Source organism: Pandoraea capi (genome assembly GCF_902459735.1).
Lineage (GTDB): Bacteria > Pseudomonadota > Gammaproteobacteria > Burkholderiales > Burkholderiaceae > Pandoraea > Pandoraea capi.
Genome location: NZ_CABPRV010000016.1, coordinates 1 through 57,671 on the forward strand (window position 1 = coordinate 1; position 57,671 = coordinate 57,671).

General features: G+C 65.6%; 42 protein-coding genes (1 of these 42 running past the window's edge). 13 read left to right on the forward strand and 29 right to left on the reverse strand.

What is annotated here, in order from left to right:
- Positions 1–360 precede the first annotated feature (360 nt).
- From PCA20602_RS24095 to PCA20602_RS24145, 11 genes are all read right to left on the reverse strand, one after another.
- The gene (locus PCA20602_RS24095; RefSeq protein WP_150723337.1) at positions 361–13,776 is read right to left on the reverse strand and encodes a filamentous haemagglutinin family protein; all 13,416 of its coding nucleotides are present in this window, start codon (positions 13,774–13,776) and stop codon (positions 361–363) included.
- 266 nt (positions 13,777–14,042) lie between these two features.
- Positions 14,043–15,113 carry a FecR family protein gene (locus PCA20602_RS24100; RefSeq protein WP_150723338.1) on the reverse strand — a complete coding sequence of 357 codons (1,071 nt, stop codon included), beginning with the start codon at positions 15,111–15,113 and terminating at the stop codon, positions 14,043–14,045.
- Between the two features lie 88 nt (positions 15,114–15,201).
- Entirely contained in the window at positions 15,202–15,717 is a 516-nt protein-coding gene (locus PCA20602_RS24105; protein ID WP_150723339.1) for an RNA polymerase sigma factor, read from the reverse strand.
- Positions 15,718–16,437, reverse strand: a complete 720-nt coding sequence (locus PCA20602_RS24110; protein WP_150723340.1) for an STN domain-containing protein — start codon at positions 16,435–16,437, stop codon at positions 15,718–15,720.
- A 319-nt stretch (positions 16,438–16,756) separates the two neighbouring features.
- The gene (locus PCA20602_RS24115; protein ID WP_150723341.1) at positions 16,757–17,380 is read right to left on the reverse strand and encodes a YbjN domain-containing protein; all 624 of its coding nucleotides are present in this window, start codon (positions 17,378–17,380) and stop codon (positions 16,757–16,759) included.
- A gap of 98 nt (positions 17,381–17,478) precedes the next feature.
- The gene (locus PCA20602_RS24120; RefSeq protein WP_150723342.1) at positions 17,479–18,261 is read right to left on the reverse strand and encodes a coiled-coil domain-containing protein; all 783 of its coding nucleotides are present in this window, start codon (positions 18,259–18,261) and stop codon (positions 17,479–17,481) included.
- Positions 18,262–18,270: 9 nt separating this feature from the next.
- Positions 18,271–20,094, reverse strand: coding sequence for a putative porin (locus tag PCA20602_RS24125; protein ID WP_246182322.1), 1,824 nt, complete (start codon positions 20,092–20,094; stop codon positions 18,271–18,273).
- A gap of 80 nt (positions 20,095–20,174) precedes the next feature.
- Complete coding sequence (locus PCA20602_RS24130; protein WP_246182323.1) at positions 20,175–20,906, reverse strand: energy transducer TonB family protein; 732 nt, start codon at positions 20,904–20,906, stop codon at positions 20,175–20,177.
- 10 nt (positions 20,907–20,916) lie between these two features.
- The gene (locus PCA20602_RS24135; protein WP_150723343.1) at positions 20,917–21,327 is read right to left on the reverse strand and encodes an ExbD/TolR family protein; all 411 of its coding nucleotides are present in this window, start codon (positions 21,325–21,327) and stop codon (positions 20,917–20,919) included.
- A gap of 12 nt (positions 21,328–21,339) precedes the next feature.
- Positions 21,340–23,112 carry a DUF2341 domain-containing protein gene (locus PCA20602_RS24140; protein WP_150723344.1) on the reverse strand — a complete coding sequence of 591 codons (1,773 nt, stop codon included), beginning with the start codon at positions 23,110–23,112 and terminating at the stop codon, positions 21,340–21,342.
- A gap of 144 nt (positions 23,113–23,256) precedes the next feature.
- The gene (locus PCA20602_RS24145) at positions 23,257–24,966 is read right to left on the reverse strand and encodes a ShlB/FhaC/HecB family hemolysin secretion/activation protein (RefSeq protein WP_246182324.1); all 1,710 of its coding nucleotides are present in this window, start codon (positions 24,964–24,966) and stop codon (positions 23,257–23,259) included.
- Between the two features lie 329 nt (positions 24,967–25,295).
- On the opposite strand from PCA20602_RS24145, the gene PCA20602_RS24150 reads away from it, so the two are divergent.
- Positions 25,296–25,727 carry a hypothetical protein gene (locus PCA20602_RS24150; RefSeq protein WP_150723345.1) on the forward strand — a complete coding sequence of 144 codons (432 nt, stop codon included), beginning with the start codon at positions 25,296–25,298 and terminating at the stop codon, positions 25,725–25,727.
- Positions 25,728–25,782: 55 nt separating this feature from the next.
- Here PCA20602_RS24150 and PCA20602_RS24155 read toward each other — a convergent pair whose 3' ends face one another.
- Positions 25,783–26,463 carry a response regulator transcription factor gene (locus tag PCA20602_RS24155; RefSeq protein WP_150723346.1) on the reverse strand — a complete coding sequence of 227 codons (681 nt, stop codon included), beginning with the start codon at positions 26,461–26,463 and terminating at the stop codon, positions 25,783–25,785.
- Positions 26,464–26,767: 304 nt separating this feature from the next.
- On the opposite strand from PCA20602_RS24155, the gene PCA20602_RS24160 reads away from it, so the two are divergent.
- Positions 26,768–28,621 (forward strand): amidohydrolase, encoded by a 1,854-nt coding sequence (locus PCA20602_RS24160; protein ID WP_150723347.1) that lies wholly within the window; start codon positions 26,768–26,770, stop codon positions 28,619–28,621.
- 26 nt (positions 28,622–28,647) lie between these two features.
- On the forward strand, positions 28,648–28,935 hold the full coding sequence (locus tag PCA20602_RS24165) for a XapX domain-containing protein (protein WP_150723348.1): 288 nt from the start codon (positions 28,648–28,650) through the stop codon (positions 28,933–28,935).
- A gap of 61 nt (positions 28,936–28,996) precedes the next feature.
- Here PCA20602_RS24165 and PCA20602_RS24170 read toward each other — a convergent pair whose 3' ends face one another.
- The 11 genes from PCA20602_RS24170 to PCA20602_RS24220 form a co-directional block, all read right to left on the reverse strand.
- Entirely contained in the window at positions 28,997–29,797 is an 801-nt protein-coding gene (locus PCA20602_RS24170) for a hypothetical protein (protein ID WP_150723349.1), read from the reverse strand.
- Between the two features lie 207 nt (positions 29,798–30,004).
- A complete protein-coding gene (locus tag PCA20602_RS24175; protein ID WP_150723350.1) occupies positions 30,005–30,379 on the reverse strand; it encodes a carboxymuconolactone decarboxylase family protein in 375 nt (124 codons plus the stop codon).
- Between the two features lie 17 nt (positions 30,380–30,396).
- A complete protein-coding gene (gene proX / locus PCA20602_RS24180) occupies positions 30,397–31,419 on the reverse strand; it encodes a glycine betaine/L-proline ABC transporter substrate-binding protein ProX (RefSeq protein WP_150723351.1) in 1,023 nt (340 codons plus the stop codon).
- Between the two features lie 203 nt (positions 31,420–31,622).
- Complete coding sequence (locus PCA20602_RS24185) at positions 31,623–32,579, reverse strand: ABC transporter permease (protein ID WP_069341366.1); 957 nt, start codon at positions 32,577–32,579, stop codon at positions 31,623–31,625.
- The gene (locus PCA20602_RS24190) at positions 32,572–33,639 is read right to left on the reverse strand and encodes a quaternary amine ABC transporter ATP-binding protein (protein ID WP_150723352.1); all 1,068 of its coding nucleotides are present in this window, start codon (positions 33,637–33,639) and stop codon (positions 32,572–32,574) included. The genes PCA20602_RS24185 and PCA20602_RS24190 overlap by 8 nt, the downstream gene beginning before the upstream one ends.
- On the reverse strand, positions 33,632–34,018 hold the full coding sequence (locus tag PCA20602_RS24195; RefSeq protein ID WP_150723353.1) for an NIPSNAP family protein: 387 nt from the start codon (positions 34,016–34,018) through the stop codon (positions 33,632–33,634). Before PCA20602_RS24195 ends, PCA20602_RS24190 begins: the two co-directional genes overlap by 8 nt.
- A complete protein-coding gene (locus PCA20602_RS24200) occupies positions 34,015–34,875 on the reverse strand; it encodes an alpha/beta fold hydrolase (protein ID WP_150723354.1) in 861 nt (286 codons plus the stop codon). Before PCA20602_RS24200 ends, PCA20602_RS24195 begins: the two co-directional genes overlap by 4 nt.
- Before the next feature lie 18 nt (positions 34,876–34,893).
- Complete coding sequence (locus PCA20602_RS24205) at positions 34,894–36,021, reverse strand: LLM class flavin-dependent oxidoreductase (protein WP_069341370.1); 1,128 nt, start codon at positions 36,019–36,021, stop codon at positions 34,894–34,896.
- Between the two features lie 59 nt (positions 36,022–36,080).
- On the reverse strand, positions 36,081–37,592 hold the full coding sequence (locus PCA20602_RS24210) for an aldehyde dehydrogenase (RefSeq protein ID WP_069341371.1): 1,512 nt from the start codon (positions 37,590–37,592) through the stop codon (positions 36,081–36,083).
- Between the two features lie 15 nt (positions 37,593–37,607).
- Entirely contained in the window at positions 37,608–38,642 is a 1,035-nt protein-coding gene (locus tag PCA20602_RS24215; RefSeq protein WP_150723355.1) for a flavin reductase, read from the reverse strand.
- A gap of 119 nt (positions 38,643–38,761) precedes the next feature.
- Positions 38,762–40,606, reverse strand: coding sequence for a helix-turn-helix domain-containing protein (locus PCA20602_RS24220; RefSeq protein WP_150723356.1), 1,845 nt, complete (start codon positions 40,604–40,606; stop codon positions 38,762–38,764).
- 274 nt (positions 40,607–40,880) lie between these two features.
- On the opposite strand from PCA20602_RS24220, the gene PCA20602_RS24225 reads away from it, so the two are divergent.
- From PCA20602_RS24225 to PCA20602_RS24260, 8 genes are all read left to right on the forward strand, one after another.
- Positions 40,881–41,486 (forward strand): amino acid synthesis family protein, encoded by a 606-nt coding sequence (locus PCA20602_RS24225; RefSeq protein WP_174981545.1) that lies wholly within the window; start codon positions 40,881–40,883, stop codon positions 41,484–41,486.
- Positions 41,487–41,498: 12 nt separating this feature from the next.
- On the forward strand, positions 41,499–42,443 hold the full coding sequence (locus tag PCA20602_RS24230; RefSeq protein WP_150723358.1) for a 2-hydroxyacid dehydrogenase: 945 nt from the start codon (positions 41,499–41,501) through the stop codon (positions 42,441–42,443).
- Positions 42,444–42,445: 2 nt separating this feature from the next.
- The gene (doeB, locus tag PCA20602_RS24235) at positions 42,446–43,534 is read left to right on the forward strand and encodes a N(2)-acetyl-L-2,4-diaminobutanoate deacetylase DoeB (protein WP_150723359.1); all 1,089 of its coding nucleotides are present in this window, start codon (positions 42,446–42,448) and stop codon (positions 43,532–43,534) included.
- A 101-nt stretch (positions 43,535–43,635) separates the two neighbouring features.
- Entirely contained in the window at positions 43,636–44,115 is a 480-nt protein-coding gene (locus PCA20602_RS24240) for an Lrp/AsnC family transcriptional regulator (RefSeq protein ID WP_150723360.1), read from the forward strand.
- Between the two features lie 143 nt (positions 44,116–44,258).
- The gene (locus PCA20602_RS24245) at positions 44,259–45,734 is read left to right on the forward strand and encodes an NAD-dependent succinate-semialdehyde dehydrogenase (protein ID WP_150723361.1); all 1,476 of its coding nucleotides are present in this window, start codon (positions 44,259–44,261) and stop codon (positions 45,732–45,734) included.
- Between the two features lie 72 nt (positions 45,735–45,806).
- Positions 45,807–47,192 carry an aspartate aminotransferase family protein gene (locus tag PCA20602_RS24250; protein WP_150723362.1) on the forward strand — a complete coding sequence of 462 codons (1,386 nt, stop codon included), beginning with the start codon at positions 45,807–45,809 and terminating at the stop codon, positions 47,190–47,192.
- A 184-nt stretch (positions 47,193–47,376) separates the two neighbouring features.
- Complete coding sequence (locus PCA20602_RS24255) at positions 47,377–48,756, forward strand: aspartate aminotransferase family protein (RefSeq protein WP_150723363.1); 1,380 nt, start codon at positions 47,377–47,379, stop codon at positions 48,754–48,756.
- Between the two features lie 57 nt (positions 48,757–48,813).
- Complete coding sequence (locus PCA20602_RS24260) at positions 48,814–50,286, forward strand: NAD-dependent succinate-semialdehyde dehydrogenase (RefSeq protein WP_150723364.1); 1,473 nt, start codon at positions 48,814–48,816, stop codon at positions 50,284–50,286.
- Between the two features lie 30 nt (positions 50,287–50,316).
- Here the strand turns inward: PCA20602_RS24260 and PCA20602_RS24265 are convergent, their stop codons facing one another.
- Positions 50,317–51,300 carry a LysR family transcriptional regulator gene (locus PCA20602_RS24265; protein WP_150723365.1) on the reverse strand — a complete coding sequence of 328 codons (984 nt, stop codon included), beginning with the start codon at positions 51,298–51,300 and terminating at the stop codon, positions 50,317–50,319.
- A 127-nt stretch (positions 51,301–51,427) separates the two neighbouring features.
- Between PCA20602_RS24265 and PCA20602_RS24270 the strand changes: the two genes are divergently transcribed.
- Positions 51,428–52,849: an aldehyde dehydrogenase family protein gene (locus PCA20602_RS24270; RefSeq protein WP_150723366.1), complete on the forward strand. Its 1,422-nt coding sequence runs from the start codon at positions 51,428–51,430 to the stop codon at positions 52,847–52,849.
- A gap of 147 nt (positions 52,850–52,996) precedes the next feature.
- Here the strand turns inward: PCA20602_RS24270 and PCA20602_RS24275 are convergent, their stop codons facing one another.
- The 3 genes from PCA20602_RS24275 to PCA20602_RS24285 all read right to left on the reverse strand — a co-directional run bounded on the left by PCA20602_RS24275 (position 52,997) and on the right by PCA20602_RS24285 (position 55,526).
- Entirely contained in the window at positions 52,997–53,443 is a 447-nt protein-coding gene (locus tag PCA20602_RS24275) for a hypothetical protein (RefSeq protein ID WP_150723367.1), read from the reverse strand.
- A 267-nt stretch (positions 53,444–53,710) separates the two neighbouring features.
- Complete coding sequence (locus PCA20602_RS24280; RefSeq protein WP_150723368.1) at positions 53,711–54,880, reverse strand: AAA family ATPase; 1,170 nt, start codon at positions 54,878–54,880, stop codon at positions 53,711–53,713.
- Positions 54,881–54,983: 103 nt separating this feature from the next.
- Positions 54,984–55,526, reverse strand: a complete 543-nt coding sequence (locus tag PCA20602_RS24285) for a hypothetical protein (RefSeq protein WP_150723369.1) — start codon at positions 55,524–55,526, stop codon at positions 54,984–54,986.
- A 211-nt stretch (positions 55,527–55,737) separates the two neighbouring features.
- Here PCA20602_RS24285 and PCA20602_RS24290 point away from each other — a divergent pair, with 211 nt between their 5' ends.
- Positions 55,738–56,505 (forward strand): IclR family transcriptional regulator, encoded by a 768-nt coding sequence (locus PCA20602_RS24290; RefSeq protein ID WP_150723370.1) that lies wholly within the window; start codon positions 55,738–55,740, stop codon positions 56,503–56,505.
- Positions 56,506–56,532: 27 nt separating this feature from the next.
- On the opposite strand, the gene PCA20602_RS24295 is transcribed toward PCA20602_RS24290, so the two are convergent.
- A complete protein-coding gene (locus PCA20602_RS24295) occupies positions 56,533–57,369 on the reverse strand; it encodes a citryl-CoA lyase (protein ID WP_150723371.1) in 837 nt (278 codons plus the stop codon).
- A gap of 89 nt (positions 57,370–57,458) precedes the next feature.
- A protein-coding gene (locus PCA20602_RS24300; protein ID WP_150723372.1) for a CaiB/BaiF CoA transferase family protein crosses the window boundary here: on the reverse strand, positions 57,459–57,671 show its end. Its footprint extends 987 nt past the window's final position; the window shows 213 of its 1,200 coding nt (coding positions 988–1,200); its start codon lies off the right edge, out of view; the stop codon is at positions 57,459–57,461.

Genomic DNA, 57,671 nt, shown 5'->3' on the forward strand with positions numbered 1-57,671 from the left:
TGCATCAGCAGCAGAGAAGTGAGATTATGTCGCAGCTTCTCGTCGTCGTCAACAGTTTTTTTCGCTCTTTTCGTTCGCCGCCGTAGCGACTCACAAGCTCCAAAACCACTAACCACCGGGCTTTGCAGCCCGTAGCTTCAACCTCGTCGCTGCTTTCGCTGCGTCGCTGTCGTTGCGAGAGACGAGATATTAATGACCTTCTCGAAGACACGCAAGCAATTTGTGAAACTATTTTGAAGACCGCGCATTTTCCTTCGATTCGATGGCGTAGCGCCGCAGGTCTTCTCTATATATAGAGCGCACAAAGACAGGCCGTCTTGCGACGGCCTGTCCGACTTCCACTACATGATTGCGCTCACGTCACCGCATCAGGTTCTTCCGCTCCGTCGGCGTCAGCGCCTGCAACTGTGACTCGGAGAGATTCATCTGGCCCACGACCTGCACGGGGGACGTCGGGTCGTAGCGGAACATCGGGCCATTGTCGGCGCGCGGTTTGCCAGTGCTATCCGTCTGTGCACCTGCATCCAGCATCCGAACACTGAAGATCGACGACTGGTTCTGACGCGCCGACGCCCGATCGCGCGCCACCGCCTCTTGCGCCGCAGACGCCGCCTGCGCTGCCGTCGCACTCGCATTCGTCAGCGCGCCCACGTTGACGGCAGCCACCGTTGGCACGCCCACCGACTTGCCCTGCACCTGGATGTTCTCGGCATTCACCACGCGCAGCGCCGCCACGTTGACGTTACCCGAGACGCGAATCCCCGCTTCCCCTGCATCCACCGTACCAAGCGGTGCAATCAGATCGATGTCGCCCGGCGGAATCTCCGGAATCGGGTTGAGCGTCGCGATACCGGCCCCGGTGTTCGGCGTGGTCGGCGAGAGCGAGACGATGCCCATCCCGTCATACACGCGACGCTGCGGTGTATAGACCACCGTCGACTTTGATCCGCGACCCGCGTTGATGTCACCCTGCGCCGACCAGGCCAGAACGTTGCCGCCGAACGTCGTGAAGATACGGCTCTGTCCGAGCAGGATGCTATCGAACGAGTACAGATCGACGTTCCCCCTGCCCTGCGTCAGAATCCCCGAGCCCTCATCCGGGACGAAACCGCCGTCGACCCCGACGAGGGTCCGTCCCCCCGGCGCAACGATACTGACGCCGCCGCCGAAGTCGGTGTGGATGCCAGCATCCTGCACTTCGTAATGCGGCACCCCGACCGATGGACTGCCTCGCGCGATCCACTGCGCCTGCGTCAGATACTTCACGCCTGCCTGCGGCCTCGTCGTCGATACGCGATATGCGTTATCCAGGAAGTACTGCGCGCTGCTGTACATCGTCAGGCTGCCGTCGTACTTACGCGCGGCACCATTTTCGTCGACGGACGGGAACAACGTCGCGATGGCCTCACGTCCACGCAGATAGCTGCCGGCACGCGGGCCCGTCGCATCATTGTATTCACGCCCGGAAGCCCGCAGTTCCGCAAAGTAGACGTCACGCAAATAAGCGCGCTGCTGCTCGGCCGGCAGTGCATCGAAGAACTGACGCGCGTCCATCGCTCCTGCATCGAAGTGCACCCCGGTAGCGTTGCGCTTCGTCGCATCGCCGAAGCGCGTGGTCAGCCAGTTCACCAGATAGCGCTGACTCTGCTGCGCATACTCGTTGCGAAGGTCCCGTTTCGCGGCGCCGCCAGCGTTCCCTGCTGCGGCACTCGCACGATCCAGATCGGCCTGCTTGCTCGCAAGGAATGCCTCGGCACCGCTCACGTCCCCGGAGTATCCGAACTCCTGCGCGAGCCATCCGGACAGCGTCAGCGCACCGCCATAAACGACCACCGCCTTGCCCGGCTGATCCGCGAGCGGACGTCCCGCATCCGCCAGATTGCCCTTGTCGAGATACCGCGCCGCGAACGCCTTGAAGTCCACCCCATCGAGTCCCTTCGGGCCGACGCCCACCGCCACCGCAATCCCCGCACCATTGCTCCGGTCGCCCGCCGTCACATTGGCGAGCGCGCCGAGGCTGCGCAGCTCCGCCTTGTCGCCCATGAAAACGTCGCGCCCGGCCGTCACCTCCAGCAACCCCGGCCCGGCGATGTAGAACGTGCTGTAACGGATATCGCGTCCGGCCGAGACGACCGAGACGTCGTCTGCCGAGTTGTGCACGATCAGATTGCCGCGTGTCGTGGCACTGCCCAGAACCCGATCCGGCCGCCCCGGATTGCTCGGATCGCGGAAGTCGGGCGTCGTCTTCCATCCTGACAGATCAGCATTCGTGCTAAGGAAAGTGCCCAGCGGCGTGCCTGAGTTGACGATATCGCGTCCCGCACGAATGGCGACTGCGCCGTTGCCCTCATACCAGGTGGCCTCCGTACCCGGCTGCGGCAATACCGTGCCCCGATAGTCGATGCTCCCGGTGTGCAACCCGACGATATCGCCCGTCACGGCATAGAAACGCGCGGGCGCCATGCCGGAGAAGTCGTAGCCGGAAACCGTGGCCGGCGTCAGACTGAACAGGGGGAAGCGCGTCGCGCTGTCAATGCCGTAGCTGAACAGGATGGAAGGTGCCAGCGCGTCCTGTCGCACATTGGTCAGATAGGCGCGGTTGACGAACGCCGTCGACGCGATGCCCCCGGCGAACGCCGGATTCTGCGCTGTCGGCAAGGCCGTCGGGGTCGCCGCCGACCGGCTGATCGGATAGCCGCCGCCGTACAACGAACCGCCTGCGATCAGTTCGAGCGCCCCGCCGTCGCCCGCGACCTTGAACAACGAACTGACGGGTTCCGGCGCGAGCAATGCCGGGGTCGTGCCGATGGTCGGCTGCTGAGATTCATCCAGGAGGTAAGTCGCCGCATAGCCGTTGTAGATGCTGCCATTCGCCGCGACTGCCCGCAGTGTTGCGGGCAACACGAAGCGACCGTCCGTCGCCCCATAGTTGGCGGTGAGACGATTGGCGTCTGCAATCGCCGTGATCGGCACCAGATGACCGCCGGCACTGAACAGATCGATGGCCGTCGACGGCGTCCACAGCGTGAACCAGCTGAACCCTTCGCCGCCGTAGTTCACCCCGTTCGCCGAGAACGGCGTGCCGTTCGTACGTTGCTGCATGCGCGTGGCGTCGCCATACCCGCCGATGACCAGATCGCCCCGCGTGTCGATGCGCGCGGTCGAGTCGCCGAGCACCAGCGTCGGGCCGCCCGTGCCGATGCCGCGCCCTGCCGTGAACGCATCGCGTGCCCGGGATTCGCGGATGTCCGTGCCGCCGTAGACGGCATCGAATCCCCCCAATGCGCCGGCTTCGACACGCGTCGCCCCTCGCAGATTGGTGAACGAGCCGTACAGCCCGAGGTTGTCGTTGCGCCAGATCGACAGATCGGTGACCTCGGAGTTGGCCTGCGTCACAGCACGCACCTCGCGCACCGGATTCAATCCGCCGCCAATGCGAACGTCCAGATCGCCACCGCCGGTGAGTACGATCTGCGCGCCGTCGGCAGACACGCGTCCGGTGCTCGCGACGGCGACGTTGAGCCCTTCGCTGCGCGCGACGTAGTAGTGCGGATCGAGATAGCCCGCCCCCATGCGTGACTCCAGCAACCCGGCGTTGCCGCCCGCCTCGACGACCAGATTGCCGCCACCGAGCGTGCCCAGTCCCGTGAAGCCCAGCAAGTACGGCGCGTTATCGAGATATGAGCCACCGCTGTCGCGCCCCGGCGTGTAGGTGCCGAAGTTGATCCACCATGACGTCGGCACGCCGCCTTGCGCGATCGCGGAGCCAGAGCCCTGACGCCACAGCCAGTTACCCACGTTGGACGATTCGATGAGCTGACGCGGCGTCCCAAAGCTGCTGTCACGGACAAAATTCCCGCGCGATCCCGTCGCGTCACCGCGAATATCGCCTTGCGCACGCACGAGCAGATTGCCCCCATGCTCGGGGTACCACGCCGAATACAGGCTCTGTGCCTGCCCGTCGACGTACTTCTCGAAGTCACCGCCGCCCGTCCCCAGCACGGCGGCGCCCTTCACTTTGGAACGTGCGAGGTTGTAAGCCCCGGTCACATCCTTCGCCTGCGTGCCCGCCGTGTAGACGCCATACAGCGAATTCATCGTGAAGTTACCGCCGGCGAGCATGTCCAGATCGCCTGTGCCGGTGCGCACAACGCTGAAGAGCGGCTCGCGCGCCGGAATCGCCCCCGTCGCAATGACCGGCGGCGTGCCCGCCACAACCGTCTGCACGACATCGCCGATGGAATTCCAGAAATCGATCATCTCCGGCGTGAGGTCGTAAGCCCTGAGTTCCTCCTCGGTGATGATCGCTCCCGGCGTCGCACCGAAGTAGTCGGCGCCCGCCGGGCCCCAACGGTACACGCTGGGCGTGCCGGTGCCGGGCACCTGATACTGCCCGATGGACATGCCGTAGTGCGTATCGGCGAGCACCAGATGGCCGTCCTTCGCGAACGGACGCAGCGCACGCGGGTCGGCCGCCGACGTGTCGGCCCCGGCGACCAGGCGCATCGACCACGACGCCGAGCCGGGCTGAAGCATCGGTGCGATGGCGAAGTTCTGGCCCTGATTGCCGTCGGCATCGGCCGGTCGCACGTTGATGAACTTCGCGCCGCTTGGGAGCCTGACGTCCGTCTCTGCCGGGATGATCGCGCCCTTCTTCAGGGCCACGTCGCCCGCCAGCACGAGACTGACCGGCATCACGGCGCCCGCAGGCCATGTCATCGGTCCGACAAACGCCTGCGTGGGCAGGATCACGCCCGGGTCGAGCTGCATGGCCCCGATCACCGTGAGCGGCGACGACAACACCGTTCCCGCCGCATGGACGACATTGCCCGACGCATCGCGCACCGCGCCGCCGAGCACCGTCCCTGCCGGGAACGTGACGTTGTCCGTGAGCGTGACGCGCGTCGGCAGCCGCACCCCGGCCGGCAACGATGCGCCGTTCACCTGCACGTCGTAGTTCAGCTTGCGCTCTGCCGGGAACGACGTACCGGCCACCAGCGTGACCAGCCCGCCGGTCGGCACCACGGCGTCACCGCCCCACGCCGCCTTACCGCTGGTGAGTACCCAGCCCTTCGTATCGGGGCTCGACGTCAGCTTGCTGGTATCGAAGCCATCCGTCACGCTGCCGTACACATGGAGGTTGCCGCCCGCGCGAATCGTGAGCGCACCCGCTTCGCCGCTGCCGTACACGCCAGTCATCTGCGTGTGCGGGTTCAGGCTGACGTAGCGATAACGCGACATGTCGATATCGCCATCGATATGCAGATCGCCGTCGGGCGTGGCGCTGACGATCTCGACACCCGGGCGTAGATGGAACGCATCCGTGTATCGACGCAGACCGGCCAGACGCGTGAGCAAAGCGCCGTTGGCGAGCGCGTTCGTCATGAACGTCGTGCTCTGATCGTGGAGCCTGTCGAGATAGCCCTGATTGATGACCTGATACCCGCGCCCGTCGACCGACGTATCCGTTCCCGGCGCCGCGTTCGGGTCGCGATACATGCCATTGACGGTGATCGAACGCGCGCCGTCGATCACGACACGCCCCCCTGCGTCGATGGCGATATCGTTGCCCGTCGCCCCGCCCAAACGCGCGGCGCTGATCTCCACCGTCCCCACGTTTAACGGGGTGCCATCCGTACCGGCACGCACGTCGAAACGCGCGCCGTCGGCGAGCACCACGCGCCCCTGATTCCCGTTGATCTCAATGACCGCGCGGTTCGACGCCTCGATCGGCTGGCCATAGCTGTCGAGCCGCAGCGTCGTGCTGTGCGCGTCGAGTTGCGCATTGCCGCCGATGGTCACACCGTCGCGGGCCGACAGGCGAATCGTACCCGCCTGCTTGCCGCTCGCGTCGACCTTGCCGACCACCTCCAGACGCCCGCCGTCCACCGACAGCGATATCTCCCGTGCCCGGATCTCGTCGCCCACGACAAGATCGCCCTGCTTCGTCTGGAAGTTGCGGCTGCCGAACACGCCGCCATCGTTCAAACGCGTATTGAGCCCGCCGAAATCGTCGATACGCTGCGCCCGCACGTCGAGTCCGCCTGCCGCGAAGGGGACGTTCGTGCCGCCCGCGTCATACTCGCCGCTCGCGCTCCCGAGCACCTTGCCCGCGAGCGACACGACACCGCCCGTCGGCCCGACAGCCGCGACCGTGAGCTTGCCCGCGCGGTTGAACTGCGCCGACAGGTCGATGCGCGAGCCCGCCGCCTGATGCACGTTGCCGTTCGCGCTGGAGACGATGACGTCGCCGCCCCAGCCGTACTTGCTGGCATCGAAGAAATCGAGCTTGCGTCCGGCCAGATCCAGTTGCGCCCCGTCGCCCAGCGAAACGTCGCCCAGTGCGGACACGCTCAGGCGTCCGCTCGGCAGCACGACATTCGTATTCACCTGAGCCGTGCCGCCCGCCGTGAGCGCGACTTCCGCGCCCAGCGCCGAGACGAGCAGACCGTTGTCGAGCACTGGCTTCGCGCGCCCGCTCGCATTGGCAACCGTAATGTTTCCGCCCGCATTGAAGCGGCTCACCGAACCGGCTTCGCCCGTGAGCATCGGCGTATCGACCACGACATCGCCGCCGCTGTAGTCGTAATCCTGCTTCGTGTCGTTCCACACGCCCCGCGAGCGATAGACGGACAGGCTGCCCCGCTGATTGGCCGTCACGCGTTCGCTCGCGTTGAGTTCGACCGTCGAAAAGCCGACCGCCAGACGGTTCATTGCGTTGTTGACGTCGCGCTGCGTGCCCGGCCCGTAGCCCAGCTCGATTGCTTTCGCGTCGACGATCAGACGGCCATTGCCGGTGCCCGCGCCGCCCGCCACGATCGCGCCCGCGGGTGACTTCGCGCCACTCCATACCAGCCGGTTCGTGCGGATGCGCGCGACGGCATCGCTCGCTCCGAAGCCATAGATCGCCGGTGTCCCGAGCACGAGCGTGTCGATGCCCGACTTGCCGGTTGCCGCGTCGATAGTCGAGAGCGATACCGAATCGTAGAAGTTGATCGAGTCACGGGCAATGAGCGACAGACTCTCGAGCGCAGGCGCGCCGGACACCGTATCGCCACGCAGCAGACGCGAGAGCACCGACTGGTTGAGCGTCAGCCCTTCGGGAAGACGCCCGCTGGCTGCGAGGGACGAGAGCGAGGCCTGCTCGCCGACGTTCACACGACCAACCGACAGCGACAACTGACGCGTGCCGTAGCGCACGGCATCGGTGATCGTGAACCGCTTGTCCGTCGCCACCGCAATCGAGCCTTCCGACAGCAGCAGCGCGTCGCCTGCGCACGTCGCGCCTGCCGCACAGACGCCCAGATCGATGAAGCCCGCCCCGTTCCACGAATCGCCCGGTGTCGGTGCGAGCAGCGCGATCCGTCCGTTCGATACCGCGAGCACCCCCGCCTTGCCCGGCGAATACGTGTAGCCCGTGGTGGCATCCCACATCTGCATGCCGTAACCGAGCGTGTTGATCCCGCTGCCCTGCTCGATGGTGATGCCGGACGTGCTCTGCTTCGTGACGATGAAGACCTCGCCCGCGCGCAAGATCGCGCCGTCGCGCAGCGTCACCGAATAGACGGCGCCGCGACCGGTGCGGTCGAGATACGCGGTCGTCGCCGCGAGCGCGCCTTGTCCGTCGGCACTAACTTCCGGCAACCCTCCGATCCCCATGCGGGCCACGCCAATCTTGTTGATTTCATCGGCATACAGCGATACGAGCAGTGGGTCACCCTTCGTCGGGGTGCCGCCTGCGCCGAGAATCTCGAACTTCCCGCTGAATGGCGAACTCACCATCAGGCTCGCACCATAACCGTCCTTGCCCGGCGCGACGTTCGCACGCCCGTCGAAACGCAACGACGGCAGGCCGTCGACCTTACCGATGTAGTTGTCACCGAGGAAGTAGAGATCGAGACGTTTGGCATCGGCCTCGATCAGCGAGCGCGGCACACCGTCGCGGGCCGCCCCGGCTCGGGCAAAGTCCGCGTAGCTCATCTCGTTGTATTGCGAGTACGAACGCAACACGTCGCCCGACGTAAGGACGGCTTGCGTCGGCGAGACGTTACGAATGCCCGTATGGTTCACGCTCAGTTGCGCAGGCAACGTCAGCGAGCCATTACGCATGGCGAGCGGCGCCATACCGGCTTGCGACGTGGCGTCAGTCTGCAATTCGACGCGATACGCGCCGGGCAGCAACGCAAACGACGACGGCAACAGCGTGTAAGTGCCCGCAGGCAGTCCCGGTACGCCATCTCCGATGGTGATCTGCTGTCCGATCATCGGTGCGAGCGCGCCAGTGTCCTTGACGACCGGCGCATAAGCTTGCTGCGTCCCCGGCAGGATCGCGTAGACGGGGTTGGTCGACAGCGACGGCAGACGGAAGCTCGCCTTGTTGCCCGACTGCACGACCTGCATGAGCGGCGACAACCGCGCGTCGACCGAGCCGCCTCGACCGGTCAGGAAAGCCGCGCCGCGAATCTCACCGCCGCCCGACAGGTCGACGACGGCACCTTCGTCCACGCCCAGCGAGTGCGTGTAGACGGAGATGGACGGCCCCGCGCCGGCGAGCGCGAACTTCGCATCGACGCCGTCGTAGAGATAGCTCAGGCCGTCGAGCGAACCGCCGTACGGTATCGTCAGGCCCGCCGCGCTCACGGACGTCACGCTGCCTGGGAGCAGGTGCAGATAACTGTTGACCAGAAGGTTGCCCATCTCGCCGAACGTGATGAAGCCCATCGGGGCGCGCACCACCCCGCCTTGCCGGATGGTGGGCGCGTTGAGCGTGAGATTGCCGAACACCGAATACGGCTGCGACGGCAACGTGTCGCCCACGCGTTCGATAGTCAGGGTACGCGCCGGGTCCAGCCGCGTTTCGTTCGCGTTCCACTGATTGACGTAGGTCCGCTGCCCCACGACGATCTTCGCCGTGGCATCCGACACCGGATAGAGCTGCGCCGATGCCAGCTTGAGATTGCCCGGCACATACACTTCGGTCTTGTCGAGCAGACGCAGGTCGCCGGTGCTGCGCAACGTCACGTCGCCAAATGCTGCACGACGGTATTCGGTCTGCCCGCCGTCGCCCATCACAATGCTCCCGGCGGTCCCGAACTGCATAGGCCCGGCGAGATCGATGAGCGAAGCATTGACGTCGAACGTCGCGTCGTCGTCAGGCAACGGCGCTCCCAACACACCACTGCCCACGGCGTTCTTCGACCCCTTCACCGGGTTCGGCATGAGGAAGCCCTCGCCCTGCGCGCGTGATGCACCGGCGAGTAGCACATACGGGGCCGAGAGCTTGACAACGCTGCCACGCGCGTTCGCCGCCTGACCGAACGAACTCGCCGTCAGGCGCAGGCTCTGCCCCATCGACAGATCGACGTTACCGTCGAAGTCGATCATGCCATTGGCGAGCAGCGACAGATTGTCGAAGCCGCCCGCCGCAACGCGATCGACGCCGATTCTCGCGTTGCCCATCGTCAGTCCGCCGCCCGTCGCTCCGGCACGCAGCGAGTCCGCCAGAACGCTGGCGCCCTGCTGCTGCGCGATGATCATCTCGCGCGCGACCCGCACGGCATCTTCCACGTTGGTGCCGGCGAGCGTCGCCCGGTCGACCGGGCCGTAGTTGAGCGCTTCGAGCACCACGTTCAGCGTGCCACCGGCGGCCCCCGCGCCGCCCGCAGCGGCTTTCATGTCGCCGTCGAGGTAGAGACCGCGTGCCGACGCCAGCGAGATGACGCCGCCGTTGCTCGTCACCCGCGTGCGGGCCTGCCCCGGTACATCGATATCTGCCGCCGTACCCGAGGCATCGAGCCTTGCACCGGGGCGCACGATCACGAACGCGTCCGCCGCATCGACCTTCGTCGCGCCGGCCACGTACTTCGCACCGATCTGAATCGTGCCACCCGCCGCGACCTTGCCCGTGAGCGCGCCCGACGCACTCTGGGCCGTGAACGGTTGTGCCGACACATCGATGAACGCAGTGCCACCCAGCCAGATCGAGCGCGCATTGAACACGCCGTCCGGCAGATCCGCGTTACTGCCTGTGCCGAACGTGCCGGGTAACAGGCTCACGACGCCTGACGGCGCACGGAGGCCGCCGAGCACCGTGATCTGATCGTTCCCGGTGATGGTGATGCTGCGCCCCGGGTCGACGGCAACCACCGCCCCCTCGCCCACGCGCACCTGAGCGCGCTTGTACGCCGTTCCCGCATTGATGACGAGGTCCGCACCGCCGCGCTGACTGATCGTGCCCTTGACGGCATCGCTCTGCCACACCGGCGGCAGATACCGGCTGAGAACGCGCGACGGATTGCTGCCGCTTTGCGTGTCTCGCGCGGCCAGGGCGTCCGCGTTCAGCACCGGCATGACGACGGAAAGCCGGGCGTTGTCGGCAACGGTAACCCCGAGTTGTCCGTTGACGTCATAGCGAGAGAAGCCGGTCGTGAACAGCTGTGCATCGAGCGTCGTGGGCGATGCGACCCGCACCGCTTCGGTCGTCGTCAGTCCCGCAGGCACCAGCGCCCCGCTGGCGAGCTTGACGTCGAAGGGCAATGCACGTGTGAGCGTCTGCTTGTAGTCGACCGGCGCCATCGTGCCGGCCTTGATCGTGTAGTCCTGCAACAGCACGACGTCGAACGGCAGGGTCTCGCCAGCCGCCAGCCAGCCGTCGGTCTTCAACCCGGGGCCACCGATGACGATGCCGTTGCCCGTGTCGAGCTTGAGCGTGCCGCCGCCGCTCACGCCGTAGGCGCGCAATTCGCCGTCGACATGCAATTCTCCGGAACGCTTGCCGTCGAGATCGTATTGGCTCGCGAGCAGCGATACATTGCCGCCCTTGCCGCCGCGCACCGAGCCGTTCGACATCAACGCCGCGCCCGACGACACGTCGACGACGCTGCCCGGCAGCAGACGGACGTCGCCGGAACTCGACAACACGACGTTGCCACCGTCGATGTACGGCACACCGCGCGTGCCCGATTCGCCTTCGTCGACACGACTCCACACGCCACGCGTATCGAGCGTGACGCCGTCGGCGACCTTCACGTAAGACTCACCGACCGTCGCCCCGTCGGCGATGGTCTTGTCCACCCACACGCCGCCCGCCACGCCCGTGAGCATCTGCGTCACGATGTTGCCCGCGACGATGTTGCCGCTGCGCGCCGTGACGTTGGCATCGAGATTCACCCGCGTGGCGTGCAGAGCGACGTCGCCGCCATCGGCCACGCGAAGGTCGCGGCTGACGGTCAACCGTTCGCTCGCCAGCAGCTTTACGCCACCGAAGTGCTGACGGTTGAGCCATCCCGCATCGAGTGAGATCTTGCCCGTACGGGCGGCGTCAATCGGCGCATCGAGAGCAATGCTCGCCGCGAGTGCCTGAATGTCGCCCACATCGATGCTGCGCACCACGGCCGAGGGGCTGTCGCGCAACGTCAGCGTCGTTTCGTCGTAGAACGGCGTCATGTTGCCGACGATCAACTGCGCACCGCGTGCGGCCGCCAGTTGCGACTGGAGATAGCCGTCGTAACGGGTCTTGTCGGGTGCCTGCGCCTGACGCGGTCCCTGATACACCGACGTATCGATATCGCCTTCGAGGACGGCCGATGGGCTGGCGATGATCAGGCGTCCTGCGTCGCGGCCCACGGTATAGCCGTTCTCCAGTCGTGCGCCCGGTGCGACGAACGGCGTGGCGTATGCCTCGGTCGTGTTCTTGCCCCAGCGCGCGTGCGTCACTTCAAAACCGCGATACACACCGAGATAACGCAGATCGCCCGGCGCATTGTCCGCGCGATAGAGTTGCCCGTCCGCCCCGCGCAGCCAGCTCTGACGAATCATGCCGGTCTGCACGTCGAGCGTGCCGCCAGCCAGATTGATGAGCGACCCCGCACGCGTCACCACTTCTGCGCCGCCCAGTTGCACCGTGCCGCCTTGCGCGGCCCATTCGCCCACGCCGTGCTGCGCGGTGTTGAGATAGCCGCTCACTTCGAGCAGCCCCCCGGGGGTGTACCAGCGATCCGTGGAATAGCCTTGCGTACCGGCAGGCACCCGCACCAGATAGCGACGGTCGATGAAGAGCGTCTGGTTGTTGAGCAACGCGGAATCGCGGTTGGTCGGTGCGTCGCGCTGCTCGTTGCCCTGCACGCTGATCTCGAGGTTGTTCGCCGACATCGCGACCTGCACGCCGACGGCCCCCGATACGTCGAGCTTCGCGCGTTCCATCGCGACCATGCGACGCGTTGCCGCGACGTTGATCTGCCCGCCGGTGGCGAGCGTGAGCGAGTCGCTGTCGAACAGCACGTCTGCGGAGGACACGACCTGCACGAGCGACTGGTCGCGACGGTTGTACAACCCCGCCTCCGCGACCTTCGCCGTTTCGGCAAGCAGCGCCGCGCGTTGCACGTCGAGTGCCGTATCGCCGGGTGCATCCTGCAAGATCGCGGTCACCGCGCCCTGCGCGAGCTTCACCTGTGCGTTCGCATCGCCGCTGGCCGTCAGATGAATCGTGCCGCGCGTATTGACCGACGTGCTCGACACCAGGACACCGCGCTGCTCGACGTTACGCCCGGCGAGCGTGATGTCGCCCAGTTGCGATGCGATCAGGCCGCTGTTGCTCACGCGCCCAGCGGCAGAACCGGCGACGAAACGCGGCTCGATCTCGTTGCCGCGCGTGCTGGAATTCGGATTGCCGTCGGTACCCATGCCGCGACGAATGACGAACGCATCGCCCCCGGCGATCACGGTCTGTCCCGACGGCGTGGCGATCGTCCCACGGTTGTGTGCCTCGCGACCGAGCAGCAACACGTAACCGCCGCCTTCGGTCACCGATTGCGGTTTTCGCGTGTTGATGCGCGCCCCGGCATCGACCACGACATCGGCCGTCGCCGCGCCATGGGTGATCGTCGAACCACTCACGCTGAGATCGTTTGCAAACGTGGGTACCGTCGCGCCGGATACCGCCGTGCCGTAAAGCCCGCGATTGAACTGGTCGTTCGTCATGCCGACGGCGGCCGCCACGAGGTTGCGCGTATCGACCTGCGCCGTGCCCGAAAACTGAATGCCGTTGCGGTTGACGATGACGACCGTGCCATCGGCCTTGATCTGCCCCTGAATCTGGCTCGGACGCGCGCCCGGATCGTTCACGCGATTGAGCACCGCCCAACCCGGCTGCTGCACAAACTCGACCGTCGTGCGACGCCCGACGTTGAACGTCTCCCAGTTCAGAATGGCCTTCTCGCCCGTCTGTTCGATTCTGACGTTGGTGTTGCCCGCCGCGTCGCGCGACTGCGCAATGTCCTTCTTCGCGTTGATCCAGCCAGAGGTGAGACTGTGGGTGTCGACCTTGAGGCCGCCTTCGGTCAACCCGTCGGGAATCGTCTCGGTTGACGCCGCTGCCACCTGACGCGCCGCCGTCTGTGCCGCCTGCATCGCGGCAATGCCCTGCGCCGCCGTCGCGAGATTGGCGATGGAGTTCTGCAACGCCTGATTGGCGCGCTGCTGCTGTTCGCCCGGGTTTTGCAGCGACGACACGGGCATGCCGTTCGGCAGACGCCCCGTTTGCGCCGCCGTCGTCTGTGCTGCGCCGCGCGCGGCGAACCACGCGTTGCTGAATGCCTGCTGTGCGTGAGCCCCCCCGATCATGGCGCTGCTGGCGGCGAACACCGCGACCGCTTGTGCGAGCGGTCGAACCCGTAGCACAGGCAGCGCCGGCAGTACGCGCAGGCGACGCAGCGCTCGGGCACGCGTGGCGGGCATAGCGCAGGTGATGGGCGAAGAAGGAGCTACGCGCTTTCGCATGATGATTTCAATCCCGTCTGTCGTCTCGTACGGCTGCGGGACGTTGCCTCGCGACAACGCCAGCGAACAGCCTCTGGCAGTTTTCGTCCAAGCGTCTATGCATAGGACTGCATAGGGAACACTTGACGCTCTCGGGACTAAGACCCTTCCACGCGACGCAATCGGCAAGGATTTATTTGAATCTTTCGTGACACGACCGAACCGTCACGACGTGCGTTGGCCGACAACGCACTGATGGCGTCATCTGCTGGTCGACGGAAAGCAGATCAGGCCAGCAGGACGATGCCGCCCGGCAAGGTGCGAGCGGTCAGGCCGAGCGAATGCTCGATCTGGCCGAGTGCGACATCGAGTGAACGGATGGCGAAACGCCCCGTCACCGGACGTGTGGCAAGCGATTCCTTCAGAAGCACGACCTTGCCCGGACGATAGCGATTGATCTCGTCGATCACGTCGCCAAGCGGCACATCGGAGAACCGCAGATAGCCCTCGCGCCATGCGGGCATATCTCCCGCCGCGACATTCACGAGCGATTGCAGCCCATGAGCGTCGTAGACGAGTTGCTGATGCGGGCGCATCTGCACACGCCCTGCCGTGTGCACGACCTCCGCCGCGCCATCGATACAGGTAACGCAGACCTTGTCGGCCACATTGCGCACCTCCACGCGCGCCCGATGCGCGACCGTGCGGCCGGCTCCGGCGACGATCTCGAAGGGCGTCGCGGCCAGCGTCGTGTCGACGGCAGCCTCTCCCGCGAGCAGATCGATGCCCGGCATGCCGGACGCCATCCCGCTGCGCAGCGCCACACTCGTGCGCGTGTTCATTTCGACGTAGACATCGCTCGCCACCGCAACGGTGCGCTGCTCGCCGGTGCCCGTATGGAAGTCCGCACGCATGGCAACGGCGCCGGGCAACCAGCCCAACGGTGCGCCGATGACGGCAACCCCCGCCGCCGTCGCAAAGGCGCTCGCGGTACCCGCCAGCAGCCAGCGCCGGCGCGGATCGAAGCCGCGCCCGGCCTTACGTCCGGCCCTGGTCTCCGTGGCGGTGGAGGATTTGCGCTGTGGGGCAGGACACGCCGCAGTGGTCGCTGCAGTCGCCCTCGTGGCCTCTGCCGCCGCCGCCTGCTGCGCGGCCTGCGCCAGTTGTTGCCATTGACGATGGGCATTCGCCAGCGCTTGCGCATGCGCCGGATCACGACGCGCCCACTCGCGCATGGCGTCCCCCTCGGCATGCGTCATCTTTCCCGCGGCCATGCGTCGCACCCACGTCATCGCCTGACGCTCGGTCGCATCGAGACGCCGCTTCGGCGGCAACGAAGAACGGAATCGCGACATCATGGCGTCACCTCTCGCACGAGACGGAAGGTCTCACTCCATGAGACGGTTTTCGCGCATGCCATCGGCAATTCCCTGGGCCATGCCGCACTCATTCGGACCTCGGCATATGCGCCACACAGTATTCGTGCGCTCGCTTGAGTTCCAGTCCGACCAGACGCGGCGACACCCCGAAGCGGCGCGCCACGTCTTCGTTGGACATCTCGTGCACGCGCACGGCAATGAAGATCGCGCGGCGGCGTGGCGGCAGATCCGCCAGCAGTCGTTCGAGCAGCGCGATCTCGTCGCGTGCTTCGATGGTCTGCGCCGGCCCCGGCGCCGGATCGACGAACTCTGTCATGAGAGCATCGATCTCGTCGTCGCTCATATACCGGCGCTCGCGCTGCACACGATCGAACGCCATGTTCATCGCGATGCGCATCAGATACGCGCCAGGACTCTTCACGTCGCTCTGCCGGTCGGCCCGGTCGTCGAGATGGACCCAGGTGTCGTGCAACGCATCGCTGGCCAGTTCGGCCGAGCCCAGACGCCAGGTCAGCTTGCGTTTGAGATCCTCGTAACGCTGCGCGAGCAGATCGCGCAGGAAGGCGCGGGGCGTGTCGGCCATCTAGCGCTCCGTCGTCGCCTGACACGGCGACGGTGCACATGCGGATTGCGCGCAATCGTTGGCACGGGAAGGCAGGAGAAGCAGCACGAACGGTCGCGCGGTATCGGCAGGTGCCCGTCCGACGTCGAGCTCTTGCAGACGTCGCACGATGGCTGCATCGCGATGCGTGTCGCCCGTGGTATCGAGCAAACGCACACGCGCCACCCTCGCGTTCGCGCCGACCTGCACGGTCATCGCCAGACGATACGCGCCGGGCGAAAGCGAGGGGGCGGCGCAGAGCGCGCGCCACACCGCGTTTTGCAGTTGGCCATGATAGTCCGGCGCACGCGGCGCCGCGCCGGCATATGCGTCGTCGTTCGCGGCCGCGGTGCCCGACGGCGCCAGCACGAACGCGTTCTCGGCCGTCGCCTCAGCCGTCACGCCCGTGCCTTCGAGCAACGTGTCGAGCGCCTCATGCGGTAGGTGAACGCCCGACACCGCGTGCGAGCGGCGGCCTTCGACCAGCGATGACGGGTAGAAGACGGACATGCGCGTGAGCGCGTCGAAGCGGGCGAGCGCGTCCTTCAATGGCAACTCCGGGATCTCAAACGACAGCGCCGGTGGCAGGGCCGTCCGGGCAAAGGCGATCGGGCCGCACGACATGCCCGCCAACAGCCACCCCGCCAGCACGCTCGCCGTCGCACGCCATGCGATCGGGCGTGAACAGGCAGTAACGGTCATTACGAGCAATAGCGGTCATGTCGGGCGATGGGCCTTTTGCATGGCCGACGGTCGCATGGCAGCCGCCGTTCCCCCGTTAGCCCACTAATCATTTGTAAGATTTCCTGATAATTCTCGTGCCCGATTGTGACGATGCTTTGACAATGCACAGGACTGCAAAGAAAAAAGCGCCCGTAGTGCGCTCACGGGGTAGCAAGCGCACTACGGGCCAACCAGTCTTCTACTGGAGGTGATGCTGCCGCGCGGGGAGGTTCCCAGGCTCGAGAGGAATCGCGCTGTGGGGTATGGGTAACCCCGTGATGCGCCGCGCGGAGACGCTTCAGTTGAGCGTCATCGGTCCCTGCGTGTCTGCCGGCTCGGTACGGGCGAGCACGTCGTTCGGTGCGCCCGGGGTAAGCGCGTCGTCGTTCAGCGTTGCAGCGCCGGCCGGTTGCCCGGCGGCCTGCTGCGTGAAGTTGCGCAGATGCAGGAAGAACTGTCCCATCATCTCTACCCAGAGACGCATCGAGAAGCGAAGGAATTCGGGCGTAACGCCCCCCGCCACGAAAACGTCCATTTCGAGCACGAGAAACTCCCCGTGCGCAGCGACGCGTGCGAAGCGACGCGAGCGGTGCCACTCGTTGATCAGACCGTCGGGCAGATCGCCGCCCTGAATGCGCAGCGGGCAGCTCAGCGTGAGATCCAGATACTGATCGACACCGGCCTGATTGCCCCAATGCACCTGATAACCGATGCCGTGACTGGCGCTGTGCAGTCGCGTGACGAGATCGTCCTGCTGCACGGAAACGGCACAACCGGCGGCGCGAATGGCGTCGGCCACCTGCGCGGACGTCATGAAAGTGATGACCTCGGCGGCCGACGACCCGTTCGGCTGGCCCGACGTGAGCGGTGCACCAGGTTCGGCGTCGTGGTTGCCTTGTTGCATCGTGTTTTCTTCGTTCATTGCCAGTGGTCCTCAACGTCCTGACTTGCGTTTTGCGAAATCTGCGGCGATGCGTGACTACGTCGCGCCTCGCCGCATGTCCTTACTTCGTTACTTCATTACTTCGTTGCAGTCGATGCCGATGCGTCCGCCGGGGCTGCCGACGCGGCCGGCGCATCCCCCGGTTTTGCCGATGCCGCTGCGATGGCCCGCTGCTCGTCGAACTTGCCCTCGTAGAGCTTGTCGCCGTACTGCTGCGCGATCTGCTCGTACTTCACACGGGCTTGCGTGGCGAACGGCTGACGCGCCGCGACGACCGTCGCCACGTCCATCGTCTCGTACGCCGTCAGGATTTCCTGACCGACGGCGTACAGACGATCATTCTTTTCGCTGGCGAGTTTGAGCGCCGCACGTTGCACGTCCGTCTCCTGAGCGAGTTGCTTGCGCTGCGCGTCGGCCTGCCGCGCGAGCTTGAGCAGTTCGTCGTAGGCGTTGCGATACTGCGCGATCTGGGCGTTGGCCTTGTCGGCCACCGTCTTCACTTCGGAGGCGCAGGCGCGGGCATCCAGCGAGAGACGCTCACGCGCCTGACGCTCTGCCGCCAGTTGCTGCTGCGCGTCGTCCAGCGCCTTGCGCAGCGCTTCCGGCGAATCCTTCGATGCCTTGCCAGCCGCACCGGCGGGCGTCGCACCACCGGCCTTGAGTGCGGCAAGCTCGTTTTGCGCCTGCTGAAGCTGTTCGGTCGTGGCACGCAATTGCGTGCGCAGACGCTCTTCCATCGACGGCGTACCCTGGGGCGTCTGCGCCACGGCGGCCGAGCACGCGGCAAGCAGCACGGCGGCCGCCGAGACCTTGACACCGGTGACCAGACGCGACGCCGCGCGTGAGGGCTGTTGGCTCATGACACCTCCTTAGAATCGCGCGTTGACTTCGATTTGCAGCGTGTCGATCGACAGCGGCGCGCCGTAGACTTCCTTCGTCGACAGCCAGCGGCCCGTGATCCATGCGTTCTTGTCGAACGCATACGAGCCGCCGAGGTAGTAGCCCTTCGCGTTCGTGCCGCCACCGTGGAACGTCGAATCGTTGTAAGCATCGGGCACGGCATCCGGCTCGATACGCTTGTAGCCGAACAGCACATTCCAGTCGCCTCGGGCGGCCATGACCGGCTTGCCGAACGTTGCCTGGAACATGTAAGCGTTCGGGCCGCTCTTGAAGTTCGCGCGCGTGGCGTCGCCCGCGCCGAAATTGTTCACGATGCCGCCGTTCGAGCGCGCCCACATCTCGCCTTCGTTGTAGGCCAGGTTGCGGATGTAGTTGACGTCGAAACGCAGCGGGAAGCGACCGGCCAGCACCGTATCCCAGCGCGCCGACAGGTCGAGCAACTGGAACTTCGAGGCATAGCCCACGTATTGCGGCTGCGCCGTGTTCGCCGGATCGAGCGGGTTGAGCGCGATGTTACGCAGCAGCATGAGCGTGTTGCCCTTCTGCATGAACGCGGGGCGCGACCAGTCCGTGTCACAGCTCGTCTGCCCGGAATACAGCGAGCACGGCGACGAGAGCTGACCGGTGATGTTGCGGAAGTCGAAGTAGCCGACCGTGCCGCGGAAGCTGTTCTTCGAATCGAGCTTCCAGTTCGCGCCGAACTGCGTGCCGAGCAGCCACTTGGTCTGGCTCGACATCTTGCTCTGGCTGTTGGACGGCGCGTTGTCGTTCGAGTATTCCAGCGGGATGAAGCCGAGCGAGCCGAACAGCTCGACGTTTGGGTTCTGCGGCAGGGCCTTGCTGAACTGCGCGGCAATGCCGTCGAGGTTCAGATCGCTGGAGAACAGCATGTCGCTCGTGGCGAACGGCGGGGCGAAGCGACCGCCCGTGAACTTCACCCAGTCCACCGGCTGATACGACAGCCACATCTGATCGAGCCAGACGCTCTTCTTGTTCAGACCGCCGCCCAGCGTGGTGTTCGTCGACACCGGGCTGTCGTCGTTGCTGCTCGCCAGACGCACACCGGCCTTCACCTGCTCGGACACGTCGGCGAACAGGCCGAAGCGTGCCCGCGCACGGAACTGGTTGGTGCGGTTCTGCGTGGTGTTGAGCAACGGCGGCAGCGACAGATTGGTATTCGAGTTGACGTCGAAGCCATTGCCCTTGTTGATCGTCGCCCAGTCGATCTGCGTGTTCGTGTTGCTGCTGGAGTAAAAGCGCGACTCGTTACGCAGACGGAAGTCGCCTTCAAAGTGGATGCGCTTGGTCCACTCCGGCGTCTCGTTCGGCGCAGCCCAGCCTTCGGACTTAGCCTGCGCCATCACTTCGTTCTTCACCTCATCGCGAATCTGATCGCGCGTGGTTTGCGAGATGTACGGAATGCGCACGTCGCCCGGCTCGGTACCCGCCGCAGCGCCCGCCCCGACGGCAGCACCAGCAGCACCGGCGGCCGGGGCCGACCATGCCTGCTTCTGCGCCGCCATCTGCGCGGCCTGCGTAGCGGCGTAGGCTTCGGTCTGCGCCTGCGCGAGCAGCGCTTCGCCCGTGGCCTTGTCGATGGCACCGCTCTTGATCAGGCCGCGAATGAGCTTGACCATCGCGGTGTCCTGCGACGCCGCCTGTGCCTGCGCGTGCGCCAGGCCGGTGGCGCTCAGCAGCGCGAGCGCCAGGGCGACGGCGCCCGCCGTGCCGGCCGCCCGGCGAGGGACCGCCCGGCGTGCGCCGCCGTCAGTCATACGTTCCAGTGCTTTCATTTTGTGTGTGACTTGTGCGTAAAAAGGAAGGTCTGCTTGCGCCGATCCGGGCATGCCGGCAGCGTGCGAGGTGTGGCGTGTCATGGACGGCGCCCCCGAATGCTCATCGACATCGGATAGCGCAGCGACGCAGGCGGCTTCTCCTCCGCACGGAAGTCGTGCAGCATGGCGAGCACCGCCTGATCGATGGTTGCGTTACCCGTGCCGCGTACGAGTTGCACGCGCGTGGCACGGCCGTCGGCGTCGAGCCAGAGATCGATACGAACGTCGTCGAATGCCAGCGTGCGAGTGCGCTGGTCGCGACCGAACGCCTGCTGCAACGCCCCCGCCAGCCACGCGCTGTACGAGCGGCTACCCAGCCCGCCGCCGCCACCGGTCATGCCGCCGCCGCTGCCCGCACCGATGCCGAAGGCGTCGGTACCGGCCTGCGCGTCGCCGTTGATCGTCACGGCGTCGCCCAGATCCTTGGTCGGACTGGGAGGCGTGTCGTCCTTGGGCGGCTCAACCGGGTCGGCGGGCTTCGGCTCGACGACCTCGGGTTTGATCTTCTCCGGCGTCGGCTCAGGCGGTTTTTCCTGTGGCGGCGGCGGAGGGGGGGGCGGCGGCGGCATCAGCATCGGCGGGCTGTTGACCTCGCGGCGCGTGCTGGCGCGGTCCGTGAGCAGATGCCAGAAGAGCGCGATCAGGCCGAGCACGACGAGGCCGCCGACGATCAGTCCGCCACGACGCCGCAGCGCCGCCAGTACGGCAAACGCCGGACTGGACGACGTCGACCGAGCCGGAGGGCGAGACGCGAAATCGCGAGGTTTCACGCTGCGCTCCTTACTGCGGTTTGCCGGTCACGAGGCCGACCTGATTGAGATCGATGCGCCGCAACAGATCGAGTACTTCCACGACCTTGGCGTACTGCACCTGCGCGTCGCCGCGCACGATCACCGGAAAGTCGGGCGTGACCGCCTTTTCCGTGCGCAAGCGATCCTCGAGCTCGTTGAGCGTCACGGGATACGCATCGAGGAACACCTGCCCCGCGTTGTCGACGGTGATGGCCTTGGTCTTCGGCTTCTCCAGCGCCACCGAGGAACTCGCCTTCGGCAGATCGACCTTGATGCCGGGGATGCTGGCGTTGCTCGTGAGAATGAAGATCACCAGCACCACCAGCAGCACATCGACGAAAGGCGTGATGTTGACGCCGCTCGCGCGCTTCTTCGCGGCGAATCGCGTTGCGTTTGCCATGGTTCGTCCCCGTCAGGCGCGTTGCAGCACAGGCTGACGACGGCCTTCGCCCTGCTCTTCCGCAAGGCGCGTCGTGAATTCGTCGACGAATACGGCCATGTCGGCAGCGAGCGCATCCGAGCGCGAGACGAGCCAGTTGTAGCCGAACAGCGCGGGAATCGCGACGCCCAGACCGGCCGCCGTACACAGCAGCGCTGCGGCCATCCCCGGCGCCACCGAGTTGATGTCCACCGCACCGGCCATGGCCGCCACGACGAACACCAGCATGATCCCGATCACGGTGCCGAACAGACCGACATACGGTGCGCCTTCGATCGAGGTGGAGAGCCAGTTCATGCGCTTGCTCATCGACTCGATCTCGCGAATCACCGTGCCGTCCATCGACGCGCGAATGGCGCTGATGGTCGCGTCGGAGACAGCGCTCGTGTCATAGCCAAGCTCGTGGCGGCGATGCAGTTCGTCGAGCGCGACTTCGTACAGACGCCACAGCGGCGATTGCTGGCGCACATCGTCAGGCACACGGTTGGTGCGCGCGATCTGATCGAGCGGCGCGCCCGACGCTTCGCGAAAATGCTCCATGAAGACCGCATTGGCGCGCGTCTTCGCGCTGTAGCTGCGGCTCTTCGTGATCATGATGACCCACGACACCAGCGCCATCAGGCCGAGCACGATCACGACCACCCAGGCGTCGACCGGCATGGCCGAGAGGATGAAGGCGAAGTGGCTCTTGCCGGCTTGTTGCTCGTCAGGACCGAAGGCGATCAGACGCGATTCGGCGCCTTGCGCGACGGCGTCCGCCTGAATCAGCGCAGCGGGGCGTGCGACCTTCGACAGACGCACTTCGTCCACGGCGCCCGAGAAGCGCGCCAGACCGCCGGCCACGCCCTCGGCATCGCCGCCGATGATCGTCGGCGAGTTCAGCGCGGGCAGTGCCGCGACAACCGTGCCCGTCGCGTGACCCGCGACATACAGCGTGAGCGTCTTGCCATCGCTCGTGACAGCGAGATGCGACCACTGGCCGGCCTGAATCGGCTGGCCCGGCTGGCTGCGTTGCGCACCGACCTGCACGAACGGCACGCCCTGATCGACACCGATCAACAGATCGTTACCGCCTTCGCGGCGCGTGTAGATCGCCTCGTTCGCACCGAGCTTCTCCGGACGCACCCATGCCGAGAACGTGAAGTTGCCACCGGCCGCGATCGTCAGCGACGGCGACGCGGGCAGCACCAGCGGCGATGCCCCCGCCTGAATGCCCTTGCCGATGATGGCGCCGTCGAGCGTGACGACCGGATTCTGGCTGTTGTTGCCGTAAGCCGTGGTGTCACGTGCGGGCACGTTCGACTCACCGAAGTGGTACACGGCCGTGTAGTCCGGATCGAACACGCGCTGACCGTTACCGGCAGCGGGCGCCTTGCGGTTGCCGTAGTACATCCAGATCTGCTGCTTGTTGGCAGCCGTCACGGCGGGCACATCGACCCACACGAGCGCAATGCCCAGCACCGGATCGAATTGCTCGATCTGGTGGTTGAGCACCGTCTTGTCGTCGGCCGCGACGAAGCGCAGATCGGCACCGGTTTCGTTCACGCCTTCGAAGCTGAAGTTACCGGTGTGCAGACGCAGCAGCATCGGCACGCGGCCGGCGTCGCCCGTGATGTTGCCGCCTTGCGGGCCGGCGTCGATGGTGATCGGCTTGCGGTACGCCCAATCCGGTTGCCACCAGGCGTGCGCGAGCACCGGCATCAGCGTGCCGATCAGCGCAAGCAGGAATGGAAGAATGCGTCGCATGGCTGTAGTTCTCCGTTTATGCGGCCTGACGCGTCGGATAAGCGCACAGGCATCAGGTCGTGAATGTTGTTTGGTGAAGTGTTGGGGCGTATGTGTCGCGTCTGTCGTGTGTCTGTCGCGTCCTGGCGCTCGGTCGGCGTGGCCTCAGTACGTTGCCGTCACGCTGAAATTCAGGCGCGGCTTGTAGCGTTCCGTGCGCGGGCCGTTCGTCAGCGGATAGGCGGCGTCGAAGCGGCCCGTCATGTGCGACGTCAGACGCAGCGACGTGCCGACACCGAGCGACGCGAGCGAGAATGTCGACGTCTGCTCGGGCAACGCGTCGCGCAGGCCCAGACGCGCGCCGTCGAAGAACGCATACGCGCGCCAGTTCGACACGATCGGCGCGAGCAGCGGAATCGGCGGCGTGCGCCACTCGATCGAGCCGACCACGCCGTAATCGCCCGTGGCTTCCGCCGAGAGATAGCCGCGTACCGAATTCATGCCGCCACCCGCGATCTGCTCGTTCGAGACGAGCGGCGAGTCGGTCATCTGCGTGGCCACGCGGGCGGCCAGCTGCCAACCGCCGTCAATCGTGTAAGTGCCGTTCGCATCGGCACGCAGCACCGTGAAGCTCGGCGACGCCTTGTAACGCTTCGCGTCGAACTGCGCGGGGCCGCTGCCGTAGCCGAGGAAGCTCGACATACCGGTGGTGATCGACGTGTTCAGACCGGCTTGCAGGGTCTCGTTCTGATAGAAGCCGCTGTAGCCGAGGGTGATCGGCGCGTACTTGAGCGGCACCACGTCGCCGGCGGCGCCGAATCGCGTGGTTTCGGTGTTGTCCTTGAAGTCCACACCCAGGCTGAAGGCGTGATACCAGGCGCCCGTGTCAGGGACGGTGAACGTTGTCTTGAGGCCAATGGCATGGCCCTTGCCGAGCACCGTCGTGCCGCCGGTCGTGGCAACGTTGCTGTCCGACTGATAGCCATTGAGTTCGAGCGACCATGGCGAGGCGCCGATGGGCGCGACATACGACCCCGACCAGACCTTGCTCTGCTTGAAGTCCTGCGGTGCGCCAAAGAAGCTCATCGACACGCGATGGCCGAGTTGCCAGAGGTTGTCGTAACCGACCGACGCGAGCATGCGCAGCGGCTTCGTGTCGGCGCTGCGATCGTTGTTCAGGCTGAAGCTGGCGCGCCAGGGGTTGGTGTCTTCGACCTTGAGATCGACGTCCATCGTGCCGGGGACTGCGCCCTGCTTGACGAGCGGCACGACCTGCTGGTCGCCGGTGCGGTTCAGGGCCGTGAGTTCGGCCTGCGCCGCGTTGAAGTCCGGCACCTTGCCTTCGGCGAGCGACGGCACGCGTTCGCGCACTTCGCGCGGCGAGTGGTACTCCGAGCCGACCACGCGCAGACGTCCGAGCCTGGTCTCGCTGACCTTCAGATAGACGATGCCGCCCGTGACCTGCTGTTCGGGCAGATCGACGTACACCGACTGGTAGCCCTTGGCCTGATAGGCGGCGAGCAGTGCGTCGCGTGCGGCTTCGATGTCGGCCAGCGTGCGGTTCGGCCCCAGATAGGGCGTGACGGCCTTCTCGATGGAGCGGACATCGAGCACGGTGTTGCCGCGCACGACGTACTCGTTGATATTGACGTGCTTCTGCGCCTCGGCAGACGTCTCTTTCCCGGTAGCGGTCGCCTTCGGATCGGCCTTCGCATCGGCCTGATGCTTCACTCCGGCCGCATTGCCGTGCGCCGGCTCCGACGGATTCGCTTCGGTTTGCTGAGCAATCGCAACGCCATGAACGGTTCCCCCCAACGTGAGCGCGCACACCGCCGCCCAGCGCCGCCACGGCCGGTTCGTTTTCATCAAACGCATATAGAAGACTCTGACTTGTTAGGTCGACGCGGCCCTGCCCGATGCAGTGCCCCCGGTGGCCTGGCTTACCGACGACTCGCCGTGCTCGCAGCGAAAGCGCTGCGCGTCTGGTATCGCCCGGCCGCACGCAATCCGTGTCGACATTTCTCTCGAATACGGATACCTAGACGGTCGGGATCGCGAGCGACTGACGTTTGTCACGAGAAATTCATCTTTCTCGAAAACCGCACGGACTGACGTATGCTTGGCCGGCGCCCGACGGTCGTCTTGACGGCTTTTTTGGTCGGAGTCCTGATGGATAACTATGGTTTTTGACGGGGAGACGTGCGATGACGAACCACCGTATCGGGCAAGTGCCGGGGAATGAGATGCGTCGCCAGACGCTCGCGACGACGTTCGCCGCTGCGTTACTGGCGATGGCATCGTCGCTCGCCGTGGCGGCCGACAATGCGCCGCGCGTGGACAGTGCGACGTCGGCGTCGTCGCGTGCGGGCTGCGTGGATGTCGAGGTGAACGGCCAGCGCTCGCCGTCCTACGACTGTCTGACGAACCAGTTGCAGCCAGCCTCGGCGCCGGGCGCGGGCCGCAAACCGGGCCTAGAATCGGAAGACATCGCAAACAAGCCGGGCAATCAGATCGGCGGCCAGTTCAACTGGAGCGGGACGTCTCAGCGCATGGGAAACACCTTCGGCAGCTCGGCGACGCCGCAGCGTCCCGACGCAGCGCCGCCCGCCGCGCCGGTCGTTCGCCCAGGACGTTGAATGAAAAACGCCATCGAAAAATCGATGGCGTTTTGATCGAGGTATCGACGAAGGGCTACAGGCTGTCGCGCCGATGCCGGCCGATTGCGCCGTGATAGAGCGCCGGCGACGTCATGCCGAGTTTGTGGGCCATGATGACGAGGTCCGCGAACGATCGCGCTTCCATCTTGCGCATCGCGTTACCGCGATGAATCTTCACGGTGACTTCGCTGATGCCGAGTTCGTCGGCGATGTGCTTGTTCATGCGTCCCGCCGCAACCAGCGCCATGACCTCCCGCTCACGCTGGGACAGCCGCTGCGCCCGCTCGATCATATCGGTGCTGACGCGCTCACGCCCCAGCCGCTGACGGTCTCTCGCAAGCGCGTTACCGACGGCGTCGAGCAACGCCACGTTGGGGAATGGCTTGGTGAGGAAGTCGATTGCGCCGGCCTTCATCCCCCGCACGCCGGCGCTCACGTCGGCGCGACCGGTAATGAGCACGACGGGAATCGGGTCGCGCACGGCCGCGAGCGTGTCTTGCAGCGCCAGGCCGCCACCGGGAGTGCCCAGGTCGGCGTCCACCACGAGGCAACCCGGCCCCGCGCTGCGCTCACCCGCAAGGAACGACGCCGCACATGGGAAACCTCGGGCGCGCAATCCGGCGTCGAGCAGCGACGTACAGAGCGTCTGGTTCTCTGTCGGGTCGTGGTCGACGACATAGACGGTAGCAATGTCGCTGTCCGCAAGCGCGTTCATGCCTGTGCGATATAGGGAGTCGGTGAGCCAGAGTATACGTCAGTCATGTGACATTCGATCCTCGAAAAAGCACGACCGTGCCTGCAAATTCAGCACAGGCCCCGGGTCATGCGTCGCCCGAGCCATGCCCGGCAAGGGTTTCCGGGGCTAATACGAAAAGACGATAGTGAGCGTGCGGCGAACGACATACGCTCTTCGTTTGTCGTCGGCCACGCCGAAACCGCCTCATCGATGCCCCCGAAGCGACCGAAGCGACCGCTGTGCCCACCATGCCTACCGTGCCCGCCACCCTCCGGAGCCACCCATGACACACCCTGACCTGATTCTGATCAACGGCAAGTTCACTACGCTCGACCGCGCCAACCCGCAGGCCGACGCCGTCGCGCTCACTGGCGGCACGTTCACCGCCGTCGGCACCCGCGAGGACGTGATGCGTCTGGCCGGCAAGGACACGCAGGTCATCGACCTGAAAGGCCGTCGCGCCATTCCGGGGCTGATCGACAGCCACATGCACATCATTCGCGGCGGCCTGAACTACAACATGGAGCTGCGCTGGGACGGCGTGCGCTCGCTGGCGGACGCGATGCGCATGCTGGGGGCACAGGTCGATCGCACACCGGCCCCGCAGTGGGTCCGCGTCGTCGGGGGCTTCACCGAGCATCAGTTCGCCGAGAAGCGTCTGCCGACCATCGACGAACTGAACGCCATTGCGCCCGATACGCCGGTGTTCATCCTGCACCTCTACGACCGCGCGATCCTCAACGGCGCCGCGTTGCGCACCGTCGGCTACACCAAAGACACGCCGAACCCGCCGGGCGGCGAGATCGTGCGCGATGCCGCAGGCAATCCGACCGGCCTGCTGCTCGCCAGGCCGAACGCGACCATTCTCTATGCCACGCTTGCCAAGGGGCCGAAGCTGCCGCCGGAGTACCAGAAGAACTCGACGCGTCATTTCATGCGCGAAGTGAACCGGCTCGGCGTGACCGGGGTCATCGACGCGGGCGGCGGCTTCCAGAACTACCCCGAGGACTACAGCATCATCGAGGAATTGCATCGCGAGGGGCAACTGACGGTGCGTCTCGCCTACAACCTCTTCACGCAAAAGCCGAAAGCCGAACTCGCGGATTTCAGCCAGTGGGTCGGGCAAGTCAGCCCCGGTCAGGGCGACGATCTCTATCGTCACAACGGCGCAGGCGAAATGCTCGTCTACTCGGCGGCGGACTTCGAAGATTTCCGCGTCGAGCGTCCCGAAATGCCGCCGTCGATGGAAAACGATCTGGAACCGGTCGTGCGACTGCTGGCGGAGAATCGCTGGCCGTGGCGTCTGCACGCGACTTATGACGAAACCATTTCCCGCGCGCTCGATGTCTACGAAAAGGTCGCGAAGGACGTGCCGTTCGACGGCCTGCACTGGTTCTTCGATCACGCCGAGACCATCAGCGACCGCAACATCGACCGTATCGCAGCACTGGGCGGCGGCATCGCCGTGCAGCATCGCATGGCGTATCAGGGCGAGTACTTCGTGGAGCGGTATGGCGCGAAGGCGGCCGAGGCCACGCCGCCGGTGCGACGCATGCTGGAGCGCGGCGTGAAGGTCGGCGCGGGCACGGATGCCACGCGCGTCGCCTCGTACAACCCGTGGGTATCGCTGTACTGGCTGGTGACGGGCAAGACGGTCGGCGGACTGCGCATGGCGGCGCCGGGCAGCCTGCTCGACCGCGACGAAGCGCTGCGTCTGTGGACGGAAGCGAATACGTGGTTCTCATCCGAAGTCGGCAAGAAGGGACAGATCAAGGTCGGTCAGCTCGCGGATCTGGCGGTCCTCTCGGCGGATTACTTCAGCGTGCCGGAAGACGAGATTCAGGACATCACCTCGGTGCTCACCCTGCTTGGCGGCAAGGTCGTGTACGGTGACGGCGATTTCGGCAGTCACGCGCCGGCGTTGCCGCCGGCGATGCCGGACTGGTCACCCGCACGTCACAGCGTGGGGTACCACCCGCGCGGCGCGCAGGTGCTCAACGTCAGCGTGAATTGCGCCTGCGCGACGGCGTGCGGCGTTCATGGCCACGGACATGCGAAAGCCTGGGCATCGAACGTGCCCGCCGCTGACGAGAGCGGCTTCTGGGGCGCACTCGGCTGCTCGTGCTGGGCGTTCTGATTACGGTTGAGATCCGGAGACTTGCGATGAAACTCTATCTCGTATCGCTAGCCGTGGGCGTGCTCGTCGGCATCATTTACGGCGGTCTCGGCGTGCGCTCGCCCGCGCCCCCGGCCGTCGCCCTGATCGGTCTGCTCGGCATGCTGATCGGCGAGCAGGTCGTGCCGCCAGTGAAGCGCCTGCTCGCAGGCGAGCCGGTCAATCTCGTGTGGTTCCATCGCGAGTGCGTACCGAAGATCACCGGCCTGCCGGGGCCGGTGGCGAAGGCGGAGACGGGCGATCCGTCGAAGCGGCCGGATACGCCGCAAGGCTGACGGCGAAGACACTAGAAAACGCGCGGGGCTCGCATCACGTTTGCAAGCCCCGCCACGCGCCCTAACGAAGCTGAATAATGCCGTGTTTGTAGTAGAGATCGAGAGCTGCCGTGCGATCCGCGACCGCAAAGACTTCGACCGTTTCCAGTCCCCTATCGCTCACGACCGACTTGACTGCTGCCACCCCCAACCCGCTCTTGTCTTCGAGAATGTACTTCATCCCCGTCCAGCGCCGATCTTCAGGCAAGCGGTGAATATTTTTAGCGAGAGTCGCCAGCAGCGCCTGACGATCCTCACCGCCGAAGAATACGGCGCCCCCCTCCGTCAGGAACCTGCCCCACCCATCCGGTTCTCCCTGCGAGTCGATGGCCTCACCCCATGCCTTGACGAACGTCTCCACAAGGTCGCCGTCGGTAAGCACTGGTGTCACGGACAGACTGCGTGCTCCCCGCATCCCCTGGTTCGCCATCGTTACTACACCGGCACGCACCTCTTGCCCATCAGACAGCAGGTCTTGGGCGATACGGTCGTGCGGAGGCGCCTCGCCGACAATCAATGTCCCGGCTTGGGGTCGCCGAATATCGATCGTCATTTGAGCGAAACCCTGTATCGTCACCATCACCTGCACCGCTGGCGATTCGGCCTCCACGCCGCATAGCCCGTTACGTTGCGAATACGGTTGTGAAGTCGTCTGAGCGGAGACACCCGTGGCTATTCCGGCCCCCGGCGCCCCGTGCATCTGCGCAGCACTATGGAGATCCTGCGCCATCTCCGGTGTCGGTCGATCGTCGGATCGATTGTCGGCCGGCGACGGCAATGGCGCTATCCGTGCGGTCGATGCGTTGGCATTTGCGGAAATCATGAGCGTTCTCCATCAGTAGGGGAGAACTCACTTTGACACCGATGAAGCACACCACTTCGCGATACCGTCGCTCGCCTTCGGTTCCTGTGATGTGCGCAAACGAAAACGAGCGTTCGCCCACCGGAATACGTGTGCAAACGCTCGCTTAGACATGCACTGTGAGATGACGGACGGCTCACGCCGCCGCCATCGCTAGGTGTACCGCGCTCAGGTCTGCGCGTCGAACACCTCTCTCGCCACCCGGAAGCTATCGATGGCCGCGGGCACCCCGGCATAGATCGCCGCTTGCAGGAACACCTCGGCGATCTCCTCCTTCGTCACGCCGTTGGTCAGCGCGCCCCGCACGTGCAGCTTCAACTCGTGGGGACGATTCATCACGGTGAGCATGCCCAGATTGAGCAGACTTCGCGTGCGACGGTCCAGCCCCGGACGATTCCATATCTCGCCCCAGCAATACTCGGTCACGAGCTCCTGCATCGGCCGGTTGAAGGCATCGGCCGACGCAATCGACTTGTCCACGTATTCGCTGCCCAATACCTCACGGCGTGTCTTCAGCCCTTTCTCGAACAATTCCGGATTCATCGCATGCTCTCCGTCGATCACTTCGCCTTGGCCGCCGTCGCCACCCATTGATCCATTTGCGCCTTGTTGGCGGCGATCCATTCGTCCGACAGCTTCGTGATCAGCGCGGGCGAGCCGCCCTCCTTGCTGATCGTCGCTTCCCACTGCGACCACGTCTTGCCGGGGAAGCGGATCTGTTCGATCAACGCCTTGATCGCCGGATTCGCCGCGATGAACTGCTTGTTCGCCACCGAACCCCAGTTCCACGACGCCATCGCCATACGGCAAGGATTGGCGCCGCCCGCACACCCCTCGACGTTGTTCACGAGCGCCGAACCCTTGTTCGGGACGTTCGGCGGCAACGCGTCGGCGGGCGTCGGCAGCCACACCACGTCCACACCGGGTACCAGCGCGTTGGTCACCCACGACGGGCTCCACGCGTAGAAGAACGCCGGCTTGCCCTGCTTGACCTTCGTCACCGCTTCGACCATGAGCGCTTCATACTTGCCGCGCACCGCCTTGACCGTCTGCTTCAGACCGAACTTGTCGATCTGATAGTCCACTACGTCGCCGCAGCTCCAGCCCGGGTCGCAACTGATCAGTTCGGCCTTGCCGTCCTTGCCGAAGAGACCCGCGATCTTCGGGTCCTTCATCTGTTCGAGGCTGGTGATGTGATACTGCTGCGCCGTTTTTTTGTCGATCAGATAGCCGTTGATGCCATCGCCCGAGATCAGCCCCGAGCCGACGATCATCGCCTGCGACGCGACGGCGCGAAAACCCGGTTCGCGCTGCGGGAAGTTCACATCGGTGGCGATATCGATATCGCCTTGCGATACGGCCTGGAAGAACAGCGTGGTGTTCATCGTGCTGAGCTTGACGTCGTAGCCCAGCCCCTTGAATGCCTTCGACACGATCTGGGCGACGACGTAGTTACCGCCGAAGCTGTCGCTCTGCGCATAGTGAATCGTCTTTCCCGTGCCCGGAAGCGTCTGCGCGTGCAACGCGCCTGCCGCCACCAGCGAAAGCGTGAACGAGGCAACCGCCTTTGCCAATCCTTTCATTGCTGCTCTCCAAGACTTGTTCGATCTTTCCGATCGTCGAGTTATCGGCCCGCCGGGGATACCGGAGTTTTGCCTGCGGGCACGGGTGCCGGTCTGCGACGTCGCCGTCGTGACCGGTGCTGCGGTGCTACGAAACGCGGTACTGCGAAAACCTGCGGTACATCGATATCAGGCGGCGACGGTGCCCCATCGCCGCATCGACATCAGGGCGCATCCGCCGCACGTGCCGTCGGCGGCACATTGCTGCCGACGTCGCCCCCTACCTGACGCTCCCCGCGAAACAACCGGGAGATGACGGCACGGAACGTCTGCTGATCGCGCGGCTTGGTGCGGGCGAGCTTCTGCGTGAACCGGTCGAGCATCATCGCAAGCAGCACGATGGCAATGCCGCCGACGGCCGCGCGTCCCACATCGAGACGGCCCAGCCCCTGCAACACCACCAGCCCGAGACCTTCGGCGCCGATCATCGCGACCACGACCGACATCACCATCGCCGTGAGCACCGTCTGGTTCAGGCCGCCGAGGATGGTCGGCACGGCCAGCGGCAATTGCACTTCCCACAACAACTGACGCCTGTCCGCGCCGAACGCAAGACCCGCTTCCACGATCTCGTGCTCGACCATGCGAATGCCCAGATGCGTGAAGCGGATGAGCGGCGGCATCGCGGCAGTGACCACCGCCACTTCGCCCGGCACGTTGCCCACGCCGAAGAGCATGACCACCGGCACCAGATACACGAACGTCGGCGTCGTCTGCATGATGTCGAGCACCGGACGCACCACGAGCCACACCCGCTCGCTGCGCGCACTCCAGATGCCGATCGGTATGCCGATGAGCGCGCAGAAGAGAATGGCGGTCATGATCAGCGAGAGCGTCGTCATCGCTTCGCTCCACACCCCGAGCATCGCAATCGCTACGAACACCACGGCGCTGAAGACCGCGACGCTCAGACTCGCCAGCCGCCAGCACAACAGAAACGCGATCACGACCATCACCGGGAACGGTGCGGCGTGAAAAACGCTGTCGTTGAAGGTCAGCAAACGCTCGACCGGCCATTTGATGACGAGAAACAGCGGACGCATATGCAGCGCCATCCACTGCACGCCCTCCTGAATCCACTGATCGAAGGGGAATACTGCAAGTTGGTCTGCATTAAGCATGATGTTCTCCTACGCCGGCCATAGCACCCGCCGTGCCGGTAGTTCCGATACGCGCCAGCAACTGCCCCACGTCCAGCACGCCGATCAGCTTGCCGTCGTCATCCGTCACGCCCATGGTTTCCTCCGCAGTGAAGCGCGCCGCCACGTCCACCAGTCGCATGCCCGCAGGCACGCACGGCAGACGGTGGTCGCATTGCGCAAGCACTGCGGGCACGGGCGCCATCACCGAGCGGGCGTCGAACAGACGGGCACGGTCGACGTCGCGGGTGAACGCCGCCACGTAGTCGCTGCCGGGTTCGAGCACGATCTGCTGCGGCGTGCCTTCGCGCACGAGGCGTCCATCCGCCATGATCGCGATACGCGTGCCTAGCTTCAGCGCTTCCTGGAAGTCGTGCGTGATGAACAGAATGGTCTTGTTGAGCGTGTGTTGCAGACGCAGCAGCTCGTCCTGCATTTCCGTACGGATCAGCGGATCGAGTGCGCTGAAGGCTTCGTCCATGATGAGCACGTCGGCCTCCGTGGCCAGCGCGCGCGCCAGTCCCACGCGCTGACGCATGCCGCCGCTCAGTTCGTGGGGCATGTGATACGCCCAGCGCGCGAGCCCGACCACGCTCAGCACCTCCTCGGCGCGCCGCCGACGCTCCGCCGCCGGCATGCCGCGCAGCTTCAGCCCGAACTCCACGTTTTCGATCACGCGGCGGTTCGGCAGCAGCGCGAAGTGCTGGAACACCATCGAGATGCGGTTGCGGCGCACGTCGCGAAGCCGCCGCTCGTCGAGCGCGCAGATGTCGTCGCCGTCAAGCAGAATGCGGCCGTCCGACGGTTCGTTCAGCCGGTTGATGCAACGCGCGAGCGTCGATTTCCCGGAGCCGGAGAGCCCCATGATCATGTAGATGGCGCCCGACGGCACCGTCAGCGAGACGTCGTCGAGGCCCACCACCTGGCCCAGCGTCTCGAGCACGTCGGACTTGCGCTTGCCATCGCGCAACATGGCCAGCGCTCGCGCCGGCTTGTCCGCGAACACCTTGTACAGGTTTTCGATTCTCAGTCGGTCAGTCACGGCGAATCTCCTTGAAATCGCGGGAATCCAGTGAGGCATTTCCCTGCGTCGCCTGTGCGGTGAACGCCGCGAGCGGGGAAAAATCGGTCGGAACCAGAATGCGGTTCTCGGCCGTTTCGATCAATTCGGACAGACGCGGAATAAACGCCTGCCAACGCTTGTCCTGCGCGAGTTGCGCACGACGACGGGTGCGCTCGTCCAGACTCGGATATGCCCACAGGTGCGTCACCTGACTGAGCACGCCGATCTCCGTCGTGAAATACCCCACGAGATGCCCGAGAATCGGCTGCTGGATCGCCAGTCCCTCGGTCCGCACGAGATTCAGATACTGGCTCATGCAGCCGTTGCGAATGCGGTAGATGCGCTCTTCGACGATCATGCTGCGCCCCCTTTGCCGCCCTGTACGCGCGGTGAATCGCCGGACTCCCCGGCCATGAACTCGCGCAGCAAGCCGGCGACCTGCGTCGCCGCTTCCACCAGAATCGAATGCCGCATGCCCGGCAGGATCTCCAGCCGCGAGCCGACGATGCATTCATGCATAAAGCGCGCCATGCGCGGGTTCGACCCCTGATCGTCTTCGCCGGTGACAATCAGCGTCGGCATGCGAATCTGATCGATGAAGCCGCCGAAGTCGGTCTCCGCCAGCACGCGATAGGCCGACGCATAACAATCCGGGTCGTTCTGGGCGTTGCGCTCGCGCAGGTAGGTGATGCGCTCCGGATGCTTCGCCTGAAAGTCCTCCGTCAGCCAACGTGAGAGCGAGGCGTCGTAATGCGCGCCACGCTCGCCGCCCTGCAACGCCGCGAGCCGCGCCAGCACGCGCTCGCGCTCCTCTTTGGTGCGCCCCGACACCGTCGCGAGCAGCGCGAGGCGCCGCAGCCGTGCCGGATGCGAGAGCGCGAGCCGCTGCGCGATCAGCCCGCCCAGCGAAAACCCCGCCAGATCGAACGTGGTAAAGCCCACGTGATCCGCCAGCGCCAGGGCGTCGGCGACGAAATCGTCGATCTCGTAGCGCCCCCTGACCCGCGACGAGCGGCCATGACCGCGCAGATCGAAGGTGAGGATGCGAAAGTCGTCGGCCAGCAACGCGGCCACGTCATCCCATGCCTCCTGATACGACCCCACGCCGTGAATGCAGACGAGCGGCCGGGAGCCGTGCCCGAGCAGGCGGTAGGCCAGCGTGACATCGCCCACTTGCAGCGTCTGCTCGCGCGGGGCGTCGGGCGGTTCGGTCATAGCGTGCGCACCCATGGGTCAGCGGCCCGCCGAGGCCAGCGCCGCCGGGCGCTCTGCCGTCTGCGCCACGGCAGCCGACTGGGCTTCGCGAGCCCGGCGCGCCTCACGCGCGGCGAAATGCGGCATCACTTCATCGATGAAAAGACGCAGCGTCTTCACTTGCAGCTCGAACGGCAGGTTGAACGACAGGCCGAGACAGAACTGGTCGACGCCCTGCGCTTCGTACACTTCCAGCTTACGCACGATCTCGTCGGGCGTGCCGAACATCAGGTTCTCGCGAATCGCGGCCGGATCGTAGTTGGCGCGTCCGACGACCGCCTCGTAAGGCACGGCTTCCGGGAAACCGTTGGTCACGGTGCCGATGTTCTGCATCAGGTTCTCGAACGTACGGCCGAAGTCCACGCTGTGGCGCACGGCGACTTCCCAATCCTGCGGGCGGTCGTACACGCACGTGCGGCGCAGCATCATGAAACGCGGGCGCGGACGCTCCGGATGGTCCGCCACGGCCTTGCGGAACTTCTCGCCCAGCACGGCCACTTCGGACACGGGGGCGGCGAGCGGCGTCGACAGAATGTTTGCGCCCACACCGACAGCCCAGTCGAAGCTGCCCGGGTCACGCGTTGCCACCCAGATCGGCGGATGCGGCTGTTGCAGCGGCTTGGGCACCGACGTGGCGAGCGGGAATTTCCAGTAATGCCCGTCATGGGCATAGTCGCCCTCCCACAGTTTCTTCACTGCGGGCACCAGTTCCTTCATGTATGCCACGCCTTCCTGCTGGGGGATGCCGCCGGCCATGCGGTCGAACTCGTACTGGTATGCACCGCGTGCGATGCCGAATTCGAGACGTCCGCCCGTGAGGTGGTCGCACATCGCGGCTTCCCCCGCGAGACGGATCGGCGACCAGTACGGTGCGACGATGGTCGCGGTGCCCAGACGAATCTGCTCGGTGTGCTGCGACAGCCACGTGAGCGTGATGAACGGGTTGGGCGAGATGGTGCATTCGATGGTGTGGTGCTCGGCGGTCCACAGCGTCTCGAAGCCGCCTTCGTCGGCGATGCGCGCGAGGTGCAGCATGTTGCGCACGGCATCGGTCATCGTGTCCTGCGGCGAGAAGCGCTCCATGCTGAGCGATACGGAGAATTTCATGGGTAGATCTCCCGTGATTTATTCGTGTGAGTTTGGGGTAGCGGTTGACGTCGAATCCATCAGCGCAGGCGAATCACGAACGGGTCCTGCATTGCCCCCGAGTAATCGATCACGACGTTCTTCAGACGCGAGAACTCCCGCATCACTTCGAAGCCGCCGCGTCGGCCGTAACCGCTGTGTTTGGTGCCGCCGTTGGCCGACATGTACGCCGCCGAGCGGTAGGTGTTGATCCAGACCGTGCCGGCTTCCACGTCGCGGGCGAAGCGCATGGCGCGGTCGATGTCCCGCGTCCAGATACCGGCGGCCAGACCGTACTCGGTCGCGTTCGCCAGCTGGATCAGTTCGGCTTCGTCGGAGAACGGCATCACGCCGACCACCGGCCCGAAAATCTCTTCCTGCATGAAGCGCATTTCGTTGCGCGCCTGCGTCATCACGGTCGGCTCGTAATACCAGCCGCCCGCCAGGTCGTCGCGCGCCGGACGCTGCCCGCCGGCGGCTACACGGGCCCCTTCCTGAAGACCCGACGCCACGTAGCCCTCGACCTTGTCCAGTTGCGAGGCCAGCGCCAGCGGACCGATGTCGGTGTCTTCGTGCGTGGGATGCCCGACGCGCACACGACGCGTACGCTCGACCAGCGCCTCGACGAACCGGTCGTACACCGACGCCTCCACGAAGCAGCGCGAACCTGCCACGCACGTCTGCCCGGCGGCAGCGAACACGCCGGAGACCACGCCGTTCACGGCGCGCTCGATGTCCACGTCGCCGAACACCACGTGCGGCGACTTGCCGCCCAGTTCCATCTGACACGGCACGAGGTTCTGCGCGGCGTTACCTGCGATCTTGCGACCCGTGACGGTGCTGCCCGTGAACACGTATTTGGCGATGCCGGGGTGACGCGTCAACGCGTCGCCGGTCGTGATGCCGTCGCCCGTCACCACATTGACGACGCCCGGCGGAATCCCGGCTTCGATCACCAGTTCGGCCAGCGCGAGCGTGGAGGCCGTGGCGTGCTCCGACGGCTTCACCACGATGGTGTTGCCGATCGCCAGGCAAGGCGCGAGCGTGCCGGTCAGCATCATCAGCGGCGAATTCCACGGAATGATCATGCCGACCACGCCGATGGGCTCGCGGGTGTTGAAGTTCAGCGTATCGAGCTTGTTGACGGGGATGGTGTCGCCTTGCAGCTTGTCGGCCATGCCGGCGAAATACGCATACGAGTCGGGAATCGCGCGCATCTGCGCCCGCATTTCCTTGAGCAGCTTGCCGTTGTCGCGGCACTCGATGGCGGCGAGCGCGTCGGCGTTGGCGAGTACGAGTTCGCCGAGCTTGCGCACGAGCTTGCCGCGCTCGGTCTGCGTCATGCGTCGCCACGCGGGGTTGACCAGCGCCGCCTGCGCCGAGCGCACGGCACGGTCGACATCGGTCGCGTCGGCCTGCGCGAACTCGTACCATGCACGGCCGGTCGTCGGGTCATAGCTCGGCACGTACTCGTTGCTGTGCGGCGCGGTGAACTGCCCGTCAATAAACAACTGCTGGCGAGATCCCTCCAGCGTTTGCATCGTCGTTTGCATCGATTGACTCCAGAATCAGACTTGCGAGAGTTGTGTCCACGGCTGCGCGTCGCTCACCATCGCGATACGGCCGCCGTCGTGGGAATCCATGTAGATGCCGAAGTGGCCGCCGGCGGTTTCGCGCACGTAGCGGCGCACCATCGAACGAATCTCGCGCGAGGCGATGTCGTCGAAGGGCAACTGGTCGAAGGGGAAGAAACGGAAGTTCGGCGGCAAATCGTCCGGCGAGAACGGCTCGGCCAGACGTGCGCGATACATCAGATAGCCGGGGTCGCTCTCCGCTGTGTCGAACACCGAGTAGAGGAACGTGTCGTGCGGCACCAGCGCCAGCTCACCGCCACCGGCGAGCGGCAGACGCCCCTTCGCCAGACGACGCGGCGCGCTGGGCAACACCCAGCCGCCCTTGCCGTCCTGTGCGAGCAGCAGGCTGCCGTTCGCGTCGATCAGGTAGCCGACGATCATGTCGTGCGACGACAGCCAGCCCGGCGGCAGCGGGTCTTTCACATGGGCGTAGCGGCCCCGGCAGAAGCCCAGCGGCGCGGCCGGACTCGTGCCGAATGCCTGAATCTGACCGATCAGCACGACGTGATCGCCCGCATCGACGCGGTTGTGCACGGTGCAGTCGAACCACGTCAGGCAGTCGGTCAAGACCGGCGCGCCGGTGTGGACGACGTCATGCCCCACGGTCGTGAATTTTTCCGCCGACTTCGACGCGAACAGATTCGACACGTCGGTTTGCCCGTCGTGCAGCAAATTGACGGCGAAGTGCTCCGTGCTCTGGAACGCCGGATAGCTCGCGGCGCTCTTGCCGATGCACACCAGCAGCAGCGGCGGATCGAGCGAGACGGACGTGAAGGAGTTGGCGGTCATGCCGCGCGGGCGACCCTCGTCGTCGAGCGTCGTGACGACGGTCACGCCCGTCACGAACGTGCCGAGCGCGCGGCGCAGGGCTACCGGGTCGATGCTCGAGAGCGCGGGAGCGCCGGGATCGGTCGCCGGGTGCTGCGGGTGCTTCGGGTCCTGCGGGCTCTGTTGGGCGACAGCTTGCATGTCGTTCACCTCGAAACGTCATTACGTTGAGGTCAACGATATGCGAGGACTTTTTTGTCAGCTTCCGTCGATTCGCAGGAGAAGCGCGATCATTTACTCTCGATTGCGCGGCAGGGTTTTCATGGATGCCCGCCCCGCGCGCCGCCATTCGTCAGCGTATGCAGATGAATGGCAAGCTCTGCCGCGAAGCGACGCTCCGGCGTCTCCACGTCGATACCGAACAATTCCTGGATGCGCGCCAGCCGGTAGCGCAGCGTGGTGACGTGCAGCCCCATCGCATCGGCGCACGGCTGGCTGCGACAACCGGAGCGCAGGTATTCCGCGAGCGTCTCGAGATAAGGCGACCCCGATTGCCGGTCATGCTCGACGAGCTTGCCGATCGTGCCGTCGACGAAGCCGTGAACGTCTGACGAATCGGCCGCGCCCATGAGCATCGGCAACGGCCCGAGGCCCGGCATGTCGAGCGGCCCGCTACGACCGAACTTGCGCGCCACGCGAATCATGCGCCAGCAGCGCTCCCACTCCCGCGCCAGCGGCTCCAGTCCTTCGCACACGTCGCTCATCACGACGATCGGCTCGCGTCCGAGCGAGCGGGCGAGCGCGTCGCTCATGCGCCGGGCCAGACGGGCAAGGGCCGCGTCGTCGGTCGAGCCGTCCTGCGGCACCAGACAGACCAGCCCGCCGCCGACCGTCACGATATGCATCGGCACGTTCAACTGCCGTGCCAGCAATTCAACGGTACTGTGACTCTCCAGCGAGAGATGACCTGCGGCACGCCCTGCGTCGGCAGCATCGCCCCTCGCCCGTTGATCGGGATAGTCGACGACCATCATGCGCAGCGGCGCATCAAGCGCAACACCCAGACGCCGGGCGCGGCCAAGCACGTCGTCCTCGTCGCGCCAGCGGCGCTCGACGATCTCGAAAAACAGTTCGGTCAGCGTGCGCGTCTCGAAGCGAAAACGCACTACGCTGCGCATCAGTTGCACGCTCAACGCAAAGCGAGCGCTCTCCAGCAGCAGTTGCTGAAGGTCGCTCAGCGCGTCTGCGCCAAACGTGAGCAGCGCGCCGACGAGGTCGTCATCGACCGTGAGCGGTTCGATGGCCGCGCTCACCGTGGCTTGTCCTGACTGGCGTCCCGGCGGCAGGAGCGGCACGTCCAGACGTGTCTGGCGGTAGCGTTGCAGCGCGTCGCGCACCGTGCCGCCGAGTTCGCGTCCCTGCGCGCCGGACAGCCATCGGGTCCACGCGGCGGCGTCCATCTGCGCAGGCACGGGCGACGACGAGGCGTGCCACTGATTCGCGAGGAAATCGATGACGAGCACCGGGCGGCCGATCAGCTCGCCCAGCGACGTCGTCAACTGATCGAGCGAGCCGCCGGCGAGCACGTCGGCCAGCAGTGCGCGCTGTGCTTCGAGCGTGCGTTGCAGCCGCTCGTGCGCCATGGCCTGCGCACGCTGACGATGCGCGCGCTCGACGGCAATCGCGCCGAGGTGCACGACCGTCGACATGAACGTCAGGTCGTCTTCGCCAACGTCACGCACCGTGCGCGACGCGACCGTCAGTACCATCGGCCGGCCTTCCGTATCGCGCGACGCCATCGGCAACACCAGCACCGTGCGGTAGCCGCGCTCATGCGCTTCACGGCGATAACCGGGGAATTGCGTGCTCTCGAGAGCGTCGCGAATATAGACGGGTTCGTTGGTCTGCAACGCAATGAGCGACGGACTGGTGGCCAGCTCCCAGCGGTCTTCGACGTGCTGCGGCAGCATGCTCGTCTCGAAGCGCGTGATCACGAGTCCATAGCCGTGCGCGAGATCGATGCTCATGACCGAGCCGAGGTCCCAGCCGCCTTGCTGCACTGCGCCACGCACAAGGTCGCGGAACAGGGCTTCGATGTCTTCGTCGTTGCTGATCTGACTGGCGACATGGCGCAGGGCCATGAGCCGTTGATGATGTTCCGGCATTGCTTGTCTCCTTGCCTGCCCAAAAAATCTACACCAAAGCGTCGGAAGAAAAAAAAGATCTTCCGACGTTCCGACGGAAGACCTGCCCAATCTGTCGCAATAGCATGGGTCTCATCGGCAAACCGTCGACGTTTTCCCCGACCGTTGTCACGTTTTCCCTAGGTGCCGCGTCATGTCGCGGCACCCGTCCATGAGGCCACCAAGCCGCCGCGTCGCTTCTTCGACATCGCCGAACGGCGACGGCATCGCTATTGCAGTGCAACAGGAGACACCCGTGAAACAAGAGCTTCGCAAGATCGCAACGTACGTCGAGACCACCTATCGCGAAGGCGGCAAGGCGGCGGACAAACCGGTGACGACGGTCGTCGTTGCCGCCGTGATCCGCAATCCGTGGGCCGGTCAGGGCTTCGTGGAAAACCTTCGCCCCGAGATCCTTCGCCTCGCGCCCGAACTGGGCGCGCTGATGACGCAACGTCTGGTCGAGGTCATGCCCGGCGAGCGCGTGGAGGCCTACGGCAAGGCCGCAGTCGTGGGGACGAACGGCGAAATCGAACACGCGTCGGCGATCATCCACACGCTGCGCTTCGGCAACCTGTTCCGCACGGCCGTGAACGGCACGGCGTTCCTGCCGTTCACCAACACGCGCGTCGGCCCCGGCACGCTCGTCTCGGTGCCGATGATCCACAAGTCGGAGACGGGCAAGCGCTCGCACTTCATCACGGCGACGTTCCAGATGACCGATGCGCCCGCGCCGGACGAGATCCTGCTGGCCATCGGTGCATCGGACGGCGGGCGCATCCATCCGCGTATCGCCGATCGCTTCCAGGACATGGAAGAGATGGCGAGCGACGCCGCCTCCACCGACACCGCCACCGCCTGATCGAGCGTGACGATGCCGTCCGTCATTGCCTTCCTGAGCCGGATGCCTGCGGACTACCAGCGTCCGTACCTCGACGCGCTGCGTGCCGCGCTACCCGACGACATCGTCGCGCCGCTCGCGGCGTTGTCCCCGTCGCAACGCGCGCAGGCGCCGATCGCCATCGTCGCGAATCCGGACCCGGCGGACGTCGCGGCGCTGCCCGGCCTGCTGTGGATCCAGAGCCTGTGGGCCGGGGTCGAGTCGCTGGTCGCGGCGCTCCCGGCCCACAGCCCGCCGACCATGCGTCTGGTCGACCCTGAGATGTCGCGCACCATGGCCGAGGCGGTGCTCGCCTGGACCTATTACCTGCAACGCGACATGCCTCGTTACGCGCGTCAGCAGACGCAGCGCGTGTGGGTGCAGCAGACGTATCGCAAGCCGTCGCAGACGACCGTCGGCCTGCTCGGCCTCGGCGAACTCGGGCAAGCGGCGGCGGCGCGTCTGCGTGACGCGGGCTTCGTCGTGCGGGGGTGGAGCCGGTCGCCGAAGACACTCGACGGCATCGAGACGCTCTCCGGCGACGACGGGCTGGGCGCGATGCTCGCGACGGCGGACATCGTCATCAGCCTGATTCCGCTGACCGCGCAGACGCGCGGCATGCTCGACGCCACGCGCCTCGGCCGCATGAAGCCGGGCGCTGCGCTCATCAACTTCTCGCGCGGGCCGGTCGTGGTCACGCAGGCGTTGCTCGATGCGCTCGACCGGGGTCATCTCTCGCACGCCGTGCTCGACGTGTTCGACGTGGAGCCGCTGCCCATCGATTCCTCGCTGTGGGATCACCCGCGTGTGACGGTATTGCCGCACATCTCGGCGCCGACCGATCATGAAACGGCAGCACAGGTAATCGCGGGCAACATCCGCGATTTCCGGGCCACGGGACGCGTTCCGGGCAACGTCGATATGACGCGGGGATACTGAGCATGCGTCGCGATCCCGCCGCCCTTCCTCTCCCCAGCGCCCACGATGCGCCCGCGCTCCCGCCGCGCGTGTATCCGACGGTCGACTTTCAACGCGACGGCATTCAGCACGGCTTTCTGAAAGTCCCGCACTCGAACGATGCCAGCGCATGGGGCGCCGTGATGGTGCCGATCACCGTCATTCGTCGCGGCAACGGCCCCGTCGCGTTGCTCACCGGGGGCAACCATGGCGACGAATACGAAGGCCCCATCGTGCTGTCGCGACTGGCGAACACACTGAAGACACGCGATGTGAGCGGGACCGTGATCATCGTCCCCTTCATGAACGCCCCGGCCGTGCAGGCGGGCAAGCGCACGTCGCCCCTCGACGGCGGCAACCTCAACCGCGCGTTTCCGGGACGCCCCGACGGCACGGTGACCGAGCGCATCGCCGATTACTTCTCGCGCTGTCTGCTGCCGATGGCGGACGTCGTGCTCGACATCCACTCCGGGGGCCGCACGCTCGACTTCGTACCGTTTGCCGCCATCCACGAACTCGACGACGCCGAACAGCAGGCCCGATGCGACGCCGCCATGCGCGCGTTCGGTGCGCCGTATGCGCTGCGCATGCGCGACCCCGATTCGCACGGCCTTTACGACAATGCGGCGGAAGCCCAGGGCAAGGTGTTCGTGACGACCGAACTCGGCGGTGGCGGAACGGCGAGCGCACGCAACGTCGCCATTGCGCATCGCGGTGTGTACGGCGTGCTGGTGCAGGCGGGCATCGTGCCGCCGGACGTTGCGTGGCGCGACGGTGCGGAGCCGTCGGACGCACACGCGTCGGTGCAGCTCACAATGCCCGACGACGATTGCTACGTGGCGAGCGAGCACGACGGCCTGCTCGAAATGCTGCACGACCTCGGCACGACGGTGAGGCGCTGCGACGTCGTCGCGCGCATCCACGACATCACCCGCACAGGGACGCCGCCGGTCGAGTATCGGGCGAAGCGCGATGGTATGCTGATCGGCCGACACTTTCCGGGGCGCATCGGCATTGGCGACACGCTGTGTGTGCTGGCGGACGTTCCATCGGGCGTTCCATTGGACGCTTGATCGCACGCTCAGCCGGCGCATTGCGCAAACGCTGTCGTTACGGGGCCGTATCTGCGGCCCCTTGGCGTCTCTTTTGCGCCCCCTACTGAAGCGCTCCGCCTATGGTGAAACTCGACCGTTTCGACATCGCAATCCTCCGCGTGCTCGCGCGTGAGGGTCGCATCACGAAGTCCCGTCTGGCCGAACTCATCCACTTGTCCGTCTCCCCCACATGGGAGCGCGTGCAACGTCTGGAGGCGGCGGGCGTCATTCGCGGCTATCGCGCCGACGTCGACTGGAGCGGCGTGGTGCAGGTCAGCCGCATCATCGTGGAAATCACACTTTCACGGCACACCGCCCACGACATGAACCGCTTCGAGGCGCGGCTGCGCGACGCCCCGGAAGTCGTGCAATGCCACGCCACCGGCGGCGGGGTGGACTACATCGTGCATGTGCTCACGCGAGACATCGATCATTACCAGCGTTTCATCGACGATCTGCTCATGGCCGACTACGGCATCGAGCGCTACTTCACTTACATCGTCACCAAGGTCGTAAAGGACTCGACGGACACGATGCCCGCCTGGGTCGACGCGGACTGAACGTCGTCCGGCAAACGCTTTCGGCGGCACGCCGGTAAATCAGAAGAAAAGCGAAGTCCGCACCGTCCGAACAGAAAAAACACCGGCACGATGCCCCCGACAATCTCTGCATGACGAACGAACGCCATGTCAGGAGATTGCCGATGTTGCTCGACCACCCGGTGCTGTTCAAATCGCTGTGCTACATCGGCGGACGCTGGACGCATAGCGACGATGCCGCGTCCATCGCCGTCGTCGATCCCGCCGACCAGTCGACGCTGGGGCACGTACCGCTGCTCACGCGCGATCAGATCCGCAGCGCCGTCGATGCCGCCGAGCGGGCTTTCGCCGAGTGGCGCTGGACACCCGCCAACACGCGCGCCGCTGCGCTACTGCGCTGGCATGCACTGATCCAGCATCACGCCGAAGACCTCGCCGTCCTGCTCTCGCACGAGCAAGGCAAACCGCTGCACGAAGCGCGCGGCGAGATCGGCTACGGCGCCTCGTTCATCGAGTGGTATGCCCATGAGGGCCGTCGTCTCGACGGACGCAGCATCACCTCGCATATCGATGGCGCGCAACTGGGCACGGTGCGCGAGCCGGTCGGCGTCGCCGCGCTCATCACGCCGTGGAACTTCCCCTTCGCGATGATCACGCGCAAGGCAGCCGCCGCGCTCGCCGCCGGGTGTCCGGTCGTCGTAAAGCCCGCGCACGAGACACCATTCAGTGCACTGGCGCTCGCGCAACTGGCAGACGAAGCGGGCCTGCCGCCGGGGGTATTGAACGTGGTGCTGGGCGAGCCGGACATGGCCATGCGCACCCTCGTGGGCGACACCCGCGTGCGGGCCGTCAGCTTCACGGGATCGACGCGCGTGGGTCAACTGGTCGCACAGGCCGCGGCGGCCAGCGGCGTGAAGAAGCTCGCGCTCGAACTCGGCGGCAACGCACCGTTCATCGTGCTCGACGACGTGGATCTCGACGCGGCCGTGCGCATCGCCGTCGCCGCAAAGTTCCAGACGTCCGGACAGGATTGCTGTGCAGCGAACCGGATCTTCGTTGCCCGCGCCCGCTACGGCGCATTCGTTGATCGCTACACGCAGGCGGTTGCGCGGTTGCGTGTCGGCCCGGCGTTCTCCGGCGAGGCCGACGTCGGTCCGCTCATGCATCAGGCCGCGTTCGACGCGACAGCCGCCCGCGTGGAAGACGCGCGTCGTCAGGGCGCGCAGATCACCGTCGGTGGCGAGCCGCATCCGCTGGGCGGCTGGTTCTACCGTCCGACCGTCGTCGCCGACGCCGCCCCCGGCATGCGCATCTACGACGAAGAGAATTTCGGCCCGATCTCGGCCGTGTGCGCCTTCGATTCGCTGGATGAAGTCGTCGCTCGCGCCAACGACACCGAGTACGGCCTGGCCGCCTATGTCTGCGGACGACGCGTCGACGAGATCTTCACGCTGATCCGCCGTCTCGACTTCGCGATGGTCAGCGTCAACGGCGTGAAGTTCACCGGCGCGCCGGTGCCGTTCGGCGGCATGAAGGCCTCGGGCCTCGGTCGCGAAGGCAGCACCGACGGGTTCGAACCCTTCACCGAAACGAAGTACTTCTGCCTTGGCAACCTCGGCATTCCCGTCCACCACGGCTGATGGGATTGCCGCCCCGCCGCTTTCCCTTTTTCACCCTTTCGCCTCACCTCACCGATATCCAGGAGACGCCTCATGACCGCCTCGACCGAGCAATGGTTCGCGCAGGACCGCGCCCACTTCATGCACCCCTCCACGCATGCCGCCGATCACGCGAGCGGCACGCTGCCCGGCAAGATCATCCGCACCGCGCAAGGCCTGCACATCGAAGACCACGAGGGACGCCGCTATCTCGACGCCTTCGCCGGCCTGTACTGCGTGAACATCGGCTATGGCCGCACGGAAGTGGCGGACGCCATTCACAAGCAGGCCTCGTCGCTCGCCTATTACCACACGTATGTCGGCCATTCGACCGACGCCATCATCGAGCTGTCGAAGCGCATCATCGACTGGTCGCCTGCCGGCATGAAGAAGGTCTACTACGGCTTGTCCGGCTCGGACGCCAACGAAACGCAGATCAAGATCGTCTGGTACTACAACAACGTGCTCGGCCGCCCGCAAAAGAAGAAGATCATTTCGCGCGATCGCGGGTATCACGGCTCCGGCATCGTCACCGGCAGCCTGACGGGCCTGCCGAGTTTCCATCAGCACTTCGACCTGCCGGTCGAGCGCGTACATCACACCGTCTGCCCGCATTGGTACCGCAAGGCGCCGGCAGGCATGAGCGAGTCGGCGTTCGTCGCCCATTGCGTCGAGGAACTGGAAAAGCTCATCGCGCGCGAAGGCGCGGACACGATCGCCGCCTTCATCGGCGAGCCGGTCATGGGCACGGGCGGGATCATCGCGCCGCCGGCCGGCTACTGGGACGCGATTCAGGCCGTGCTGCGCCGCCACGACATTCTGCTGATCGCCGACGAAGTGGTCTGCGGCTTCGGACGTCTGGGCTCGCCCATGGGGTCGCAGCACTACGGCATGACGCCCGACCTCATCACCATCGCCAAGGGGCTGACGAGCGCGTACGCGCCGCTCTCGGGGGTGATCGTCGGCGAGCGCGTGTGGGACGTGATCGAGCGCGGCTCGCGCGAAAGCGGCCCGATGGGGCACGGCTGGACGTATTCCGGGCACCCGATCTGCGCGGCCGCCGCGCTCGCCAACCTCGACATTCTCGAGCGCGAGAACCTCACGCAGAACGCGGCTGACGTCGGCAAGTACTTCGGCGAGAAGCTGCATGCGGCATTCGACGCGCATCCGCTCGTGGGCGAAGTGCGTAACGTCGGCATGCTGGCGGCAGTGGAATTCATGGCCGATGGTGCGGCGCGTCAGCCGTTCGACGCCGCCATGAAGGTCGGCCCGCGCGTGTCGGCCGCAGCCCTCGCACGCGGCATGATTGCGCGCGCCATGCCGCACGGCGACATTCTCGGCTTCGCGCCGCCGCTGATCGCCACGCGCGCCGACGTCGACGAGATGGTCAGCATCGCGCGGGCCGCGGTGGACGACGTCGCCACTCAGGTGCTGCGCTAACGCTGTCGCTATCGCGGCATGACGGCGCGCCTCCCCACGGGAAGCAGCACGTTGCGCCCGCCGTCTCCATCGGTTCGTAGGATGACCGCGAATTTCGGCGCGTCTTTAATGGGATGACACGGTGGTCCGCACCACAGACGTTGCGGACCGCCCCTCCCTTCCCCTACCGCCCGAGGTGCCGCGCATGTCCAACGAATCGCTGATCGAGGCCGATCGCCAGTTTCTGATCCATCCCGTAGCCGACTACCGCGCACACGAAGCGCAGGGGGCGACGATCCTCACCAGCGGCAATGGCGCATGGCTGCATGACGCCGACGGCAACGCGCTGCTCGACGGCTTCGCCGGGCTGTGGTGCGTGAATACCGGCTACGGACAGGCGTCCATCGTGAAAGCGGCGACCGAGCAATTGAATCGTCTGCCGTACGCCACGGGTTACTTCGGCTTCGCATCGGCACCGGCCATCACGCTGGCGCAAAAGCTCGTGGCGCTCGCGCCCCCGTCGTTGCAGCACGTGTACTTCACGCTCGGCGGGTCGGATGCCGTCGACGCCGCCGTACGCTTCATCACCCACTACTACAACGCCATCGGCAAGCCGTCCAGGAAGCATTTCATTGCGCTGGAGCGCGGCTATCACGGATCGTCGTCGACCGGCGCCGGGCTGACGGCACTGCCTGCCTTCCACCGCAACTTCGATCTGCCGCTGCCGACGCAGCATCACATCCCGTCGCCCTACCCGTACCGCAGCGCCACGCCGGACGATCCGCAGGCGATCATCGCCGCCTCGGTGGCAGCCCTCGAAGCGAAGGTCGGCGAACTGGGCGCCGAACACGTCGCGGCCTTCTTCTGCGAGCCGGTGCAGGGCTCGGGCGGTGTGATCGTGCCGCCCAAGGGCTGGTTGCGCGCCATGCGCGACGCGTGCAAGCGGCTCGACATCCTGTTCGTCGCAGACGAAGTCATCACCGGCTTCGGGCGTACCGGCCCGATGTTCGCGTGCGAAGCGGAAGACGTCTCGCCCGATCTGATGACGCTTGCCAAAGGGCTGACCGCCGGCTACGCGCCGATGGGCGCGGTGCTGATGTCGGACGCCATCTATCAAGCCATTGCCGACGCCGCGAAAGGCTCGCCCATCGGACATGGTCAGACGTACTCGGCACATCCGGTAAGCGCGGCCATCGGGCTTGCCTGCCTGAAGCTGTATGACGAGGGCGGTTTGCTGGCGAACGGTCAGGCGCAGGCCGCCACCTTCGCGCTCGGACTCGACGCCCTGCTCGATCACCCGCTCGTGGGCGATTCGCGTCATCGCGGGTTGCTCGGCGCGCTCGAACTCGTCGCGGACAAGACGACGCGCCAGCGCTTCGATCCGTCGCTCAAGCTGCATGAACGCATCGGCGCGGCGGCATATCGCAACGGCGTGATCTTCCGCGCGTTCGGCGACAACATCCTCGGCTTCGCGCCCGCGTTGTGCTACACCGCGGAAGACTTCGCCGAGCTGTTCTCGCGCGTGCGCGCCACACTGGACGACGTGCTCGAAGCGGCCGACGTGCGCGCCGCACTTCGGGCCTGAACCTTCACGAATCACGGATACGCCCCCGATCACCCGAATCCCCGGAGACACGCTCGTATGTCGCTTTCCCTGTCACGCCCCGATTTGATGCGCCGTCAGAACCTGATCAACGGCGAATGGACCGACGCCCGCGACGCCGGTCATTACCCGGTTCTTGACCCGGCCAGCGACGCCCTGCTGGTCGACGTTGCCGATAGCACTGCCGTCGACGCGCGCGCCGCCACCGACGCCGCCTACCGCGCGCTGCCCGCCTGGCGCGCCAGGCTGCCACGCGAGCGCGCCGAAGTGCTCAAGCGCTGGCACGCGCTGATTCTGGCGAACGCCGACGATCTCGCCCGCCTGATCTCGCTCGAACAGGGCAAGCCGCTGTCGGAGGGACGCGGTGAAGTCTTGTACGGCGCGTCGTACGTGGACTGGTTCGCAGGCGAAGCGACACGGGTCTACGGCGACATCATCCCCCAGCAACAGCCGGGCAAACGCATGACGGCGGTCAAGGAACCGGTCGGGGTCGTTGCCGCCATCACGCCGTGGAACTTCCCGCTCGCCATGATCGCGCGCAAGATCGCCCCGGCGCTGGCCGTGGGCTGCACAGTCGTCGCCAAGCCCGCCGAAGACACGCCGCTGACCGCGCTCGCGCTGGCGGCACTGGCTGTCGAGGCGGGCGTGCCGCCGGGAGTGCTCAACATGATTACCGCATCTCGCACGCGCGGCATCGAGGCCGTCGCCGACTGGCTTGCCGACGAGCGCGTGCGCAAGGTGACGTTCACCGGCTCGACGGCCGTGGGCATTCATCTGGCGCGCGAATCGGCGGGCACGCTCAAGAAACTCTCGCTCGAACTCGGCGGCAATGCGCCGTTCATCGTCTTCGACGACGCCGATCTGGACGCCGCCGTCGTAGGCCTGATGGCATCGAAATTCCGCAACGGCGGGCAGACCTGCGTGTGCCCGAACCGCGTGTATGTGCAGGCCGGTGTCTACGAGCAGTTCGCCGCGTTGCTGGCCAAACGCGTGGAAGCGCTGCACGTCGCCCCGGCAAGCGACGCCAATGCGCAGATCGGTCCCATGATCAATCGTCGCGCGGTGGAGAAGATCGAGCGCCATGTCGACGATGCCCTGTCGCACGGCGCACGCGCGCTGACCGGCGGCAAGACGTTGCCGTCGCTCGGGCCGCACTACTTCGCGCCGACCGTGCTGGCCGACGTCACCGACAGCATGCTCGTCAGTCAGGAAGAAACGTTCGGGCCGGTGGTGCCGCTGTTCCGCTTCGAAAGCGAGGACGAAGTGATTGCGCGCGCCAACGACACGCCGTTCGGGCTGGCCGCCTACTTCTACACGCAGAACATGCGTCGCGCCGAACGCGTGGCGCGACGCCTCGAAGCCGGTGTGATCGGCATTAACGAAGGCGCGGTATCGAGTGAGGCTGCGCCGTTCGGTGGGGTGAAAGCGTCCGGATACGGCCGCGAAGGATCGAAGTACGGACTCGACGACTACCTGTCGATCAAGTACGTCTGTCAGGGCGGACTGGACTGATTGTCGTCGGCTTGCGGCGACGCAGGTGACTCAGCGCGCTACGCCACGTTTGGCCGTAGCGCGCTTTTTCTTTGTCGGCGTCGTTGTCGGCGCTTTTGACTGCGGGTTGCGTGCGACGCGTTGCGCGTCGGCATGTTCGCGAATCACCTCGATCAGTGCACGCAACGCGGCCGGGATATGACGTCGGCCCGGGTAGTAGAGCGCCAGGCCGTCGAGCGGCGGTGTCCACGCTTCGAGCACGCGCACCAGCGTGCCCGCCGCCAGATCCGCCTGCACCGTCCACTCGGTCAGGTACGTGAGGCCCACGCCTGCACGCGCCGCCATCAGCATCAGTCCTGTCTCGTCGAGCGTCATCGGGCCGGTGCCGTCGACGCGCACGACTTCGCCGTGCCGCTCGAACTCCCATTGGTAGATCGCACCGCTCGGCATCCGGCTGCGGATGCATTGATGATGCCGCAGGTCGGCCGGTGTCCGGGGCGGCTTGCGGCGCGCGAAGTAAGCCGGACTGCCCACGACGGCAAAGCGCTGGCGATCGCCGAACGGTACGGCGATCATGTCCTGCGGCACGATTTCCATGAGGCGGATGCCCGCGTCGAAGCCGTCGATCACGATATCGATCAGCTTGCCTTCCGTCACGATATCGAGCTTCACGTCCGGATATCGCGCGCAGAAGTCGATCAGCACCGGCATGACCTGATGCGCCGCGCCGGCCGAAGTATTGATGCGCAACGTGCCGGACGGCGTATCGCGAAATGTGCCGGCCTCGTCGAGCGCTGTCTGAATGGTCGTGAGCGCCGGTGCGATGCTGCTCACGAACTGCGCGCCCGCCTCCGAGAGCGAGACGCTGCGCGTAGTGCGGTTGAAGAGCCTCACGCCGATGCGCGCTTCGAGCGCCGCCACGGCGTGGCTCAGCGCCGACGTCGACACGCCCAGATCGTTCGCGGCAGCGCGAAAACTCCGATGTCGCGCCACCGACATCACGGCTTCCAGCTCGGCAAGGCCTGACGTTCTCATTATCCTGGATCCTTCAACAAGGCATCCACGATTGTACGGCTAGTCAGGCCAATGCCGCTGCTCTATCGTGAGTCGTCGGCGTTCCCCCTGCGATCCCCGCAGATGCCCTTCGCTTCCGGACAAGATCATGCAAATCATCGAGCAAATCTACATCGACGGCGCGTTCGTCACGCCCCATGGCGACGAATACTTCGACCTCTTCAACCCGGCCACCGAGCAAGTCATCGGCCGCGTGCGTCTGGCGGATGCCGATGATGCCCGCCGGGCCATTGCAGCGGCCAAGCGCGCCTTCCCGGCGTTCTCCCGTACGAGCAAGGACGAGCGCATCGCGATGTTGCGGCGCATGCACGCGGCCGTTCTGGCGCGCGAAGACGAGCTGCTCGAAGCGGTCATCGAGGAGTACGGCGCGCCGGTCTCGCGCGCACGCTGGATGGCCCGCCATGCGAGCGACGTCATCGAGCAAGCGGCCAAAACGCTCGAAAACTACGCGTTCGTGCGTCGCGCGGGCACGGCGGAAGTCGTCATGCAACCGCTGGGCGTGGCGGGTCTCATCACGCCGTGGAACAGCGATGCGGGCTTCATCTGCGGCAAGCTGGCCGCCGCGCTCGCCGCCGGGTGCACGGCCGTCATCAAGCCGAGCGAGATGAGCGCGATCCAGACGCGCATCGTGACCGAAGCGCTCCACGAGGCTCAGCTTCCCCCGGGGGTCTTCAACATCGTGACCGGACGCGGCGACACGGTCGGTGCGGAGATCAGTTCGCATCCGGATATCGCGAAGGTGTCGTTCACGGGATCGACAGTGGTGGGTCGCACGATTCTGCGCACGGCGTCGGAGACGTTCAAGCGCGTGACGCTGGAGCTTGGCGGCAAGTCGCCCATGATCGTGCTCGACGATGCGAATTTCGACGAAGCCATTCCGCTCGCCCTGAATGCCGGGTTCATGAACAGCGGTCAGGCGTGCATCGCGGGCACGCGTATTCTCGTGCCGCAATCGCGTTTGCATGAATTCGAGGAAGGGATCGTGGCGGCGGTCGCGGGCTTTCAGTCGGGGGATCCGCGCGATCCGCAAACGAGCATCGGGCCGATGGTCAGTCGCAAACAGTGGGATCGCGTGCAGCGCTACATCCGTATCGGGATCGACGAAGGTGCGCGCTTGCTCGCCGGGGGTGAGGGACGCCCGGACGGCGTGGCGGCAGGATGGTTCGTTCGTCCGACGTTGTTCACTGAGGTGCGCAACGACATGACGATTGCTCGCGAGGAAATCTTCGGCCCGGTGCTCTCGATCATCGCCTATCGCGACGAGCAGGAGGCCATCGCCATCGCCAACGACACGCCTTACGGCTTGCAGGCTTACGTGTGCTCGTCGGATCTGGCGCGCGCCACTGCCGTAGCGTCGCAGATCGAAGCGGGACGCGTGCTCGTCAACACCCTGGCTCACGAGCCGGCGGCGCCGTTCGGCGGCTTCAAGCAGTCGGGCATCGGACGTGAGTATGGCGCCTATGGCATCGAAGCCTTCATGGAACCGAAGGCCGTCCTCGGCGTGCTGTGACGCGGTGGCTTCGATGACGCCGGGCATCTCGTCGACGTGAACGAGATGCCCCGACAGCGGGGCATCGACACCGCCCTACGTGCACGACAGGCACGACGTTTACCACCGACGCGCCGAATCCGGCGCGTCAGGTGTCAGGTCACAGGCTCAGTTGCCGATCTCATACTGTTGAATCAACGCGGTGACACGCGTCTTGTCGGCATCGGGAATCCGGTCTATCCCGACGTACTTCCAGAACTCCTCTACGGCGGCCCGGCCTTCGACGCCATCCGACAGCAGGCAGGCCAGCGCGTCGGCGCGATGGCGTGGCGGGAGGATGTCGAGGCTCAGCACCAGCGCGTCCATGACGCGTTGCTTGCGGCTGCCGTTGAAGAAGCGCTCCCCGATGTCGGCGACGAAATGCGACCAGGCTTGCGACTGACTCCCCGCGCTGGCCGCTGCGCCCCACTTGCCGATCAGCGCCGCGTTTCGCTTCAACGGCTCACGGAAAAACGCGAAGTCGGCGGCTGGCCCGTGCGCGCCGGTGGACGACAGTCGTCCGACCGACTGAATCGGTAGCGGACGATGCGGGGTGACGTCAGCGTGAAGCGGCACCGCCGTTGCGGCGGCGGTCCGGTGAAATCCTGCGCCATGCCTGAGCCGTACCGTCCTGAGATCTGCACGAAAGCGAGTGCGTGCAGGGCATGGACGCGGATGCAACGTCTGCGTTGTCGTCGGCACGGTGCCTATCGTCGTTGCGCTAAAAAGATGCATTCCCGACCTCCATCGATAAAGGGAGTTCGCATCGTGACAGCGCGCGGCAGAGGCACTTTGCGATAGCGCCAGCCAGTTACCAGTTCCGGTGAAGTGCCAGACGCGGTGTTACTTCCCGTTGTCCGGCCAGCGCCACGCCGGGCGGTCGAACCGATGCTGATCGAGAATCGTGGTTGCCGAAAACGATTTGTCGAGCTTGATGGCATTGCATTCGGGGTCTTCCTCCAGTGCCGCGGCCAGACGCGCCGAGTGCGATACGACCCATAGCTGACTGCGCTGCGACGCACGGCGGATCAGTCGACCGAGCGCAGGCATCAAGTCCGGGTGCAAACTGGCTTCGGGTTCGTTGAGCACCATCAACTCGGGCGGACGCGGCGTCATCAGCGCCGCGATCAGGAGCAGATATCGCAGGGTGCCATCGGACAACTCTGCGGCGCTCAACTCGCGCAGCAAGCCGTGCTGCTGGAAACGCAGCAGAAAGCCGCTCCGGCCATCCAGCTCGATGCTCACGCTCGCGCCGGGGAACGCGTCGGAGACCGCGTCGTCGAGCGCTTCACGATCGCCGATTTCACGAATCGTCTGCCACGCGGCGGCCAGATCGCGCCCGTCGTGATGAAGCGCGAGCGTTCGCGTGCCGATTTGCGGGCTTCGCGCGGGCGCATCCGCATCGGTGCGGAAGTGATCGTAAAACCGCCAGTTGCGAATTCGCTCTCGCACCGTGAAGACTTCGGGACACGTGTCGTCGTTGGCAATGTGCGAGAACAGGCTTTCGTAACGTGGAAGACTGGTCGTCACGGCCACCCAGTCACGCCCCGACTTTCGCTTGACGAGATAGCCGTCGCGGTCGACCAGCGTGCTGGCGGGTCGCAGAAAATCCCCGACCCAGATGCTCTCCCGCTTGTACTCGGGGTCAGACCAGAACGCAGTGTTCTCGGTATTGGAGATACCCATGCAAACGGCATAACCGAAGGTCTCGCTGCTGAACCCGAGACGTAGCCGCGGTCGCTTGCGGCGCGGCCCACCTTGTATCGGCACCTCGCCGCGCCGCATCCGGGGGGTGATCTCTTCCGGCCCGGCCCACATGACCGACGTCAGACCGCCCTCACGCGCCAGCGGGGCCACGATGCCCTCGGTCGCGGCACTCGCCAGCAACCGCAACGCCCGATAAAGGTTGGACTTGCCGCTGCCGTTCGCGCCACTGATGACGTTCAGGCGCGTGAGCGGCATCACGAGCGACTGGATGGAGCGGTAGTTTTCGATGGCGAGTGCGGTCAACATGACAAAACGGAAAGGCAATGGGCGGTAACGCGCTCATTATCCTGGTTTGCCCGCGCTTGCCGCACTCTCGTCCTATGCACATGATGTCGCGGTATCGGAGCGGTTACTCTCTCTCAGAGTCCGATCCGAGCGGCTCATTCGGTCGTTGTGGCGTACCGTTCTTTGGCGCCTTCCAGTTGTCGTCCCCGCTCGATTCTGAACTTTCTTCGCTTGTCGTCCTAAAGCACTGCTTGCAGCGCAAGTTTATCGAGCGAGTCTGTTGCACCATCGATTCTTTTACTTGCCCGTCGTTCCCGCCTGCCTCGGGACAGGATTCGCCACGTCCCGAAAGCAATACCGTCGAGGGATCCACGGGGGACGCATTGAGCGCATTGGGATCGCGATGCGAACCGTCCGGAACCGCGCCGTTGCAGCCCGGCTCCCCCGCAACCACGCCCATAGCGCTTTGCTGGTACTGGAGTGGTGCGACCTTCTGAAGGGACGCCGGAAATTCGATAGAGAGTTGCGTGATGCCAGTGGGCAACAGTGCCATCGAGATGCGGCAGCCGCGCGTCCCCTCGGAACCCTCTGATGGTCGGGCTGGCGGGATCGTGAGCATGATGGGGGCTTGGTTTGCAGAGGAGAAGGTCGAGTTGAGATGAATCATGATGGATCTCCATCGAGTGAAGGGAGATTCCAGAATGGAACGCATTCGACGGTTCATTTTGCGATGCTGTCCGCCAGCTTTCGTTTTCTGCGAGCGACGCGGGCGATCGGGATTCGCCTGATGCCAACGTATGGGATTTCGCGCCAGCGCTTCGACATGGCATACACTCGACGTTTTAATCGATTGCCGCAATCTTGCGCCTGCCTACCCGATGTCCGACGTTACCCCTGAACCGAAAGATAGCTCCGGCGTTGCCGTCATCGACCGCGCCTGCGCCATCCTGTTCGCGTTCAAACCCGACGACGATGCCCTCACGCTCGCCGAGCTGGCGGCGCGCACCGGACTGTACAAAAGCACATTGCTGCGACTGGCCGGTGCGCTGATCCAGCACCGCATGCTCGTGCGGCTCGACGACGGCCGCTATCAGCTCGGCCCGGCCACGTTCATGCTCGGCGCGCTGTATCAGCGCAGCCTGAATCTCGGCGACATCGTGCTGCCGCTGATGCGGGAATTGGCGGATGTGAGCGGCGAGAGCGTGTCGTTTTACGTGCGTGACGATGCCGTGCGCGTGTGTCTGCATCGCGTCGATTCGACGCACGCGGTGCGGTTCCACGTTCGGGAGGGCGACGTATTGCCGCTGGAACACGGCTCGGGTGGCCTCGCGTTGCTCGCGTTCGGCGGCCAACAGGGCGACGCCTACGACCGTATTCGTGCAGACGGATACAGCGTATCGATGGGGGATCGCGAGCGTGATACGGCGGGGGTGTCGATGCCGGTGTTCGGCGTGCGCCAGGCGCTGCGCGGCGTGATGACGCTGGCAGGCCCAAGCTCGCGCGTCGACCGCGCGTTCATCGAGCGTCATCTGCCCGATCTGTTCTCGTGCGCTGCGCGCGCCACCGACGGACTCGGTGGCGACTCGCGAAGCGTGCGCGCCGCGTGGCGCGCCTTTCAGACGTCTAAAGCGTCTCAGGCGTCTTGAGCGTCTTGCGTCCCTGACGTCTCCGACTCAGGGAAACGAGCGCTCCGGCTCGCCGGTATAGCGGTAAGGCAGTTGACGCGGCAGCGGGCCTTTATTGCGCTCCCCGCGTCCGCGCTGCTCCCACGCGTGCGCCAGAATGCCCACAGCGCGCGACAGACAGAACACCCCTCGCGCCAGCTCCGGCGCAAATCCCAGCTCTGCATAGATCACGGCCGTGATGCCGTCGATGTTCATCGGCACCGGCTTTTGCTTGCGCGCCTTGAGATGCGCTTCGATGCCCCGTGCAATCGCGGCGTAATGGCCTTCGATCACGCCTTGTTCCGCTGCCTGATCGACCATCGCCAGCAGCCGGGTCGCCCGCGGGTCCACCGGATGAAAACGATGCCCGAAGCCCGGCAGATACTTCCCTTGCGCTTCATTGAAGGCCGCAATACCTTCGGCGACCGCAGCCGCCATGTCCGGCGCCCCGGACGGCGAGGCGGCGAGACGCTGCGCGATGTCCTGATATAGCTCCACAGCCTGTTGCCCGGCGCCGCCGTGCACGTCGTCCAGCGCGTTGATGGCCGACGCCATCGCGCCGTTCAGCGGCAAGCCGCAACTCGTTGCGATACGCGAGATCGCAATGGACGGCGCGTGCGGTCCATGATCGACCGAAGCGACCAGCGCCGCTTCGAGCAGACGCGCCTGCGCGTCCGTCGGCAAGTCGCCGCGCAGCATCAGCCAGATCATCTGCGGGAAGCTGACATTGCCGATCAGGTCCTGAATCGGATAGCCGCGCACGTTGATCGATCCCGGATGGATATCGATGATCGACGTGCTCCAGTAGTCGGCGCACAGCGCCGCAGCATCGAGAGTGGGGTTCATGGTCGGTTCACGTGGTGAGCGTGCGGTAGTAAGTGGTCATGAGTGAGTCCGCATGACTGAGTCTTCATGACTGAGGAAACCTGCATCGGTCAGATCACGCCATCAGCGCGCAGTCGTTCGATGGCAGCATCGTCGTAGCCGAGGCCCGCGAGCAGCACCTGCGTATGCGCGCCGAGCGACGGCGCGGGGGCACCCGGCGCGGCGTCGCCGTCCGACAGACGGAAGCCTGCGCGCGTGACGCGTTGCGGTTGCATCTCGCCCGGCACGCTCAGCTCGCGCACGAACTCACGCGAGGCAAGATG

Excerpts from the sequence above, each read along its gene's own strand:
- PCA20602_RS24250 (WP_150723362.1), top strand. The coding sequence starts at position 45,807 with ATGACCGCCTCGACCGAGCAATGGTTCGCGCAGGACCGCGCCCACTTC.
- PCA20602_RS24165 (WP_150723348.1), top strand. The coding sequence starts at position 28,648 with ATGAAACTCTATCTCGTATCGCTAGCCGTGGGCGTGCTCGTCGGCATC.
- PCA20602_RS24270 (WP_150723366.1), top strand. The coding sequence starts at position 51,428 with ATGCAAATCATCGAGCAAATCTACATCGACGGCGCGTTCGTCACGCCC.
- doeB (WP_150723359.1), top strand. The coding sequence starts at position 42,446 with ATGCGTCGCGATCCCGCCGCCCTTCCTCTCCCCAGCGCCCACGATGCG.
- PCA20602_RS24115 (WP_150723341.1), bottom strand. The coding sequence starts at position 17,380 with ATGAACGAAGAAAACACGATGCAACAAGGCAACCACGACGCCGAACCT.
- PCA20602_RS24100 (WP_150723338.1), bottom strand. The coding sequence starts at position 15,113 with ATGATGTCGCGATTCCGTTCTTCGTTGCCGCCGAAGCGGCGTCTCGAT.
- PCA20602_RS24255 (WP_150723363.1), top strand. The coding sequence starts at position 47,377 with ATGTCCAACGAATCGCTGATCGAGGCCGATCGCCAGTTTCTGATCCAT.
- PCA20602_RS24220 (WP_150723356.1), bottom strand. The coding sequence starts at position 40,606 with ATGCCGGAACATCATCAACGGCTCATGGCCCTGCGCCATGTCGCCAGT.
- PCA20602_RS24135 (WP_150723343.1), bottom strand. The coding sequence starts at position 21,327 with ATGGCAAACGCAACGCGATTCGCCGCGAAGAAGCGCGCGAGCGGCGTC.
- PCA20602_RS24230 (WP_150723358.1), top strand. The coding sequence starts at position 41,499 with ATGCCGTCCGTCATTGCCTTCCTGAGCCGGATGCCTGCGGACTACCAG.
- PCA20602_RS24105 (WP_150723339.1), bottom strand. The coding sequence starts at position 15,717 with ATGGCCGACACGCCCCGCGCCTTCCTGCGCGATCTGCTCGCGCAGCGT.
- PCA20602_RS24290 (WP_150723370.1), top strand. The coding sequence starts at position 55,738 with ATGTCCGACGTTACCCCTGAACCGAAAGATAGCTCCGGCGTTGCCGTC.
- PCA20602_RS24155 (WP_150723346.1), bottom strand. The coding sequence starts at position 26,463 with ATGAACGCGCTTGCGGACAGCGACATTGCTACCGTCTATGTCGTCGAC.
- PCA20602_RS24175 (WP_150723350.1), bottom strand. The coding sequence starts at position 30,379 with ATGAATCCGGAATTGTTCGAGAAAGGGCTGAAGACACGCCGTGAGGTA.
- PCA20602_RS24195 (WP_150723353.1), bottom strand. The coding sequence starts at position 34,018 with ATGATCGTCGAAGAGCGCATCTACCGCATTCGCAACGGCTGCATGAGC.
- PCA20602_RS24240 (WP_150723360.1), top strand. The coding sequence starts at position 43,636 with ATGGTGAAACTCGACCGTTTCGACATCGCAATCCTCCGCGTGCTCGCG.
- PCA20602_RS24200 (WP_150723354.1), bottom strand. The coding sequence starts at position 34,875 with ATGACCGAACCGCCCGACGCCCCGCGCGAGCAGACGCTGCAAGTGGGC.
- PCA20602_RS24215 (WP_150723355.1), bottom strand. The coding sequence starts at position 38,642 with ATGCAAGCTGTCGCCCAACAGAGCCCGCAGGACCCGAAGCACCCGCAG.
- PCA20602_RS24140 (WP_150723344.1), bottom strand. The coding sequence starts at position 23,112 with ATGCGACGCATTCTTCCATTCCTGCTTGCGCTGATCGGCACGCTGATG.
- PCA20602_RS24095 (WP_150723337.1), bottom strand. The coding sequence starts at position 13,776 with ATGCGAAAGCGCGTAGCTCCTTCTTCGCCCATCACCTGCGCTATGCCC.
- PCA20602_RS24125 (WP_246182322.1), bottom strand. The coding sequence starts at position 20,094 with ATGAAAGCACTGGAACGTATGACTGACGGCGGCGCACGCCGGGCGGTC.
- PCA20602_RS24160 (WP_150723347.1), top strand. The coding sequence starts at position 26,768 with ATGACACACCCTGACCTGATTCTGATCAACGGCAAGTTCACTACGCTC.
- PCA20602_RS24265 (WP_150723365.1), bottom strand. The coding sequence starts at position 51,300 with ATGAGAACGTCAGGCCTTGCCGAGCTGGAAGCCGTGATGTCGGTGGCG.
- PCA20602_RS24260 (WP_150723364.1), top strand. The coding sequence starts at position 48,814 with ATGTCGCTTTCCCTGTCACGCCCCGATTTGATGCGCCGTCAGAACCTG.
- PCA20602_RS24205 (WP_069341370.1), bottom strand. The coding sequence starts at position 36,021 with ATGAAATTCTCCGTATCGCTCAGCATGGAGCGCTTCTCGCCGCAGGAC.
- PCA20602_RS24245 (WP_150723361.1), top strand. The coding sequence starts at position 44,259 with ATGTTGCTCGACCACCCGGTGCTGTTCAAATCGCTGTGCTACATCGGC.
- PCA20602_RS24280 (WP_150723368.1), bottom strand. The coding sequence starts at position 54,880 with ATGTTGACCGCACTCGCCATCGAAAACTACCGCTCCATCCAGTCGCTC.
- PCA20602_RS24170 (WP_150723349.1), bottom strand. The coding sequence starts at position 29,797 with ATGATTTCCGCAAATGCCAACGCATCGACCGCACGGATAGCGCCATTG.
- PCA20602_RS24210 (WP_069341371.1), bottom strand. The coding sequence starts at position 37,592 with ATGCAAACGACGATGCAAACGCTGGAGGGATCTCGCCAGCAGTTGTTT.
- PCA20602_RS24145 (WP_246182324.1), bottom strand. The coding sequence starts at position 24,966 with ATGCGTTTGATGAAAACGAACCGGCCGTGGCGGCGCTGGGCGGCGGTG.
- PCA20602_RS24185 (WP_069341366.1), bottom strand. The coding sequence starts at position 32,579 with ATGCTTAATGCAGACCAACTTGCAGTATTCCCCTTCGATCAGTGGATT.
- proX (WP_150723351.1), bottom strand. The coding sequence starts at position 31,419 with ATGAAAGGATTGGCAAAGGCGGTTGCCTCGTTCACGCTTTCGCTGGTG.
- PCA20602_RS24150 (WP_150723345.1), top strand. The coding sequence starts at position 25,296 with ATGACGAACCACCGTATCGGGCAAGTGCCGGGGAATGAGATGCGTCGC.
- PCA20602_RS24295 (WP_150723371.1), bottom strand. The coding sequence starts at position 57,369 with ATGAACCCCACTCTCGATGCTGCGGCGCTGTGCGCCGACTACTGGAGC.
- PCA20602_RS24285 (WP_150723369.1), bottom strand. The coding sequence starts at position 55,526 with ATGATTCATCTCAACTCGACCTTCTCCTCTGCAAACCAAGCCCCCATC.
- PCA20602_RS24110 (WP_150723340.1), bottom strand. The coding sequence starts at position 16,437 with ATGACCGTTACTGCCTGTTCACGCCCGATCGCATGGCGTGCGACGGCG.
- PCA20602_RS24120 (WP_150723342.1), bottom strand. The coding sequence starts at position 18,261 with ATGAGCCAACAGCCCTCACGCGCGGCGTCGCGTCTGGTCACCGGTGTC.